The following is a 50,388-nucleotide window of genomic DNA, read 5'->3' on the forward strand; positions in this document are numbered from 1 at the left end:
GCGCGTCCGCCGACCGGCCGGTCGCCGGGCCCGGCGCCGGGTTCGCCCCGCCGGGGGCCGGGCTCGCCGGACCGGCCGTCCGGGTCGGCGTTGCGGAAGCGGCGCACCAGCAGGTCGCGCACCTGCCGGGTGTGGCGGCGGGCGACCGGCAGCAGCTCCTGCCCGACCTGCACGGCCGCGCGGCCCCCGTCGAAGCGCAGCTCGGTGATGTGCGCCAGGGCCACCAGCGTGCTGCGGTGGATGCGGATGAACCCGGCCGCCTCCCAGCGGCGCGCCAGCTGGGCCAGCGGCATGCGCACCAGGTAGCTGCCCTCGGCGGTGTGCAGCCGCACGTAGTCGCCCTGCGCCTCCACGTACGTCACCTCCCGGCGGGGCACCAGGCGGGTGCGGCCGCCCAGCTCCACCGGCACCATCTCGTCCTCGGGCGGACGGTCGACGGCGGGCCTGTCCTGCGCCGCGGCGCGGTGCACCGCCTCGTCGACCCGGCGGACGGCCTCGGCCAGCCGCTCCGGCCGCACCGGCTTGAGCAGGTAGTCCAGCGCCCCCAGCTCGTAGGCGGTGACCGCGCAGTTGTCGTGCGCGGTGACGAACACCACCACCGGCGGGGCGGCGAATCCCGACAGCAGCCGGGTGAAGTCGAGGCCGTCCAGGCCCGGCATGCGGATGTCGAGGAACACCGCGTCGAGCCGGTCGCCGGACACCAGCATCCGGCTCAGGTTGCGCAGCGCCGCGGCGGCGTCGCAGGCCCCGGTGACGCGCTCGATCCGCGGGTCCTCCCGCAGCAGGTAGACCAGTTCCTCCAGGGCGGGGACCTCATCGTCAACGGCAAGGACGCGCAGCATAAGAGGACCCTGCCGCGATTACCGATCGTCCGCAATCGGTTTCGCACAGTGAAGGAATTTCGCCGACGGACCGTTGACCGCACACGAGTGCCGTCCCCGGCGCCGGGACGCCGCCGCTCAGTCGGGGAACACGCCCGGACTGTACTTGGGAACCCGCAGGTTGACCTTGGTGCCCGCGCCGATCGCCGTCTCGACCGTCAGCCCGTACTCGTCGCCGTAGACCTGCCGCAGGCGCTCGTCCACGTTGGCCAGGCCGATGCCCGCGCCGCCGCGCCGGTCGCGTCCGGCCGACAGGGGGCCCGCGGCCAGGATCTCCCGCAGCCGCCCGGGGTCCATGCCGACCCCGTCGTCCTCCACGCTGATCGCCGCCTCGGCCCCGGCGTCGCGCGCCACGATCTGGATGCGGAACGGCTCGCGGGCGTCGGCCATGCCGTGCCGGATCGCGTTCTCCACCAGCGGCTGCAGCGACAGGAACGGCAGCGCCACCGGCAGCACCTCCGGGGCGACCTCGACGCTGAACTGCAGCCGGTCGCCGAACCTGGCCCGCTCCAGCAGCAGGTACCGGTCGATGGAGCGCAGCTCGTCGGCCAGGGTGGTGAAGTCGCGCGGGTTGCGGAACGAGTAGCGGGCGAAGTCGGCGAAGTCCAGCAGCAGGTCGCGGGCCCGTTCGGGGTCGGTGCGGACGAACGAGGCGATGGTGGTCAGCGAGTTGTAGACGAAGTGCGGGGAGATCTGGGCGCGCAGCGCGCGCATCTCGGCCTCGGCCAGGCGCGCGCGGGAGGAGTCCAGCTCGGCCAGCTCCAGCTGGCTGGACACCCACCGGGCCACCTCGCCCACCGCGCGCACGCGCGCCGCCGAGGCGCTGCCGCCGTAGGCGGCCAGCGCCCCCTCCACCCTTCCCTGCACCGACAGCGGCGCCACCATGGCCACGCGGATGCGGCACCTGGCGTCCTCGCACGACAGCACGTCCGGTCCGATCACGCGCGGCCGCCCGGACTCCAGCACCGGCCGGGTGTGGTGCAGCACCGCCCAGGCGTGCCGGGAGCCGCCCGCGCCGTCCCAGACCAGCAGCCGGCCGCAGGGGGCGTCCAGCCCGTCCTCGGGGTCGCCGGGCGGCCCGTCGTGCGGGTCGGCGTGCGGGTCGGCCTCGTGGGCGGCGGCCACCAGCGCCACCGCCTCGACGCCGAGCAGCGTCCGCAGGTGCCGGGCCGCCTTGCGGGCGGAGTCGCGGTTCAGCCCGCCGCGCAGGGACGGCGAGGCCCGCGAGATGGTGTGCAGCGTCGCGAACGTCGCCTCGTCGGCCATGCTGCCGAACCCGCGCCGGGACCGCAGCCACGGCCGCAGGGCGCACGCGCCGAGGGCAGCGGTCAGGGTCGCCCCGCAGACCAGAATTCCGGTCACGGACGGTATCAACATGAAGACACACAGTAATGCCCATGAGGGGGTGCGGCCCTGCCGTTTGGGGCAACAGGCACCGTCCAGCACAGACCATAGACCGCCGGGGGCGCGCCGGTCAGTAGGGCGGGGCCTCGCCTTCCTCTTCCTGGTACGAGTAGCGCTGCTCGTTCCAGGGGTCGGCGACGTTGTGGTAGCCGCGCTCCTCCCAGAAGCCGCGGCGGTCTCTGACCATGTACTCCACGCCCCGGACCCACTTGACGCTCTTCCACGCGTACAGGTGCGGCACCACCAGGCGGACGGGGAAGCCGTGGTCGGGGGTGAGCCGCTCCCCGTTGCGGTACATGGCGAACATCGTCGTGTCCGCCAGGAAGTCGCTCATGCGGATGTTGGCGCTGTAGCCGTACTCGGCCCACACCATCACGTGGGTGACGTCCGGGTGGGGCGGGGCCAGCTCCACGACGGTCGAGCCGGGCACGCCTTCCCACTCGTTGTCGAGGATGGAGAACTTGGTGACGCAGTGGAAGTCGCCGACCGCCGTGGTACGCGGGAGCCGTTCGAACTCCTCCCACGTCCAGCGGTACTGCCCGCCCGACTCGGTGGCGCCGAACACCCGGAAGTCCCACGATTCGGGACGGAACCTGGGCACCGGGCCGTAGTGGAGGACGGGCCAGCCGCGGGGGATGTACTGCCCCGGCGGCAGCGGTTTGCCGGGCGCTTCGCCGGAAGGCTCATCGGGTGGGGACATGACGCGGCCATACTGCCATCCGGCGTGAGCTGAGCCATATTCACCCCCTCCCCTCCGGCGGTCCGGGCCGTGGGTTACCCTTGTCGCGTGCGCAACGTCGTGTATTTCTTTTGGTTCGACCAGCCCGGGCGGCTGGTCTGCCAGACGCTGCGCTGACAGACCTTCAGGCGATAAGCCCCGGGCCGCTGCGGCCCGGGGCTTTCGTCGTTTCAGGGCGCGGACGCGGGGTCCTCCGGACCCCGCCGTAAGAGGAGGCACAGCATGGTCGTCGTCATGGCCCCGGAGGCCACCGAATCGGATATCCAGGCCGTCGTCTCACTGGTCGAGACGACGGGGGGCGAGGCGTTCGTCAGCCGCGGCGTCGAGCGCACCATCATCGGGCTGGTCGGGGACGTGCAGCAGTTCGCGTCGCTGAACCTGCGCGGCATGGGCGGGGTCAGCGACGTGCTCCGCATCTCGGCCCCCTACAAGCTGGTCAGCCGGGAGAACCACGCCGAGCGCTCGGTCGTGCGGGTCGGCGGGGTGCCGATCGGGCCGGGCACGATGACGCTGATCGCGGGGCCGTGCGCGGTGGAGACCCCCGAGCAGACCCTGCGGGCGGCGCAGATGGCGCAGGCGGCGGGCGCGAGCCTGCTGCGCGGCGGCGCGTTCAAGCCGCGCACGTCGCCGTACGCCTTCCAGGGCCTCGGCGAGGCCGGGCTGAAGATCCTGGCGGACGTGCGGGCCGAGACGGGCATGCCGATCGTCACCGAGGTGGTCGACGCCCACGACGTGGAGCTGATCGCCCAGTACGCCGACATGCTGCAGATCGGCACCCGCAACGCGCAGAACTTCGCGCTGCTGCAGGCCGCCGGCGAGTCGGGCATGCCGGTGCTGCTCAAGCGGGGGATGAGCGGCACCATCGAGGAGTGGCTGATGGCCGCCGAGTACATCGCCCAGCGCGGCAACCTCGACATCGTGCTGTGCGAGCGGGGCATCCGCACCTTCGAGAAGGCCACCCGCAACACCCTGGACATCTCCGCGGTGCCGGTGGCGCAGCGCCTGGGCCACCTGCCGGTGATCGTGGACCCGTCCCACTCGGGCGGGCGCCGCGACCTGGTGCTGCCGCTGACCCGGGCGGCCATCGCGGTCGGCGCCGACGGCGTGATCGTCGACGTGCACCCGCACCCGGAGACCGCGCTGTGCGACGGCCCGCAGGCGCTGGTGGACGGCGATCTGCGCGAGCTGGCCCGCGTCGTGCGCGAGCTGCCGCCGCTGGTCGGCCGCCGGCTCACCGAGGCCGCCGGCGAGCCCGTCTCGGCCTGACGCCTCCTCGGGCGGCCGGTGCGGGCCGCGCGGTCTCGCCGATCGCGCGGCCCGCGCCGGATGGTAGTGTCGCGGTCATGGCGTACTGGACGGCGGATCTGGGGCCGCCCCGCTCCTGACCGGGGCGCGGCGACCTTTCCCCTCTCTTCTTCCCTGCCCGGCCCGGCGCGGACGCGCCCGGCCCGGTGACGCGTGCCGCCCGCCGCGTGAGCGCGGCCCGGCGGCGCGTCCGGCTGCGCCCCGGACCCGGATCATCCCGTTCGATTCGAGTTCAGGAGCGAGTCCTCGTTGTCCGTACGTCCTGATTCCCCGCGCGCGCTCCCGTCCGTCTCCGCGCGCCGCGGCGGGCGCCGCTCCGGCGCCGCCGACATCCTGGTGGCCGCCGCCCTGTGGGGCACCGCGGGGCCGGTCTTCACCCTGGCGCCGGCCTCGGCGTCGCCGGTCTCGGCGGCCTCGGCCCGCATCGTGCTGGGCGGCGCGCTGCTGTTCGCCCTGGTGGCGTTCTCGTCCCGCCGCACGGCCCTGCGCGGCCTGCTGCGGCAGGGCCGCCGGGCCTGGCTCCCGCTGGTGCTCGGCGCCGCCTGCGGGGCCGTCTACCAGGTCACCTATCTGGCGTCGGTCGCCCTCACCGGAGTGGCGATCGCGACCGTGGTGTCGCTGGGCAGCGCGCCCGCCTTCGCGGGCCTGCTGACCCGGCGGGGCCTGGGCCGCCGCTGGCTGGTCACCACGGCGGGCGCCGTGGCCGGCTGCGCCCTGCTGATGAGCGGGGGCGAGGCGTCCGGGGCCGACCCGGGCGGGGTGGCGCTCGCGCTGTTCTGCGGGTTCACCTACGCCGCGTACACGATGGTGGCCGCGCGGCTGATCGAGCGCGGCGCGGACGACCAGGTGGTGATGGGCTCGATCTTCGGCGGGGCGGCGGTGCTGCTGCTGCCGGTGCTGCTGGCGGGCTCGCCCGGGTGGCTGCTGGACGCGCGGGGCGCGGCGGTGGCCTGCTACCTGGGCGCGGTCGGCACGACGGCGTCGTACGTGCTGTTCGCGCGGGGGCTGCGCACCACGTCGGGCGCGACCGCCACCACGCTGAGCCTGGCCGAGCCCGCCGTGGCCGCGCTCATCGGCCTGGTGCTGCTCGGCGAGCATCTCGGCGGTGTCGCGCTGGCCGGGCTGGGCCTGCTCGCCGTCAGCCTGGTGACGTTGGTGTTGCCTGCGCGAAGGTAACAAATAGGTCTGAACCACTCGCCAGGACGGGGTCCGGGCGAGGATGATGACCGGCATGACGACGGGCGAGGGAGACGCCGCCGGGCGGCTGTTCCCCGAGGGCCTGGACGGCGTCGATCCGGTCGCCGCCGTGATGCTGGCGGACGCGTGCCGGTCCATCGCCGCCTATCCCGACCCGGTCGCGGTGGGCGCCCTGTTCACCGCGGCCGAGCGGGTGCCCGGCGGCTGGCGGATCTGCTGCGCGTGCGATCCGTCGCCGCAGGGCGCCCGGGAGCTGCTGGCCGACCATCTCGACGAGCGCGCCGCGGCCGCCGGAGGCGAGCGCGGCTCGGCGTTGCGCGCGGCGGCGCGGGACCTGTGGTCCGGGCCGCCGCGCGACGAGGTGCGGGCCGGGGGTCTGCGGTTCCGGGTGCTGCGGATCGAGCAGCTGGTGTGCAACGGGCCGGACGGCCCCGAGCCGCCGCGTCCCACCGACCTCGACCTCGACCCGCGCCGCGGGCCCGCCCCCGGCCGTGCCCACGACTTCCTGCCCGACGGCTGGGCCACGCCCGACATCGCCACGGCCGAACTGCTGTGGCAGCTGCTGGACGCGGCGGCGCGCGCGGGCAGGCGGCCGTCCGAGCCGTTCCTGACGCCGCTGCCGCTGGCCCCGGTCTTCACCGTCGCCGAGCGGACCGACGGCCGGTGGCACCCGGTGGGTCGGCTGCACGACACCCCGCGGCAGACGCGCGAGGCGCTGGCGGTCTACTTCCGGCACATCGTCCCGGCGGTGGAGCACCCGGACGCGGGCCACCTGGCCGAGTACGCCGAGGCCGCCGAGCTGATGACCGACGGCACCCGCCGCAACGGCATCACGGTGGCGGGCCGCCGGTTCCGGATCGTCCGCATCGAACGCCTGACCCTGATGGGCTCCGACGGCCCGCGCTGCTGACGCCGGGCCGGCCGCGGGACGGTCAGCCGGCCGCCGCTTCGCTGTAGACGGGGCGGTGCTCCTGCACGGACTCGGCGAGGCGCTCGGCCAGCTCGCCGACGTCCAGGCGCTTCTCCAGCACCCGCAGGTCCTCGATGCGGGCGCGGGTCTCGGCGCGGCGCGGGGCCAGCAGGGTGCAGCAGTCCTCGTCGGGCAGCTCGGAGATCGCCAGGGTGCGGATGCGGCGCGCCTGGTCCATGATCTCGGTCTTGTCCATGCCGATCAGCGGGCGCAGGATCGGCAGCTCCACCGCGTCGTCCAGAGCGGTGATATTGGCCAGCGTCTGGCTGCTGACCTGGCCGAGGGCGTCCCCGGTGACCAGCGCGGCGCCGCCCAGGTCGCGGGCGACCAGCTCGGCGGTGCGCAGCATGACCCGGCGCTGCGCCACGACCGCCAGCCGGTCGGCGCCGGAGGACTTGATCTGCTGCTGCGCCTTGCCGAACGGCACCACCAGCAGCCGCGACCCGCCCTGGAAGCGGTCCAGCTCGCGCACCAGCGCGTACGCCTTGTAGATCGACTCCGGGCCGGTGAACGGCATGCCGGAGAAGTGCAGGAAGTCCACCCGCAGGCCGCGGCGCATCATGCGGTAGGCGGCCACGGGCGAGTCGATGCCGCCCGACAGCAGCACCAGGGCGCGGCCGCTCATGCCGACCGGCAGCCCGCCCTGGCCGGGCAGCCCGCCGGTGAACACGAACACCTCGTCCCGGTCCACCTCGATGGACAGCGTGTGGTCGGGGTCCGACAGCCGCACCGGCAGCCCGTAGGCCTGCACGATCGCGGCGCCGATCGCGCGGTCCAGCTCGGAGGAGGTCATCGGGAACCGCTTGTCGCGGCGGCGCGAGCGCACCGCGAAGCTGCCGGTGCGCCCGGCCATCAGCGCCAGCGCGGCGCTCTCCACGCTCGCCGGGTCCTTGCCGACCGCCCACGCGCGGTGCGCCCACACGATGCCCATCACGTCGGTGATGCGGGCGGCGAGCCGCTCCACGGCGGCCTCGTCGGCGCCGGGGGCGCGCACCACCATCACCCCGTGGCGGCGGATGATCTCGACGCGGGGCACCATGCCGCGCACGGCCGCCCGCACGTTCTCGGCCAGCCGCCGCTCGAACCGCTCGCGGTTCTTGCCCTTGAGCACGACCTCGCCGAGCTTGAGCAGCACGCACGGCTCGCCGTCGACCGGCGGGGGCCCGGTGACGGACGCGGTCGCGGCGTCGAGCGTGGGCATGCGGGATCCTCCTGGGAAAGTCAAGAAACGGGCAGATTCCTAGTGTGACCCACACGCCCCAACGCCGCGACTCGTCGCGCTGTTCCCGGCGCCCCCGCAGCCGTCCGCCCGGGAGGCGGGCCCCCGGGCGGACGCGAAGAACCGCAGGCGCGGCTCAGCCGAAGAAGACCTCGGCCTCCTGGTAGCGCTCCAGCGGGACGGTCTTGAGCTCCTTGGTCGCCTCGTCCAGCCCGACCCGGACGATGTCGGTGCCGCGCAGCGCGACCATCTTGCCGAAGTCGCCGTCGCGGACGGCGTCGATGGCCTGCAGCCCGAACCGGGTGGCCAGCACCCGGTCGAAGGCGGAGGGGGTGCCGCCGCGCTGGATGTGGCCGAGCACGGTGCAGCGCGCCTCCTTGCCGGTGCGCTTTTCGATCTCGTCGGCGAGCCGCTGGCCGATGCCGCCGAGCCGGACGTGCCCGAACGCGTCGAGCTCGCCGGTCTGCAGCTGCATCTGCCCGTCGACCGGGTGGGCCCCCTCGGCGACCACGATGATCGGGGCGTAGCGGGTCTTGAACCGGCTCTCGACGTACTCGACGACCTTGTCGATGTCGAACGGCCGCTCGGGGATCAGGATGACGTTGGCGCCCGCGGCCATGCCGGCGTGCAGGGCGATCCAGCCCGCGTGCCGGCCCATGACCTCGCAGATCAGCGCGCGGTGGTGGCTCTCGGCGGTGGTGTGCAGCCGGTCGATGGCCTCGGTCGCGATGTTGACCGCGGTGTCGAACCCGAAGGTGTAGTCGGTGGCGTTCAGGTCGTTGTCGATGGTCTTGGGCACGCCGACCACGTTGACGCCGTTGGCGTGCAGCTCGCGCGCCACGCCGAGGGTGTCCTCGCCGCCGATGGCGATCAGGGCGTCCACGCCCAGGCCGGCCAGGTTGTCCTTGATCCGCTCGATGCCGCCGTCGACCTTGAGCGGGTTGGTCCGCGAGGAGCCCAGGATGGTGCCGCCGCGCGGCAGGATGCCGCGCACCGCCTGCACGTCGAGGGCCACCGTGTCGCCCTCCAGCGGCCCGCGCCAGCCGGCCCGGAAGCCCACGAACTCATAGCCGAAGTTCTGGACGCCCTTGCGCACCACCGCGCGGATGACGGCGTTCAGTCCGGGGCAGTCGCCACCGCCGGTCAGCACTCCGACGCGCATGCCCTCTCCTTCTCCTGCCATGATGGGCCCTCCCTCGACTTCTTCACTGGTCAGCCTAGTCGTCCGCACGGTCGCACAGGAGCCGACCGGCGCGCCGGGGGCGTGCCGGCGGACGGGGTCATTGGTCTAGACCATAGCCGCTCGGCCGGGCTGCGTGGGCGGTTCGCGAGATCACCGGCGCGTACGTCCGCCCAGCACCCGCATCCGCCCCAGGAGCTGCACCGCGACGCCTCCGGGGACGCGCCGCACGGCGGCCCGGCGGCGCCTCGGCGCGCTCTGCCCGTCGTAGGCCCACCGGGCCTCGGCCAGGGCCAGGTCGAGGGCGGCCTCCGGGGGCAGTTCGGCGCGGTGCGCGAGGGCGAAGTCCCAGGCGTCGCGGACCGATCCCCGGGTGGGACGCCCGGCCGCCCACGCGGCGAACACGCGCGGCCAGTCCGCCCCGTACGAGGCTGCCAGGACCGGCCACGCCCGCGCCACTTCCCCCGCCCGTTTGCGCAGGATCGCGTCGGCGGCGGCGCGGACGGCGGCGGCGTCGAAGCCGTCCGGGACGGGCCCGCCGGCGGTCATGGCGCGCACCAGGGCCTCCTGCACCGCCGCCAGCGCCGGATCGAACTCCCCGGCCCGCTCTTCCGCATCACCGGCCCCACCGGCGGGCGCGGCGGTCCCGGGGCGGTCGGCGGGCGCGTCCCGGCGGGTCATGTGACGCGCTCCATCCCGGCGGCGTCGGCGATCGCGTCCAGCTCGGCGCGCAGCTCGGCGGCCGGCGGGTAGCGGCCGTCGCGTTCCAGCAGCAGGCCGGGCGGGCGGTGCCGGGCGCACAGCTCGGCCACCAGGTCGAGGACCTCGGCGGGCACCGGCGCGGTGTGGGTGTCGTGGTAGCGGCCGCCCTGCTCGGCGCCGCCCGCGACGTGGCAGTAGGCGATGCGCTCCAGGGGCAGCCGGTCGAACAGCGCGACCGGGTCCTGGCCGCGGTTGCGGGCGTTGGCGTACACGTTGGCGACGTCGAGCAGCAGCAGGACGCCGGTGCGCTCCACCAGCTCGGTGAGGAAGGCGCCCTCGTCGTACTCGGCGTCCGGCCAGTCGAACAGGGCGGCGATCGGCTCGACGGCCAGCGGCACGGGCAGCTCGGCGCGGGTGCGGCGGATGTTGGCGGCCAGGGCGTCCAGGGCGGCGCGGGTGCGCGGCACCGGCAGCAGGTGGCCCGCCTCGATGCCGCCCGCCCGCACGAACGCCACATGCTCGCTGACCAGCGGGGACCCCAGGGCCTCGGCGCACGCGGCCAGGTGCGCGACGCGTTCGGGCGCGACGGGCTCGGCGCCGCCGAGCGACAGCTTCACCCCGTGCGGGACGACCGCCACGCCGCGCTCGCGCAGGTCGAGCAGGTCGCCGGGCGGGTGCTCGGGGTGGACGCCCTCGGCGATCACCTCGGTGAACCGCAGCCCGGGCAGGTCGCGGACGAACGCGGTGATCTCGGGCCGCCAGCCGATGCCGACGCCCAGCGCGGTCAGGGTGGTGCTCATCCTCCGCATCCTCCTCCGCCTCCGCAGCCGCCGCCACCGCCGCAACTGCTGCTTCCGCAGCCGCTGGTGCTCCCGCTGCAGCCGCTGCCGCCTCCCGTGGCGGCGCCCGTGTCGCTCCTGCGGGCGATCTCCTCGGCGGTGGCGGCCACCAGGAACCCGGGGTCCATGCTCACCAGCAGCGCCGTGCCGAAGAGCGCGACGCCGTAGGCCGCGGCCGCAGGGCCGTAGGTCTTCAGTGCCGGGGCCTGGGACGGGTGCAGGTGCGCGTACTTCGCAGATGCCTCTTGCACCACGCGGGGCCCGGCCGCCGTCCAGGCCGGCCGGTCGCCCCCGCCGGCCAGCAGCACGGCGATGACCAGGCCGAGCACGCACAGTGTGAGCAGCAGGAACAGGACCGGTTTGCCGCCGGCGATCCCCTGCACGAGCCGCACCGCGCCCAGCGCCCACAGCAGGACCAGCGGCAGCACCGCCGCCCTGCGCAGCCGCCGCTCGCGGCGCCCGAGCAGCAGGCCGTGCCGGGCGAGCCCGTCGGCCAGCGCGTCGGCGGCGGCCGACACCCGCTCCCGGTGCGGCAGGTCCTTCCAGCGCCGCGCACCGCCGCCGCGGACCGCCTCGTACACGGCGCCGTCGAGCGGCGTGCCGCCGGCCGGCGGGCGGGCGGCCCGCAGCCGGCCCTCCCCGTCCACCTCGATCACGCCCTCGGCGTGCAGTCCGGCCAGCGACGCCGCCACCGCGCGCGAACGGCCGCCGGTCAGGTACGCCAGCTCGTAGGGGTGCGGCTCGCCTTCCGGTACCCGCCCCCTCGCCACCCTCAAGCGCACGTACACGGTGACGATGAACACCGCGACCGTGGCGGGCAGGTACATCCCCCACAGGAAGACCGGCCCGGAAACGCCCCACGTGTCGCCCGCCGCAGCCAAGGGCATGGCACCCTCCCCTCCCCCCCGGGGGCCGCGCCCCGTGGAATCCGCCTTTATTGATGCGGCACGGCGCGGATCGGTTTCTGGTCACGGGACACGTTCACGTGCTGTTTCCGCTCCGGTCGTCAGTCGTCCCGGTCCAGCCCCTTCTCGATGGCGTAGCGGACCAGCTCCACGCGGTTGTGCAGCTGCAGCTTGCCGAGGGTGTTCTGGACGTGGTTCTGCACCGTGCGGTGCGACAGGACGAGCCGCTGGGCGATCTGCTTGTAGGTCAGCCCCTTGGCGACCAGCCGCAGCACCTCGGTCTCGCGTTCGGTCAGCCGGGGCGCGTCGTCGTCGGCGCGCCGCGCGGCGGAGGCCAGGCGGCGGTACTCCCCCAGCACCAGCCCGGCCAGGCCCGGGGTGAACACCGCGTCGCCGGCGCCGGTGCGGCGCACCGCGTCCAGGAACTCCTCGCGCGCGGCGGACTTCAGCAGGTAGCCGGTGGCCCCGGCCTTGACCGCCTCCAGCACGTCCTGCTGCTCGCCGCTGGCCGACAGCACCAGCACCCGGACGGGCGGGTCGGCGGCGGCCAGGTGCCGGGTCACCTCGACGCCGCTGATGTCGGGCAGCTGCAGGTCGACCACCGCCACGTCCGGGCGGGCCGCTGCGGCGGCGCGCACCGCGGTGCGGCCCTCCCCCGCCGTGGCGACCACCTCGTGACCGGCCTCGGCGAGGTCGCGGGCGACCGCGTCGCGCCACATCGGGTGGTCGTCGACGACCATCACCCGCAGCGGCCGCGGGGCGCCTGCGCCGCCGTCAGTGGGACCGTCGGTGGGACCGCCGGAGGGGACACCGGGGGGAACGGGAGGGGGAACGTCGCTCACGTCGGCCACTCTATGATCGGCGCCGCCGGTCCGGGGCGCGGGGAACGGTCATCTCGATCTCGGTGCCCTCGCCGGGCGCGGTGACGATGGCGACGGTGCCGCCCAGGTCGCGCACGCGTCCGCGGATGGACTGGGCGACGCCGAGGCGGCCGTCGGCGGCGGCCTGCTCCAGCCGTCCCTCGGGGATGCCGGGGCCGTCGTCGCGGACGCTCACGGTCACCTCGTCGTCGCCGTCCTCCACCAGGACCCAGGCGCGCACGCCGTCGCCGCCGTGCCGGCGGACGTTGTCCAGGGCCGCCGCGACCGCCGCCTCGATCTCGTGCGCGGCGTGCGCGTCCAGCGGCACGGGCGTGGCCGGGGTGGACACGGTGACCGTCGCCGCCGAGTGCGCGGTCAGCAGCGGGCGCAGGTCCGTCTGCTCGTCCCGGCGTCCGGCCCCGTCGTCCCAGGAGCCGTCCCAGGAGCCGTGCCGGGCGCCGTCCCGGTGGCCGGCCCCGGCCGCGGGCGGGGAGGCGCCGATCAGCGCGCGCAGGGCGGCCTCCTGCTCGCCGGCCAGCCGGCCCAGCTCGGCGGCCTCCCCGCCGAGCTCGCCGCCGCGGCGCTTGACCATCGCCAGCACCTGCAGCACCGAGTCGTGGATGCGGCGGGCGAGCCGCTCCCGCTCGCGGGTGGCGGCCTCCAGCTCCACCGCGCGGGCCAGCCGCGCCTCGGCGTCGCGGGCCAGCTTCACCACGTGGCCGACGACGAGCCCGGCCATGAGCAGCAGCACGATGCCGTTGAACGTCCGGTCGCCGAGCCCGCCGACGGTCCCGGCCAGCACGTGGATCAGCAGGTCGCCGACGCCGAGCACGGCGGCCGCGGTCAGGCCGAGGCGCTTGCCGCCCCGCACCGCCCACGACAGCACCGCCGCCGCGACCCACGAGACGGGGAGGGTGGGGCGGCCCGCGGCGATGCCCTCGGGGCTCTCCACCCACGCGGTCGCCAGCAGGCAGCCCATCGCCACCGCCAGGTCGGCGGCCAGAAGCGGCCGGCCGCGGCGCCTCGGGTCGGCGAAGGCGAACGTGGCCCACGCCGTCCAGGCGGCCATCACCGCCAGCACCGCCCAGCCGCCCAGCGGACGCGCGTACCCGCCGGAGTTCTTGGCGATCAGCGCGGCGGCGTAGGCCAGCGCCAGCGCCCGGTAGACGGCGACCGCGCGCCACAGCGCGACCTCCAGCTCCACGGCGCGCCGGCCCGCCGCCGCGCGCCGCTGCGCCCCGCCCGTCACTCGTCGTCGTTGCCGGGACGCGGCGCCTTCCCGGCCAGCTCCGCCTTGACCTCGGCGGCGTACCGGTCGACGTACTCCTGCCCGGACAGCTCCCGGATCGCCTGCATGATCTCGTCGGTGACCTTGCGCAGCACCTTCGGGTCGTCCTCGCCGCCGTAGTAGCGCGACAGGTCCAGCGGCTCGCCGAACCGCACGCCCGGGCGCACGCCCAGCCGCGGGTAGGGCTGCCCGGACGGCATCAGCTCGAACGTGTTGATCATCGCCATGGGGATCACCGGCACCCGGGCCTTCAGCGCCAGCCGCGCCACGCCCGTCTTGCCCTTGTAGAGCCGGTTGTCGGGGGCCCGGGTGCCCTCGGGGTAGATGCCGAGCAGCTTGCCCTCGCGCAGGATGCGCAGCCCCGTCTGCAGGGCCTCCTCGGCGGCGCTGCCGCCGGAGCGGTCCACCGGGACCACGCCGACGCCGGTGAAGAAGCCCTTACTTATCAGGCCCTTGAGGCCCTTGCCGGTGAAGTACTCGCGCTTGCCGAGGAAGTAGATGGGGCGCAGCAGCGGCAGCGGGCCGAAGAAGTGGTCGGCGAACGACAGGTGGTTGGACACCAGCAGCGCGGGGCCGCGTTTGGGGACGTTGTGCATGCCCGAGTTCCTCGGCCGCCACACCAGGTACAGGATGGGCGAGAGCGTGATCCTCAGCAGGATCCAGAACCAGAGCATGCCGCAACCTTCCTCAAGGACGGGTGCGCCGGCCGCACGGCGCACCGATCCGACCGACCGGGGATGATGCGACATCTTCCCATTCCGCGCAAGGGGGCCCCACATCGTCGCCGCGCCCGGCCGTCCCCGGGGCGGCGCGGGGTCCCGGCCGAGGAAATCCCGCCCGGGGGCTTGTCCGGCGCGGCGCAGCGAATACCGTGGGACACACGTTTCAAGGCGTCCGGATGTGCCGCCACCCCCTGCGGGCGGTGCCGCCGGACACTCGTCACTGGGGGAGCGGAGGCCGTATGCCGGTGCCGTCGGTCACGCCGGAGTCCAAGGAGCCTGCCCCGTGAATCGCCGTGGCAACGGACTGTCAGCGGACGCCTACGCCCCGCTGGTCGATCTGGCCCCGCATCTGGCCGACGCGATGCTGACGGCGCTGCGGGAGGCGGGCGTGGCGGCGTACGCGGCGTCGGCGGCCCCGGCGGGCGAGTCCGCGGCCGGGCCCGCCGATGCGGACGGCCGGGACGTGCTCGACCGGCTGTACGTGGACGTCGACATGAAACCGACCGCCGAGAGCGTGCTGCAGGCGCACCTGACCCGGCTCCGGGACGCCGGCGCCCGCGGCGACGGCGGCGACGGCCGCGAACCCGACGAGCCGTCCGCCGGCGCGGCCCCGGGCGCCGCCGGCGCCCCGACCGCCGCCGACGACGCCCGCCCGGGCGCGACCGCCGAACGCGACGAGGACGCCATCTGGGCCGAGATCGTCGCGGGCTTCGACACCGGCCCCGCCGACGGCGCCGCTCCCTGGCCCGAGCAGGAGGACATCCGCGACGAGCGCCCCGGCCCGTCCGCCGGGACGGGCGAGGGCGAGGACCGCACCGGGCGGCTGCCGCGCGCCCGGGTGATCAAGCCCGCGGACGTGTCCGGACCGGCGGGCGGCGCGCCCGACGCCGCGGACCCCGGCGCGGCGGACCCCGATGACGAGGGGCACTTCGTCCCGCCGCCCCCGCCGCCGCTGCCCAACCCCGACCCGCTCACCAAGGGCGCCTGGGCGGCGCTGGTCGGCGGCCCGCTCTACCTGCTGGTCACGGTGGTGATGGACTGGCAGGTGCCCGGCTGGGCGGCGTTCTTGGCGGTGGCGGCGTTCATCGGCGGGTTCGTGACCCTGGTGCTGCGCATGGGCGACGAGCCCCGCGACCCCGACGACGGCGCCGTCGTCTGACCGGGCCCCCGCGGCACCCGCCGGCGGCGCCGCGGCGGGTTCAGGCGAGGCGGATCTCGGCCAGGACGGGGCGGTGGTCGGTGGCCGCGGCGTAGTCGGCCATGACCGCCGGGTCGTCCGGGACGCCGCACGCCGCGATCTCGACGCCCGGGTCGGCGAACACGCCGTCGATGCGCCTGCGGGGCGAGCGCGCCGAGAAGGTCGGCCCCTCCCCCTTGGGCGCGGTGGCGTAGGCGTCCTGGAACACGCCGGTGAGCAGGTCCCAGGACGCGCCGCCGGGCTCCTCGTTGACGTCCCCGGCCAGCACCACGGGCGCGTCGTAGCGCCGGCGGGCGCGGTCCAGCAGTTCCAGCACCTCGGCGGTGTGCGTCCGCCGCGGCTCGTCCTTCAGGTCCAGATGCGTGCTGGCGGCGATGAGGCGCCGACCGGACCCGACCTCCAGCACCGCGACCGCCAGCCCGCGCCGGTGCAGGCCCGGCACGGGCGACAGCAGGTGGTGCTCGCCGCGCACGACCCGGACGCGGGGCCCGGCCAGCACCGCCAGGCCGGCGGGGCGCCGCCCCGCCGCGACGGTCAGCCCGCAGCCGCGGGCCAGGCGCCACCGCTTGCAGCGCCACCCCAGGAACCGCGGCACCTCCTGCAGGCACGCCGCGTCCGGCTCCAGGGCGCGCACGACCCGCGTCACGGCGGCGGGGTCGTCCCGCAGCGAACGGATGTTGTAGCTGAGGATCCGGACCGTTCCCACGCTCACAGCGGGTCGGTGCGGGCGAGGTCGGCGGCGCCGACGATGCCGGCGGCCGACCCCAGCTCGGCGATGCGGATCTCGGGCAGCGGGCGGTGGCCGCGGCCGGTCAGCGCGTTCTGGAACGCCTCCCGGGTCGGGTCGAGCAGCAGGTCGCCCGCGTCGGACAGGCCGCCGCCGATGATGAACGCGCCCGGGTCGAGGATGGCCGACAGGTCGGCCAGGCCCTGCCCGGCCCACCGGGCGACGGTGCGGAAGCACTCCAGCGCCGCCTTGTCGCCCTCCCGCGCCGCCTGGGTGATCTCCGGGCCGCTGATGCCCTCCGGGCTGCCCCCGCCGAGCTCCAGCAGCCGCCCGGCCATCGCCGGGGCGACCCGGGCCAGCTCGCGGGCCTCGTGCACCAGCGCGTTGCCGCTGGCGTACTGCTCCCAGCAGCCGCGGTTGCCGCAGCCGCAGCGCCGCCCGTCCGGCACCACCCGGAAGTGCCCGACCTCGGCGCCGATGCCGAAGCGGCCCCGGTACAGCTCGCCGTTGAAGATGATGCCGCCGCCGATGCCGGTGCCCAGCGTGACCAGGACGATGAAGTCGTGCCCGCGCCCGGCGCCGTAGCGGGCCTCGCCCCAGGCGGTGGCGTTGCCGTCGTTCTCCACCACCACCGGCAGCCCGACCAGGTTCTCCACCTTCTCCTTGATGGGCTCGTCGCGCCAGGCCAGGTTCGGCGCGAACAGCACGGTCGAGCGGGTCTGGTCGACGAAGCCCGCCGTGCCGAGGCCCACCGCCCGCACGCCCTCGAACTTGCCCTTCAGCAGGTCGACGACCTCGGCGATGACGTCGGCGATCTCCTGGGGGTCGGTGGAGGGGGTGGGCCTGCGCACCTGCTCCAGGATGCGCCCCCCGTCGTCGACCACCCCGGCGGCGACCTTCGTTCCGCCCACATCCACGCCGATGGTCAGGGCCATCTACCCTTCCTCCTCCTCGCGACGCCCCGGACGGGGAGCCCGTCCGCGCCCTAGCCGATGTCGATGGGGTCCGCGGCGGCGCCGCGCCCCGAGCCGCGGGCGTCCGGGCCGGTCCGCCCGCCGCGGGTGCGTTCGTACGCCGCCAGCACGTCCAGCGCCGCGGCCATCAGGGAGCGGCCCGCCTCCCGCACGTGCTCGGCCACGTCCGGGCCGGATTCGCGGGCCAGCGCGATGGCGCGGCAGACCGGGCAATCCTGGCATTCCGGAGCGCCGGTGGCGATCCGCGGGGGCCGGTGCGGCGCGCGCCGCCCCTCCTCCCGCTCCTCCTCGCGCGCCTCGGCGGTGACGCGGGCCCACACGTCCCCGCCGTCGCCGCCGCGGCCGGGGCGGCGGTCCCGGCGGTCGTCGCGGGGCGCGCCGCCGAGGACGTCACCGAGCCCGCCGACCCGCCTGCGCAGCGCGTCGAGGAGCCGCACCGCCTCGTCGAGGACGTCGCCTGGCTGCTCGTTCATGCCTGCCATTGTCCACCTGTCGCCGACACAAGGGCAGCGCCGCCCGCCCGGGGCGGCCGCCCCGGCCCCCCGGGGTCAGCCCTCCACGTGCCGTTTGAGGCCCTTGAGCGCCGAGTCGATGATCCGCTTCTCGGCCTTGCGCCGCACCATGCCGATCATCGGCACCCGCACGTCGACGGCCAGCTCGTAGGTGACCTCGGTGCCGCCGTCCGCCTCGGTGAGCAGGTACGAGCCGTGCAGCCCGGTGACCACGCCGCCCTGCTCCACCAGCTCCCAGCGCACCCGCTCGTCGCCCTCCCACCGGTAGGACAGGCCGACGGTGTCGCTGAACGGGCCGCCGTCGAAGGTCAGCCGGGCCAGGCTGGCCCGCCCGTCCGGCCCGGTCTCCCGCACCGCGACCTCGCGGATGCCGCTCGCCCACCGCGGATAGGACTCCAGGTCGGCGATCACCGCCATGACCTCGGCCCGGTCCGCCTTGATCGTGATGGAAGAACTCGTCCGGTCCGCCATCGCCGTCTTCCTCCGCCTCGTCAGCCGCGGGGCCCCCGCCCGCGGGTCCACCGAAAGTATCCGTCACACCGACAGCGCGTAGGGCACCCCGCTGGCCCGGAAGTGGCCGACGTTGACGCACTCGGTGCGGCCGATGCGGACGCGCCGCGCGAGCGGCTGGTGGACGTGCCCGAACAGAACGTAGCGCGGCTGGGTGTCCTTGATCAGTTCGAGGACGGCCTCGCTGCCGCGCTCGAACCGGCGGGCCACGGTGTCGTACAGCAGCTCGGGCACCGCCGGCGGGATGTGGCAGCACAGCACGTCCACCTGCCCCACCGCGGCGACCTTGGCGGCGTAGGCGTCGTCGTCCAGCTCGTAGGGGGTGCGGTACTCGGTGCGCAGCCCGCCCCCGACGAAGCCGAACCGCAGCCCGCCGATCTCCGCGGTCTCGCCGTCCAGCACCCGGTGCCCGTCGCGGGCGTACTCGGCCCACATGTGCGGCAGGTCGACGTTGCCGTAGGTGAGGTAGGCGGGCGTCGGCATGGCCTCGAACAGCTCGGCGTACTGCTTGCGGACGGCGCGTTCGATGTGCGGCCAGGCGCCGCCGTCCAGGGAGTCCCACAGCGCCCGGGAGAACGCGCGCGCCTCGTCGAAGCGCTTCTGCGTGCGCAGCGCGATGAGGCGGTCGGCGTTGCTGCGGCCGAACAGCTCCGCGAAGATCCCCTGCGCGTGGTCGGAGTAGTCGATGAACAGGATCAGGTCGCCGAGGCAGATGAGCGCGTCCGCGCCATCGCCTGCGCGCCGGAGGGCGTCCGCGCGGCCGTGCACGTCGCTCACCACGTGGATCCGCATGAGCAGACTTTAGAACCGCCGCCGTCCGCACGCGAGACTTGATCATGCCCGCGGGACGTGCTCGCGCGCGGTCGCCCTCGCGCGGTCATGCCCGCGTGCTCAAGCCCGCGGGGGTCACGCCTCCCGGGGGCGCGCCGCCGACACCAGCGCGCGCCAGTCGGCGACCAGGGCGGGGTCGACGGGGCGGCGCCAGGACCCGTCGGACCGCACCGCGGTGCCCACGTGGAAGGCGGTGACGCCCGCGGCGGCCAGCGGGGCGACGTGCCGGCGGCGCAGCCCGCCGCCCGCGACGATCAGCGACGCGGCGTCCGGCACCTCGGCGGCGCGCCGCACCAGCAGGTCCAGCCCGGCGTCCACGCCGCGCGGCGAGCCCGCGGTCAGCACGGTGTCCGGCCCGCCGTGCGCCTCCCGCAGCGTCCGCCAGGCCGCGGCCGGGTCGGCGGCGTGGTCGATCGCGCGGTGGAAGGTCCAGGGCAGCGGGCCCGCGGCCGACGCCAGCTTGCCGGTCGAGCCCAGGTCCAGGTGGCCGAACGGGTCGAGGAACCCCAGCACGAAGCCGTCGGCGCCGCAGTCGCGCAGCCGCCGCGCGGTCTCCAGCAGCCGCGACAGCTCGCGCCCGGTGGTGCCGAACCCGGCGTTGGCGCGCAGCATGACCCGCATCGGCAGCGTCGTGGCGCGCCGCGCCTCGGCCACGACGTGCGGGTCGGGCGTCAGGCCGTCGGCGGCCATGTCGGCGACCAGCTCGATGCGGTCGGCGCCGCCCTCCTGCGCGGCGCGCGCGTCGGCCGCGGTCAGTGCGATCACTTCGAGCAGCGCCATCGCCCCGCCCCCGTCCCGGCTCGCATGCGGTCGCGTTCCACCTGGTCAGCGTAGGCGGGCGGGGACGCGTGCGAGCGGTGTCCGGCCGGGCCTTTGCCGGTCTGTTAACCGCGGCGGCGCCGGGCCCGGCGCCGCCGTCCCGGCACCGCGGCGAAAGGACGGCGAGCGCCTCGACGGCCGTTTTCCTACTCGCGGGTATCCTTTCGGGCAGTCAAGCCTGTACCGTCGTGCCCGCCGATCCGCAGAAATCCGACCCGCGAACATCCGTCGATCCGGAAAAGATCGATCCGCACCAAGCACCCGCACAGTTCGACCGAGGAGTGGCCGTGCGCGAGTTCAGCGTCCCCGCGATGGTGGAGGTCGCCGAATCCACCAACCTGACCGACGCACCGTTCTCCCGGGCCGCCGAACGGCCCGGCCAGATCGTCCTGCGGCGCAAGGACGGCGCGTCCTGGCGCCCGGTCACCGCCCGGGAGTTCGCCGCCGAGGTGACCCGGCTCGCCAAGGGCCTGGTGGCGGCCGGCGTGCAGCCCGGCGACCGGGTGGCCCTGATGTCGCGCACCCGCTACGAGTGGACGCTGATCGACTACGCCGTCTGGGCGGCGGGCGCGGTGACCGTGCCGATCTACGAGACGTCCTCGGCCGAGCAGGTCGAGTGGATCGCCGGCGACTCGGGCGCCGTCTGCGCGTTCGTCGAGACCGACGCCCACCGCGCGACGTTCGAGGAGGTCCGGGACCGGCTCCCGGGCCTTTCGCATGTCTGGGTGATCGACGACGGCGGCCTCGACACCGCCGCCGAGCTGGGCGAGGGCGTCGACGACGCGGTCATCGAGGAGCGCCGCCGGTCCCGCACGTCCGGCGACCTGGCCACCCTCGTCTACACCTCCGGCACCACCGGCCGGCCCAAGGGCTGCGAGCTGACCCACGGGAACCTGGTGCTGACCGCGCGCAACGGCGTGCAGGGCGCGATCTCCGAGATCGCCGTGGCGGGCAGCTCGACGCTGCTGTTCCTGCCGCTGGCGCATGTGTTCGCCCGGCTGATCCAGGTCGCCACCATCGAGGGCGGCATCGTCCTCGGGCACAGCGACATCGCCGGCCTGCTGCCCGACCTGGCCTCGTTCCGGCCGACCTTCCTGCTGGCCGTGCCGCGCGTGTTCGAGAAGGTCTACAACGGGGCCGAGCAGAAGGCCATCGCCGAGGGCAAGGGGAAGATCTTCAAGGCGGCCGCCGACACCGCCATCGCCTACAGCCGGGCGCTGCAGGAGGGCTCGCCCGGCCTGGGCCTGCGGCTGCGGCACAAGGTGTTCGACGCGCTGGTGTACAAGAAGCTGCGGGCGGCCGTCGGGGGCCGGGTGCAGTACGCCGTGTCCGGCGGCGCCGCGCTCGGCGAACGGCTCGGCCACTTCTTCCGCGGGGTGGGCATCACCATCCTGGAGGGCTACGGGCTGACCGAGACCACCGCGCCCGCGACGGTCAACCGGCCCAGCCGGTTGCGCATCGGCACGGTCGGGCAGCCCCTGCCCGGCGTGTCGGTCCGCATCGCCGAGGACGGCGAGGTGCTGGTCAAGGGCGTCAACGTGCTGCGCGGCTACTGGAACAACGAGGCCGCCACCAAGGAGGCCCTGGAGGACGGCTGGTTCCACACCGGCGACCTGGGCGCGCTCGACGACGAGGGCTTCCTGCGCATCACCGGCCGCAAGAAGGAGATCCTGGTGACCGCGGCGGGCAAGAACGTGGCGCCCGCCCCGCTGGAGGACCGGCTGCGCGCGCATCCGCTGGTCAGCCAGTGCCTGGTGGTCGGCGACGGCCGCAAGTTCATCAGCGCGCTGATCACGCTGGACGAGGAGGCGCTCGGCCCCTGGAAGGAGCGGCACGGCAAGCCCGCGGGCATGACGCTGGACGAGCTGCGCCGCGACCCCGACGTGATCGCCGAGATCGACGCGGCGGTCGCCGCGGCCAACAGGGCCGTCTCGCACGCCGAGGCGATCAAGAAGTACCGCATCCTCGGCGTCGACTTCACCGAGGAGGCCGGGCACATGACGCCCAGCCTCAAGGTCCGCCGCCACGTGGTGATGAAGGACTTCGCCGCGGAGATCGACGCCCTCTACGAGGACTGACCGGCGCCGTGCCGCCCGGCCGGACCGGCCGGGCGGGCCGCCCATTCGGTGCTGCGGCCGAGGTAGGTGAGCGGCCCCGGGTCGGCGATCGGGATCTCGTGGAATCCCAGCCGGTCGTAGAAGGCGCGGGCCGCGGTGTTGGCCGTGACCATGCCCAGGTGGACGGCCCGGACGCCCTTGCGCCGCAGCGCGTCCAGGAAGGTGCGCATCAGGGTGCGGCCGTGCCCCTGCCGCTGGTGCTCGGGCAGCAGGTCGATGTGCAGGTGGGCGGGGTAGTCCTCCAGGCCGGGCACCAGCATGCGCTCGGGGTCGTGCATCAGCCCGACCATCTCGTCGCTGGGCGTCGCGGGCGGCCCGTCGGGGGCGGGGTAGCGGTCCCGGACCATCGGCAGCCACGAGGCCCGGTACGCCTGGACGAACGCGGCGGTGTCGGCGGTGCCGAGGATGTAGCCGACCGCGCGTTCGCCGTCGTCCAGCACGAAGGCCAGGTCGGGTTCGAGATGCAGGTAGGGGCCGGCGAAGATGCTCGGCATCAGCTCCGTGTCGGGGTAGATGTGCCGCGAATCCCCGCCCAGGTGGGCGGTGCGCACGCAGACGTCGTAGACGGCGTCGCGGTCGCCGGGGCGGTAGGGGCGGATGACGGGTGCAGCGCTCACCGGCCCATCATGAAGCGCGTGGGAGCGCTCCCACAACCCGTTTTCACGCACCCGCCCGTCACAGGGCGGCGACGGCCTCGGCGATCGGGACGTCGCCGCCCACCAGCTCCAGGGTGCGGCGGCTGACGGACGGGGCGTCCAGCAGCGCCACGATCACGGCGGCGACGTCGTCGCGGGTGACGTCGCCGCGGCCGACCGGCGGCTCGGCCAGGGTGACGCGGCCGGTGCCGGGGTCGTCGGTGAGCCGTCCCGGACGCAGGATCACCCAGTCCAGGTCGCGGCCGCGCAGGTCGTCCTCGGCCTCCCCCTTGGCCTTGACGTAGGCGGCCCAGACCTCGTCGGTGCCCGGCCGCGGCGGCTGCCCCGCCCCCATCGAGGAGATCTGGACGAACCGGCGGATCCCCGTGCGCTCGGCCGCGTCGGCCATCAGCACCGAGGCGGCCCGGTCGACGGTGTCCTTGCGGGCGGCGCCGCTGCCCGGCCCGGCCCCGGCGGCGAACACGACCGCGTCGGCGCCGTCGGCGCGCCGGGCCACCTCCGCCACGCCCGCGTGCTCCAGGTCGCACACGACGGGTTCGGCGCCCGCGGCCCGCACGTCGCCGGCGTGGTCGGGGTTGCGGATCAGGGACCGCACCCGGTCCCCGCGCGCGGCCAGCAGCCGCGCCAGCCGCAGTGCGATCTTCCCGTGGCCTCCCGCGATCACAACGTCCATGCCGCCGATCCTAGGCGGCCGGGCGGGCCGCGGCTCCGGCGCCCCGAGCCCGCGGCGCCGTCACGGCGCGGGCACGGCCGGCGGGGTGCGCCGGAAGTCCTCTACCTTCCCCACCGGCCGTGCGTCCGAGGGCGGATCCCCGCTAGGTGCAGTTGCGTCCGCTGTTGATGCAGTTGACGACGGTCCGCATCAGGTTGTCGGGCATGACGTTGGCGAAGTCGGCGTGGTCGGTCACCGGGTCGTGGGCCTGCTCGGGGAACGAGTCCACGGCGAACGCCTCCGCCCGGTTGGGCAGGTCGTACCGGAGCGTCATGCGCAGCTGCGGGATCGCCCGGGTGCCGGCCGGGCAGGCGCCGTTCCGGTCGGGGAACACCACGTGCGTGCGGTGGTTGGCGCTGTCGGTGTTCTGGCCGTCCCAGCAGCTGGGGAACTCCAGGATGCGGGTCACCTGGCTGTTGCCGGGGCACAGCGGGTACTTGTCGGTGAACGCGCGGTTCTCCTGGCCGGAGCAGGTCCACAGGGCGCGGGCGTTGGCGGTGCCGTTGGTGCCCGCCTTGGCGTCGCCGGTGATGATCCGCAGGAAGCGCGGCATGGCGACGACCCTGCTGCGCGCGTTGCCGCGGAACTCCAGCCGCGCCTCCGTCGGCAGGACGATCTTGCCCAGGTTGCCGTCGGCGGTGCTCTGCGCCGCGGTCGGCGAGTCGTCCTGCCGGGCGCGGTCGCGCATCACGGGCCAGAAGTAGGCGGACTTGTCGCCCCGGGCGCACGTGGTGCCCGCCGCGGCCAGGCTCTCGTCGGTCGACTGCCCGTCGGTCGACAGGTTGCCCACGTAGTCGTGGGTGTGCTGGGCGCCGTTCTGCACACCGGGCGCCACGATGAAGTTGTCGGGGTTGTGGTGGTTGTTCTGGTTGGTTCCGCAGCGCGACACGAACGTCCCGCGCGAGCCGTTGCGTCCGACGCGCGGCTGGTTGCGCCGCGGCGCCTGCGCGATCGGGGCGAAGTCGTCGGCGTCCGGGCCCGGGACGACGCCCTGCTGCCCCTGCCCCTGGCCCTGGTTCTGCCCCTGCCCCTGGTTCTGGTCCTGCCCCTGGTTCTGGCCTTGGTTCTGGCCCTGCCCCTGCTCTTGGCCCTGGTTCTGGTCTCCTTGGTTCTGACCGTCCCGGCCGTTCTGCTGCCGGCCGTCCAGGCCGCCGCGTCCGGCGTCGCCGTTCCCCTGGCCGTCTCGGGGGCCGCCGGCCGCGGCCGCGGCGAGCGGTTCGCCGGGCGCCGCCCAGGCCGCGGGCCGGGCGACCGAGGCGGCCACCAGCAGGGCGGCCGGAACGGCCACGGCGATGCCTTTCTTCTTGCGCATTGAGATCTCCCTTGGAAGCGGGGTCGGGGACCTACTTGGAAACGAGGGACTCCTGTGTGGCCAGACCCGTGCTCTCCAGCAAGGTCAGATGGGTGTTGACATAGCGCAGCGCGCGTTCGGCGAAGGCGCGCATTTCGGTGTTGCGGCTTTCGGAACGGACCTGCGCGATCACCGGGAAGACCTTTCCGTGCGCGGTGCGCAGCCGCAGCACGAACGTCCGGTCGAAGTCGGCGCCGGTGACCCTGGACATCTCCCGCAGCCACCCCTGCTGGTCGGAGCTGGGCTGGCTGGGCAGCAGCACGCCCAGCCGCTGGGCCGTGGTGCGGGTGTCGGCGTCCAGCTGCGCGTGCTGCTCGGCGATCATCTGGCCGACCTCCTTGACCCGGGCGCTGCCCGCCCGCTGCTGGGCCATCTGGCCCGCGGGCCCCTCCCACAGCCCGGCCAGGCGGACCTTGACCAGCAGGTCGCGGTCGCGCGGGCTCAGCGGGCCCCAGCGGGTGTCGGTCGTGCCCCCGGTGAGCGCGGGCGCCCCGCCGGCCGCCGCGCCGCCCGGCGGGCTGAGCACGACGAACAGCGCCGCCCCCACCGCGACCACCGCGACCGCGGCCAGGAGCACCTGGCTGCGCCCGAAACGCCGCAGCGCGCGAATCTCCGCCGCTCCATAAGACTTTCCCACGCGGAATCATGCCCCTTTCTGTGATCGCGTCGGCCGGTCCGACGGGGGTCGCCGGTGAATACGCGGCGGAACGGTTCTCCGGTTCATTCTGATCACCCTTTTCCCGCGTTTTCTCCGCGTCTTTTCGCGGGCGGCGCCGTACGCGCGCACCGGTCGCGGCGCGCTTTCCACGGGCGGTGTCACGCCGGGGTCACCCGCAGGGCCAGGGCGGGGCACATCGCGATGGCGCGCTGCACGTCGCGCTCCATCCAGGACGGGATCTCGGTGCCCAGCACCTGCGGGAACCCGTAGCGGTCGAGCTGGATCAGCTCCGGCAGCAGGTAGGCGCACAGGCCGTGCCCGTCGCAGCGCCCCCAGTCGATGGCGACCTTGCCCTCCGAGCCCTTGGGCACGGGCAGCGGCAGCACGCCGAACGTCTTCATGCCGCAGTCGCCGCCGCGCATGTGCAGGTCGATGTCGGCGGCGAAGGCGTCCAGCGCCGACACGACGAACTTGGCGGTGCCGTCGGGGTGCGTGCAGGCGCCGCGGCCGCGCCCGATCCCGGCGGCGCGCCGCACGTCGTCGGGGATGGCGGACCCGGACTTCAGCGCGTTCAGCGTGCGCACGATCTCCGGCAGGCCCAGGCGGCACGGTCCGCACTGCCCCGCCGAGTCGCGCGCCAGGTACGACACGATGCGGGTGACCTCGCCGAGCGGGCACGTCCCCTCGGTGAGCGGCACGATGATGCCCGCGCCGACCGTCCCGCCGACCGTGCGCATCCCCTTGCGGGACAGCACCGCCATGTTCGCCTTCCGCTGGTCCAGCCACAGGCCGTGGTAGCCGCCGACCAGCACGGCCGGGCCGGGCGGGACGTCGCAGTAGTCCAGGACGGTCCGCAGCGGGGTGCCGAGCGGCGCCTCGACGACCTTGGTGCCGCCGATGGTCAGCAGCGTCGTGCCGGGCTCGTCCTCGGTGCCGGCCGAGGCGTACAGGTCGGGGCCCAGCGAGGTCAGCACCGCCAGCTGCGCGAACGTCTCGGTGTTGGACAGCAGGGTGGGGCAGCCGTCCACGCCGCGTTCGGCGGCGCGGACCTTGCGGGTCGGCGGCACCGGCATCTCGCCGTTGATGGCGTTGATGACCGCGCCGGCCTGGCCGGAGATGAACCGCTCGGCCAGCAGCACCACCCGGGCCGGCATGCGCCGCTCGGTGATGGCGGCGCGGATCGACCGGGCGGCCTCCTCGCTCTCCACCGCCACCACGATGCGTCGGGTGCCGAGCGCGGTGGCGGCGATCTCGGCGCCGTCCAGCACCAGGTGCGGGGCCCGGGTGAGCAGCACCTTGTCCTTGTAGCTGGCGGGCTCGCCCTCGGCGCCGTTGACCACGACCACCGCGTCCTCGCTGTCGCGGCGGTCGTCGCGCTCCTCGCCGGGCAGCAGGTCGGTCTGGTCGGCCGACGGGTACCGGATCCGCGACGCCACCGCCATGATCTTGCGGGCGAACGGGAAGCCGGCGCCGCCGCGGCCGCGCAGATCGACCTGCTCGCACATCTTGACCAGGTCCTCCAGCATCGGCGTGTGCAGCTTGCCGTGCACGGCCAGGTGCCGGCTCAGGTCCAGGCGCTCGAAGCGGTCGAAGCCGAGCGTCAGCCGGGGTCCGCCGATGTTGCCGACGGTGATCGCGGAGGTGGACGTCATCGCACCGCCTCACCTCCGCCGCCCGCCCGGGACGCCGGCAGCGGGTCGGCCGCGCCGGGCGCCTGGACCACGGTGCGCGGCGCCACGGTGGACGGGTCGGTCATGCCCTGGCCGACGTAGCGGATCTCGCGCGGCTTGCCCGCCGCGAACAGCCGCGTGACCAGGGCCAGGAAGACCGCGCCCGCGCACATGATGTAGCTGAGGTTCACCCAGTTCGCCGCGGCGCGTCCGGCGGTGAGGCCGTGCACCAGGGCCAGCGGCCAGGCGACGTAGGCGATCGCGTGCATGGACCGCCACACCCACGGCGCGCCGCCGCGGAAGGCGAACCGGACGCGCAGCACCCCGGTCAGCCCGAGGAAGAGCATCATCTCCATGGCCAGGGTGCCGAGCCCGATCGGGCCGAAGCTGGGCACCACGATCTGCGCCGGGGAGGCCAGCCCGCCGAGCACCTTGACGGTGAAGTGCGCGATCACGCACGTCACCGACAGCAGGGACGCGGCCCGGTGCACGCCCTGGATGAGCACCCGGTGCCGGATGTGCAGGATGAACCGGTCGGTGGCCAGCAGTCCGGTCACCACGGCGGCGGTCAGCGTCAGCAGCGTGAACACGCCCACGTAGTAGTTCAGGAACGCCTGCACCTTGCCGGCCGCGGCGGCGCCCGGCGGGGTGGCCGCTCCCACCAGCACCAGCACCGAGGCGAGCGCGATGGCCCACAGCGCCCAGGACGGCAGGACGGGCTCGTCGCTACTGCGGATCTTCACTGGTCGAACTCCTATCCGGTGTTGCGGGAGGCGCGGAGTTTTCCTGTCCGGCTCCGGCACCGTTGCCCCTGCCGTTGCCGTCGCCGTTTCCGTTGCCGCGTCCGGGCGCCTCGTCGCCGCCCTGGCCCGTGGACGCGGAGTCCTCCGCGGGGGCGACCGGCCCGAGGTTGGCCAGCAGCCCGCCGGGAAGCACCTGCATCGCCCCGCGCTGGGCGAACCCCAGCAGCGGGTCGGCCTGCTCGCGGAACGTCCAGCCGCCGATCCGCGCGCCCTCCAGCGGCACCCCTTCGGCGCCGCGGCGCAGGCCGAACTGCACCTCGGCGCGCGGGGCGGGCGCGCCGCCGCAGGGCCGTGCCGTACCGGTCCGGCCGAGCAGGTCGCCGCGCTCGACCGCGCTGCCGTCCCGCAGCGCGGCGACGTTGCGCATCCGGTAGTAGGCGCTGGCCAGGCCGCTGTCGTGCAGCACCATGACCAGCGCGTTGCCCGCCCCGTCGCGGCAGAAGCGGTAGAACCGGCCGTCGCCCGCGGCCAGCACCCGCCCGTCCCCGCCGGAGAACGCCAGGGTGCCGAGCGGCCGGCCCGGCTGCGCCCCGCCCTCGGCGGCCGTGCCCATCGACCAGATCTCGCCGATCTTCCAGGGCAGCATGAGCCGGTCCGCGGCGCGGGACCCGTTGGTGGCGATGGCGGCCTGCTGGGCCGTGACGGAGCTGAAGCGGGCCAGCGCCGCGGCCTCGTCGGCCGGCATCAGCCCGGCGGGCACCCGGCCGAGCTGCGCGGCGAACGCGCCGGAGCCCGACAGCGCGGTCTGCCAGCGGCCCAGCGACCAGCGCGCCACGAAGAACGCCACCTCGGGCATCGCCGAGCGGGTGGCCGGCACCGGGAGCGCGGTGGTGCCGAACGCCCAGGTGCGGTCGGCGCTCATCCGGATGGTGGCGACGACGGGCGGCCCGGCGGGCTCGGCCCCGTACGCCTGCCGGGCCGCCGGGCCGCGCTGCAGCAGGGTGACGCGGCGGACCTGCGCGGTCAGCGCTCCCACGTCGGGCGCGGTCGGCGTGGACGCGCCGGGGTTCTGGGCGGGGCGCACCGGGGGCGTGCTGGGCCGCGGCGCGGCCGACGCGAAGCGCGCCGGGGGCAGCGCGCACGCGGAGCCGGCCTGCTGCGGCGTGCCGATGGGACCGCCCTCCAGGACGGCGCGCTCCACGACGGCGAGCAGCGCCAGGCCGACGACGACGGACAGCGCCAGCGCGCCCGCGCTCAGCCGGTCGGTCTGGCCGAACTTGATCCGCGTACGCGGCGCCGCCGGAGCGGCGTCGTCCCGCCGCCGCGGCCGGTCCGGGGTCCGCGCGCCCTTCGCGCCCCGCCGCTGCCTGCCGCCGCGCCGCCGGTGCCCGTCCGCCCGCTCGCGTGCCGTCCGGGCGGGCGGGCGCCCCTCGGCCGCGAGCGTGCGGGGGCGCGGCGCGAGGTCCCGCGGGTCGTAGCCCAGGTCGGGGGACGTGGCGGTGATGTCCGGGTGCGGGGCTGCTTCCGGGGCCGGGCCCGTGGCGGCGGGGAAGGGGCCGCCGGCGGTGAAGCGCGTGCTGGGATGCCCTTCGGGAGAGCGCCGTTCGCTGAGGGGGCGCGCCAAGGCGCTCCGGCCGCGGCCGGGCGGCTCGGAGCGCCGGGTGGAGCGCCGCCGGGGAAGCTCGGGCGGCTCGGGCTGCGGTTCGCTGAAGGACGGTCCGGGCGGCCGCCCGGGGGGCGGCTCGTCCGATGGGCGCCCGCCGAACAGCCACTCCTCGGCCGCCCCGGACGAGCGGGAACGCTGGGGGCGCGTCCCCTGCCGCTGCCGCCGGCTCCGGGAGCGCCGGCGGCCGTCCGGCCGGTCATTCCAGAAGCGCGCGTACGCCTCCGCCTGTGCGTACGCGTCTTCCTGCGCATTCGCAGAGGTCTCGTGCGGAGACACGTATGCCGTCCGCGGCGACGCATAGGTGAAGCCTTGAGACGCATGCCTGCCGTCGCGTTGCGCCATGCCCCTCTCCTGTCAAAGGAGGCGGAGCGCTCGGCGAACGCAGGCGTAAGGCCCCTACCGCGCCGGGCCCGCTCATACCCGGCGCCGGTTCCCTGAGACAGTGCGGCCGCCACGCCGGGAGCCCGCTCTACTCCCGTGGCGTCCGAGGGCGTCCCCCTCGTCGGGGTCGGCCCGCACCCACGGAGCATACGCCCCATGAGCCACTCCGATGAGCACCGGTCACGAAAAATCGGCGTTCGCCAGTGCCATACGCACGAAGGCGGTCAGATGTTCACGCATTTCGGTGGCCGCTTGCGGACCGTCGACGGGAGTGCGGAACAGCTCGGCGAGCTGCGGAAACGCCAGGGGCGTCAGGGCCAGGCCGATCAGCGTGAGCAGCAGCCGCCCGATCTCGGGCGACGGCTCGCGCCCCAGGTGCGCGGCCAGCGAGTCGATCTTGTCCTGGCAGTGCGCGATCCGCCGCCGCTGCTCGGGCAGGCTCTCGGTGCGGCCGTACAGCCCCTCCCACAGCAGCAGCCGCGCCAGGTCGGGGTGCCCGCGGTAGTAGTCGAACATCCGCCCCACCCACCCGGCCGGGTCGTCGCCCGGCAGCGCGGTGACCTCGACCAGCTCGTCCAGCGCGGTCTCGATCACGGCGTCGAACAGCTTCTCCTTGCTGCCGAAGTAGCCGTAGATCCGCTCCTTGTTGACGCCGGCCCGGCGCGCGATGCGGTCCACCCGGGCACCGGCGATGCCGTGCTCGGCGAACTCCTCGCGGGCGGCGGCGAGCAGCGCCCGCCGGGTGGACTCGGCGCGCGGCGAGGCGGCCCTGCCGGGCGCGGCGGAGGCGGCGGAGGTGGACGGGGCGTCGCTGGGCATGGGGGACATGATAGCCAGTCTTGGCCACCAACCGGTTGGTTGACTTCCAACCGGTTGGTTGGCTACCGTCGCCGAGCATGGAGTGCACCACGTCCCCACCGATGGCGTCCGCGGCCTCCGCCGACCGGAGCCGCCACGCCCCCGCCGTCCCAACGGCCGCGGTGCTGGGCCTCACCGCGCTGCTGGCCACCTCGCAGCTGTACGGGATGATCCCGCTGCTCGGCCCGGCCGCCGCGGGCTGGCGTACCGGCGCGGCGTCGCTGACCTGGCTGGTCAGCGCGTTCGGGTTCGGGTACGCGGTCGGCTTCCTGCTGTTCGGCCCGCTGTCGGACCGGTTCGGGCGCCGCCGCGTCATCGTCGCCGGCATCGCCGCCACGGCCGTCACCACGGGGCTGGTGGCCGCGGCCCCCGGCCCGCACGCCGCGCTGGCCCTGCGCGTGCTGCAGGGGCTGACCACCGGCGCGTTCCCGCCCGTGGCCATGGCCTACATCGCCGAACGCGTCGCCCCCCGCCACCGGCTCACCACCGTGACCCTGCTGACCACCGGGTTCCTGTCGGCCGCGGTGGTCGGGCAGCTGGTCGCGCAGGGGCTGGCCGCGGCACTGGGCTGGCGCGCGTTCTTCGCCGCCGGCGCCGCCGCGTTCGCCCTGCTCGCCGCCGCCCTGGCACGGGTGCTGCTGCCGGACGAGCCGCGCGCCGGCGGCTCCCCGCTGGACGCCTACCGGGCCATGCCGCCGCTGCTGGTCCGGCGCGACCTGCTGCCGCTCTACCTGACCACGACCACGGTGCTGGCCGCGTTCGTGGCGATCTACACCGGGCTGCAGCTGACCGGCACGACCGGGCTGCTCGAACTGCGGGCGAGCGCGCTGCCGGTGATCCTGGCCGTGCCGTTCCTCGCGTCGCGGCTGTCGCGGGTGCCCGCCCCCGCGCGGCTGGCCCCGGCCCTCGCCGCGGCGGCGGCGGGCGTGGCCCTGGTCGGCCTGCTGCACCCCGGCACGCTCGGGCTGGCGCTGCTGCTCATGCTGGTCACCGCGGGCATCGCGGTCGCCGTCCCCACCCTGATCGACACGATCGGGTCCCGGGCCGGCGCCGCCCGCGCGCCCGCCGTCTCGCTGTACTCGGCGCTGCTGTTCGCCGGGGCGAGCCTGGGCCCGCAGATCGCCGGAGCGCTGGCCGCGCACGGCCTGGCGGCGCTCGGTTTCGCCCTGTCCGCCCTGCTGGCGGCGGGCGCGGCGGTGCCGCTGGTCCGCCCGCGCACCGCCCGCACCGCCCGCTCCGGCCGCTCCGGTCGGCGGTCGCGGCCTTAGCGCTGTCTGATTTGTCGCTTAACTGGGCTTTAACGGGGTTCGCGGCGCGGCACGCCCGCCCTAGCGTCGGGAACGTCATCGGCCGTCGGCGCAACGGAGGAGGTGCCCCGATGAACGACCCCCGCAGCGGGGCGGCCCACCCCTTCTCCCGTCCCGCCGCGGCCGCATGCCGGGGTCGCGCCCCGGGCTCCCGTCCACGCACCCCCGATCCCGCCGGCCCGGCCCGTTCTCACCGAGCGCCCGCCTCCAGGTCCTCCCCCGCACAGGGCGCCGGAGACGGCACCGCCGGGATCATCCGCCCTCCTCGGAAAGGGGCCGCGTGGAACTGGTCAGCGGGAGCCGGGGCGGCCCCACCCGCACACCGCCGGCGCCTCGCCGCGGTCCCCTGACCGGCCGGTTCCGCGACGGGCGCCCCACCGACGGCGCGGCGGCGGGGACCCCGCGGAACCGGCCCCCTGCGTCGATCACGGGTTGAGCAGCGCGTCCAGACGGGCGGCCTGCACGTCCCAGCGCCACTCGGCCTCCACCCAGGCGCGTCCGCGCTGCCCCATCTCCCGGGCCCTGCCCGGATCGCGGAGCAGACCGGCCACGGCGGCGGCCACGGCGGGCACCGAACGCCCCCGCACCACCACGCCCGTCTCGCCGTCCAGCACCGCGTCGGGCGCGCCGCCGGAATCCCCCGCGACGACGGGCAGCCCCGTGGCGGACGCCTCCAGGTAGACGATGCCGAGCCCTTCGACGTCCAGCCCCCTGCGGCGCGTACGGCACGGCATGGCGAACACGTCGCCCGCGTCGTAGTGGGCGGGCAGCTCCTCCCACGGCACGCTGCCGGTGAACACCACCGCGTCGGCCACGCCCAGCGAAGCGGCCAGGCGCTCGAGCTGAGGCCGGTACGGCCCCCCGCCGACGAGCAGCAACGCCGCGTCCGGCACCTCCCGCCGCACACGTGGCAAGGCGTGGATGAGCGCGTCCTGCCCCTTGCGCGGCACCAGCCGCGACACGCACACGACGACGGGACGGCCCGTCAGCCCGTACCGTTCGCGGATCTGCTCTCCCCCAGCGCCGGGGAAAAAGACCTTCTCGTCCACGCCCGGAGCCAGACGGGACATGCGCGCGGCGGCAGAGGGGGACAGCGCCCGCGCCATACGCGACCGGGTGTACTCCCCCAGGTACGTCAGCACGTCCACGGTGTCGCCGATGCGGCGCAGCACCCGGCGCGCCACCGGCAGCGACGCCCATCCGGCCTCGTGCCCGTGGGTGACGCCGACGAACCGCTCCACCCCGTACCGGCGCAGCGGCGCGGCGAGCAGCCCCAGCGGGGCGGCGGCCCCGAACAGCACCGAGTCGCACCCCTCCGCCCGGGCGATGTCGCCCGCGCGGCGCAGCACGGACGGCTCGGGCAGCATCAGCGACGTGGGGTGCCGCACCACCGGGAACGGCTGCGCGGCGTCGAACGCCGCCGCTCCCTTCCAGGCGGGCGCGTACACCACGACCGAACCGGCCGGGCGCCGCAGCGCCAGATTGTGCACGAACGCCTGGATGCCGCCCGGCCGCGGCGGGAAGTCGTTGGTGACGACGAGGGTGCGCGTGGAGTCCATGGACCTGCCAGTCAGTCGGATGACGCGAGGGCCCGCCACCGTGCGCGGTGACGGGCCCTCGTCGTGGCGAATTCGGCGGGATGCCTAGCGGCTGAGCTCCTTCTGCCCGGCGCCGCTGTGCGCCGCCTCCTCGACCTCGTGGTGCTCGCCGTGGTGGCCCTTGTCCTCGACGGGGATGTCGTCGAAGGTCCAGGCCCGCTGCAGCCGCGAGCGCAGGAAGCCCATCGGGCCCTTGGTGCCCGGAGCGGGGACGCCGGACGCGTCCAGCGCCGGGGCCTCCGGCTTGGCGTTCTCCTTGCTCAGGATGACGATCTTGTCGTCCTCCTTCACCGGATCGTGCCGCTCGCTGAACTTGCCCTCGGGCGACATGACGATGATGCCGCTCTCCACGCCGTGGTCGATGACCGCCGCGTCCTTGCGCTGCAGGCCCAGGCAGATCCGCTTGGTGATGATGTACGCCAGGACCGGCCCGACGAAGACCGCGACCCGGAAGAACCAGGTGGTCGCGAACAGCGAGACGTGGAACCGCTCGGCGAGCAGGTCGTTGGCGCCCGCCAGCCACAGCAGCCCGTAGAAGGTGACGGCCGCCACGCCCACGCCGGTGCGGACCGGGGCGTTGCGCGGCCGGTCGTTGACGTGGTGGCTGCGGTTGTCGCCGGTCACCCACCGTTCGATGAACGGCCAGGCCGCCGCACCGCCGAACACGATGCCCAGCGGCAGCAGCGCGGGGATCAGCACGTTCAGGCTCAGCGTGTGGCCCGCGGCGGTGATCTCCCAGCCGGGCATGATGCGCAGCGAGCCCTCGAGCACGCCCATGTAGAAGTCGGGCTGCGAACCCGCCGAGATGGCGCCCGGGTCGTACGGCCCGAACAGCCAGATCGGGTTGATCTGGGTGAGCGTCGACAGCAGCGCCAGCACCCCGAAGGTGAACAGGAAGTAGGCGCCCGTCTTGGCCATGAACACCGGGTAGAACGGGTAGCCGTAGACCTGCTTCTCGGTCTGGTTGCGGGTCGGCATCGCGGTGTGCTTCTGATGCCACATGATCATCATGTGCGCCGTGACCAGCGCCAGGATGATGCCCGGGATCAGCAGCACGTGCAGGGTGAACAGGCGCGGGATCAGGTCGCCGTTGTCGCCCTCGGGGAACTCGCCGCCGAACAGGAACATGTACCCGTAGGTGCCGACGAGCGGGATCGCCTCGAGCACGCCCTGGGTGATGCGCAGACCGGTGCCCGACAGCAGGTCGTCCGGCAGCGAGTAGCCGAACAGGCCCTCGACCATGCCCAGCGTGAACATGCCGATGCCGATCAGCCAGTTCAGCTCGCGCGGCTTGCGGTAGGCGCCGGTGAAGAACACCCGCAGCATGTGCGCCATGATCGACGCCATGAACAGGATGGCGGCCCAGTGGTGCAGCTGCCGCATGAGCAGGCCGCCGCGCACGTCGAAGCTGATGTGCAGCGCCGAGGCGTACGCCTCGGACATCTTCACGCCGTTGAGCTTGGTGTAGGAGCCGTCGTAGATCACCTCGTGCATGCTCGGCTTGAACCACAGCGTGAGGAACGTGCCGGTCAGCAGGAGGATGACGAACGAGTACAGGGCGATCTCGCCCAGCATGAACGACCAGTGGTCGGGGAACACCTTGCGCGCGTTGCGCTTGAAGAACGTGGTGGACCCCAGGCGGTCGTCGAGGAAGTTCAACGACCCCTCGATCGCCTTCGGGGCGGCCGGTGCGGTCTGGCTCATCCGCGCTCCCAGAAGCTCGGCCCGATGGGCTCGGGGAAGTCGCCGGTGGCCACCAGGTAGCCCTCTTCGTCCTTGGCCAGCGGCAGCTGCGGCAGCGGCCGCGCCGCCGGCCCGAAGACGACCTTGGCCCCGTCAGTGGCGTCGAAGGTCGACTGGTGGCACGGGCACAGGATGTGGTGGGTGGTCTGCTCGTACAGCGCCGCCGGGCAGCCCACGTGCGTGCAGATCTTCGAGTAGGCCACGATCCCGTTGACGTGCCAGTTCTCGCGGCCCTTGACGGGCTTGAGCTGGTCCGGCGGGATGTTGATGAGGATCGTGACCGCCTTGGCGACCTCGTTCAGCGGGTGCTCGGCGTGCTCCTCGATGCCCTCCGGCACCACGGTGATCATGCCGCCGGGGGTGGCGAAGTCGCTGGCCTTGAGCGGCTTGTTGGTGCCGTCCACCACCAGGCGGACGCCCTTCTTGCCCTCCGCCTTGGCCCGGCGGACGGCCTCGCCCCAGTAGGTGTGGCGCAGCCGCTTCTCCGGCAGCGGCCCGAGGTCGCGCAGCAGCACCAGCGGCGCCAGGCCCAGCGGCGCGGCGGCCAGCAGCAGGGTGCGGCGCAGCAGCGGCCGCTTGGTGATGCCGCTCTCCTTGGCGCCGTCCAGGAACGTCTTGGTGAACGCCTCCCGGGTGGCGTCGTCGGCGCGCAGCTCGTGCCGCTCCTGCACGAGCGGCTTGCTGGTCATCAGGCGCCGCACCCAGATGGTGACGCCGATGGCCATCGCGAGGAACGCCAGCGTCATCGTGCCGCCGAGCCACAGGTTGGACTCGCGGGCCCGGTCGATGCCGTGCATGCCGCCGTCGCGGCCGCTCCATCCGATGTAGTAGGCGATGAACGCCACGCTGGCGGCGAAGGCGAGCAGGAAGAACGCGGCCACCACGCGCTCGGCGCGCTTGGCCGACTGCTCGTCGAGCTCCTCGCCCGCGCCCTCGGGGGCGGAGACGTCGCCCTCGGGCAGCAGCCGCCGCTCGGCGGCGGGGGACGGCGTGCCGACCACGCGTCCGGGCGCGCCGCCCTCCTCCCCCGGCCGCTGCGCGCCGCCGGTGCCTTGGTCCTTGTTCTCGCTCATGACTTCTTCAGCTTCTTCGGCTTCTTCGCGGTGATCCACATCGCCGCCAGGACGAGCAGGCTGAGTCCGATCAGCCAGCCCGCCAGGCCCTCGGAGACCGGGCCGACGCGGCCCAGGCCGTTACCGCCCGGGTTGGGCTCCTCGCGCGTCTGCACCAGGTAGGCGATGATGTCCCGCTTGTTCTCGGGCGTCAGCGTGGTGTCGTTGAACACCGGCATCGCCTGCGGGCCGGTCAGCATGGCCTCGTAGATCTGCGTCGGCGTCACGTCGCTGGTGTCCAGCGGCGGGGCGTACTTGCCGCCGGTCAGCGCGCCGCCCGAGCCCACGAAGTTGTGGCACTGGGCGCAGTTGGTGCGGAACAGCTTGCCGCCGGCCGCCGCGTTGCCCTTGGCCGGGTCCACCTGGTCGGCGGTCGGCACCGAGGGGCCGCCGCCCAGCGAGGCGATGTAGGCGCGCAGGTCGGCCAGGTTCTTCTCGGCCTGGGCCTTCCGCTTCTCGGCGGCCTCGCGCTTCTCCGGCTCGTGGTAGTCGGTCTTGACGTCGACGTCGAACTCGGGGATCGGCCGTTTCCGCGGCATCTGCGCGCCCGGGTTCATCGCCGGCATCCGGCCCGTGCTGACCTGGAAGTCGACCGAGGCGGCACCGACCCCGAGCAGGCTGGGGGCGATCGCCTTGCCGTCGGCGTCCTTGGTGCCCTCGCCGTTCTGGCCGTGGCAGCTGGCGCAGTTCTTGTTGTACAGCTGCCGGCCGTTCTGCAGATCCTCGGCTGCCTGGGCGTTGCCGGCCGCCTCGGCGCGGTTGTTCTGCGGCGTGAAGCCGGCATAGAGGACGCCGATCGCCGCCAGGGCCGCCAGGACGACGGCGTAGCCCGCCCATGGGCGCCGTCGCCATGCGGTGAACCTTTTCACGGAAATCCCCGTTCGGGTCATGATCGTCGGTACGAGGGTTGGGAAGGTCAGATGTCGAGCAGATAGATCGCGCCGAACAGGCCGATCCACACCACGTCGACGAAGTGCCAGTAGTACGACACCACGATCGCGCTCGTCGCCTGCTCGTGGGTCCACCGCTTCGCGGCGTAGGTGCGGCCCAGGACGAACAGGAACGCGATCAGCCCGCCGGTCACGTGCAGGCCGTGGAAGCCCGTGGTCATGTAGAAGACCGACCCGTACGCCGAGGAGGACAGGGTCAGGCCGTCCTTGGTGACCAGGTTGTAGTACTCGAAGCACTGGCCGGCCACGAAGTACGCGCCCATCAGGAAGGTCAGCACGTACCACTCGCGCAGACCCCAGCCGCGCACGTTCAGCAGGCTACCGGAGCGGCCGACCTTGCCGGCCTCGGCCTTGAACACGCCCATCTGGCAGGTCACCGACGAAAGCACCAGGATCGTGGTGTTGAACGTCGACAGCGGAAGGTCCAGGGGGGCGCCGGGCCACGCGTCGTGGCCCTCCTGACCGATCGTCACGGAGCGGATCGTGAAGAACATCGCGAACAGAGCCGCGAAGAACATCAGCTCGGACGACAGCCAGACGATCGTCCCCACGCTGACGAGGTTGGGACGGTTCGCCCGAGCGTGAGGTGTTGTCTCTATCGCGGTTGCTGTTGCCACGGGCAGCATTATTACGTCACCTGTCCGCCGACCCGTGCATGACCCCCCATCAGCGGCTCTTCGCGGTGTTCACACGGCGGCTCGGCGGCCCGCCGCCCCCGCGGCGCGCGGCCCGTCCCGCAGGGCCGGGAGCCCGTCCGGGCGCCGGAGGACGGGCCGGGGGCGGCGGGCGGGCGCGGCGGGTCGGCCGCCTCGCTCCCGCGCGGGCGGAGCGGGTAGCCTTCTCTGCCATGAGCACCGCGCCGGAGAGCCCCGTGAAGGTTCTCGTCTACAGCGACGACGCCGACACCCGCGCCCAGATCAAGATGGCGATCGGCCGCCGGCCCGCCGCCGACCTGCCCAAGGTCGAGTACGTGGAGATCGCCACCCAGCCCGCCGTGGTGGAGCGGCTCGACCGCGGCGACATCGACGTCATGGTGGTCGACGCCGAGGCGCAGCCCGCCGGGGGCCTCGGGGTGTGCCGGCAGGCCAAGGACGAGGTGTACGACTGCCCGCCGGTGCTCGCCGTCATCGCCCGGCGCGACGACGGCTGGCTGGCGACCTGGTCGCGGGCCGACGCCGTGGTGAGCCGGCCGCTGGACCCGATGGCGGTGGCCCGCGCGGTGGCCGACCTGGTGCGCAAGCGCACCGCCGACCGCCTCCCGGCCGTCTAGCCGACGAGCCCCGACCGACCGCCTGAACCCGCCCCGTCCGGCCGCTGGCCGGGCGGGCCGGGCCGACCCGCCCCTCGGGGGAGCACCATGGATGCGCGCACCACCTGGCCGGCGCTGCTGGGCGCCCTGCTCGACGGAGAGTCGCTGTCCAGCGAGGAGACCGCCTGGGCCATGAACACGATCATGGCCGGGGAGGCGACCGACGTGCAGATCGCCGGGTTCGCGGTGGCCATGCGCGCCAAGGGCGAGACGGTGGCGGAGGTGGCCGGCCTGGCCGAGGGCATGCTGGCCCACGCCACCGAGATCACGGTGCCCGGCCGCATCGCCGACCTGGTCGGCACCGGCGGCGACCGCGCGCACACCGTCAACATCTCCACGATGGCGGCGGTGGTGGCGGCCGCGGCGGGCGTGCGGGTGGTCAAGCACGGCAACCGCGCGGCCTCGTCGTCGTGCGGCGCGGCCGACCTGCTGGAGGCGCTGGGTGTGGCCATCGACCTGCCGCCCCGGCACAACGCCCGGGTGGCCGAGGAGCTGGGCATCGCGTTCTGCTTCGCGCCGCTGTACCACCCGGCGTTCAAGCACGTGGCCAAGCCGCGCCGCGAGCTGGGCACCCCCACGGTGTTCAACTTCCTGGGGCCGCTGACCAACCCGGCCCGCCCCACCTGCCAGGCGGTGGGCGTGTTCCACCCGCGCATGGCGGGCGTCATCGCGGGCGTGTTCGCCGAGCGGGGCTGCTCGTCGCTGGTGTTCCGCGGCGACGACGGGCTCGACGAGCTGACCACCACCGGCACGTCCACGGTGTGGGTGGTGCGCGACGGCGCGGCCACCGAGACCACCTTCGACCCGGCCGAGCTGGGCATCCCCCGGGCCAAGCCGGAGGACCTGCGCGGCGCCGACGCCGCCTACAACGCGGGGGTGGCCCGCGCGGTGTTCGCCGGCGAGCGCGGCCCCGTCCGCGACATGGTGCTGCTGAACGCGGCGGCGCTGATGGTGGCCTACGACGGCGTCCCGGCCGCCGACGGGCTGACCGCGGCGCTGGGCGAGGCGCTGGGCCGCGCCGCCGAGGCCGTCGACTCCGGCGCCGCCTCCGCCCTTCTCGACCGCTGGGTCGCCACCACCCGGTCCCTCAAGGGCTGACGCGGCCTTCCCGGCGTGGACGCGCCCGGGGCCCGCGCAGGACGGCCCCGGGCGCGTCGCCGCTCAGTCGGAGTCGGGCAGGCCGAGGGAGAAGGCCGCCTCCAGGTCGTGCTGGGAGTAGGTGCGGAAGGCGATGTGGGTCTCGGTGTCGAGGATGCCGGGGACCTTGTTGAGGCGGCCCGGGATGACGTCGTTCAGCTCCTCGTGCCGGCGCACCCGCACCATCGCGATCAGGTCGTACTCGCCGGTCACCGAGTAGACCTCGCTGACGTTGTCCAGTGCGGCGACCGCCTCGGCCACCTCGTGGATGCGCGCCACGTCGGTCTTGACGAACACGATGGCGGTGACCACCGCTACCTCCCCAGCCTCTGGCCCGGTCTCTGCTCTGACGACGACCCGTACGGCGTCCGGTACGGCGTCTCGGGTGCGACCCCGTCGCCCGACTCTACCCGCGGCTGAGCGCGGCGATCTTGCGGGCCGGGCCGGCGCGCCGGGCCAGCAGCGCGAACAGCATGCCCGCCACGAAGCCGTAGATGTGCGCGACGTAGGCGACGTTGCTGTCGTCGTCGCCCGTCGACAGCCACTGGATGATGAACCAGTAGCCCAGCACCGTCCACACCGGCAGGCGGATCACCACGGGCATGACCAGGCTGACGATGCGGCCGCGGGGGTTGAGCACCAGGTAGGCGCCCAGCACTCCGGCGATGGCCCCGGACGCGCCGATGAGCGGCGTGCCGGTGTCGGCGGAGGTGTAGGCGTACCCGTACACCGCGACCAGGCCGAACGCCAGGTAGCTGAGCAGGTACCGGCGGCGGCCGAGGCGGTCCTCCACGCCCTGCCCGACGACGAACAGGGCGACCAGGTTGCCGATCAGGTGCAGCGCCCCCGAGTGCAGGAACATCGAGGTGAACGCCGACACCCACGGGGTCTTGTCGTAGTTCACCGGGCCGCAGCGGCGGACGATCGAGTCGGGCGGCGGCAGCTGCCGCCCGGTGGTCAGCTCCTCGGGCACGGCGCCGTGCTCCAGCACGAACACGGCGGCGCGGCACTCGCGGGCCCGGCCCTCCCCGTACCAGGTGGCGAAGTTGGCCATGGGGGTGAGCAGGTACACGACGACGTTCACCGCCACCAGCGTGTAGGTGACCCAGGGCACCCTGCGGGTCGGCTGGCTGTCGTACAGCGGCAGGGCCATGCGCGGGAGGCTTCCTTCCGAGGGGACGGCGGAACGCTGAAGGGACGGTGGAGCGCCGGGGTCAGTCCGTCACCCTAGCGGGCCGCGGCCCCGTCAGCGCAGAGGGCGCGGGGACCCGTGGTCCTCGGGGTCGGGCTTGACGTAGGCGGCCTCGATCCAGGGGCGCAGCCCTTCGGCGCCGTGCACGGGGCAGCTCCACTCCCCCTGCACCTCGGCGAGGCGCGCGCCGGGCGAGTCGAGCCAGCGCAGCACGCACTCCATCTCCTCGGCGCTGGCGGCGCCCGCGGGGCCGGGCCCGGGGAACACGGTCTCGGCGGTGGCGACGAGGGCGTCGATGTACGGGCGGGGGTGGGCGTGCGGCGGGATCGTCCCGGCCGCGGCGAGCCTGCCGTAGCGCACCACGGCCAGTTCCCAGCCGCCGTCGAACGCGGGGCGCGCGCCCACCAGCTGGGCGCAGCGGGCGAGCGCGGCCAGGCGCTGTCCGCGTGCGGCGGCGCAGACGAACGCGGCGAGCCGGTCGCGCTGGGCGGCCGCCTCCTCGTAGCGCAGGTCGGCGGTGAGGCGGTCGATGCGCGCCTGCGCCGCGGCGACGACGGGCCGCACGTCGCCCGCCATGACCGCCCGGACGGCGGCGGCGTGGCGGGCGTAGTCGTCGGCGCTCTGCCGGCCCTCGCACGGGGCGCCGCAGCGGCCGAGGTCGGCGAGCACGCAGGTGCGGGCCCGTCCGGCGGCGATGATCCGGGGGGTGAGCCGCTGGGTGCACTGGCGCAGCGGGACGGCCTCGTGCAGCGCGGCGCGGGCCTCCTCGGCCTGCCGCCGCGACCCGATCGGCCCCAGGTAGGCGGCGCCGTCGTCGCGGCACTCGCGCACGATCGACAGCCGCGGGAACGGCTCGTCGGTCAGCTTGAGCCACAGCGACCGCTCGGGGAACTTGGAGCGGCGGTTGTAGCGGGGCTTGTGCTCGGCGATGAGCCGCAGCTCGCGGACCTCGGCCTCCAGGCCGGTGGCGCACACGACGGTGCGGACGCGTTCGGCCAGGCCGACCATCTCGCGCACGCGCAGCCGGGTCTCCGAGCCGGTGAAGTAGCTGCGCACGCGCGTGCGCAGGTCGCCGCTCTTGCCGACGTACAGCACCTCGCCGCGGGCGTCCTCGAACAGGTAGACGCCGGGGGCGCTGGGCACGTCGGCGGCCAGGTGGCGTTTGCGGCGCTGCTCGGGGGTGGGCGCCTTGGCGAACGAGCGCAGCTCCTCCAGCGAGTGCACGCCGAGGGAGCCGAGCCGCTCGATGAGCCCGTGCAGCACGTCGACGGTGGCGCGGGCGTCGGCGAGCGCGCGGTGGCGGGGCGCGGCGCCGGTGCGGAAGAACCGCGCCAGGGTGTCGAGCTTGCAGTTGGGCACCTCGTCGCGGGTGAGCACGCGGCGGGCCAGGTCGACGGTGTCGACGACGGGGAACGCGGGCCAGGTGTAGCCGTGGGCGCTGCAGGCGGCCTTGAGGAAGGAGACGTCGAACCCGGCGTTGTGCGCCACCAGCACGGCGCCCCGGGCGAACTCCAGGAACGCCGGGAGCACCGCCTCGATGCGGGGGGCGGCGGTGACCATGGCCTGGGTGATGCCGGTGAGCGCGGTGATGAACGGCGGGATGGGGCCGCCGGGGTCGACGAGGGTGCCGAACTCCCCCAGCGGTTCGCCGCCGCGGACCTTGACCGCGCCGATCTCGGTGATGGCCGAGTCCTTGGGCGAGCCGCCGGTGGTCTCCAGGTCGACCACGACGAAGGTGACCTCGGCGAGGGGCGTGCCGAGGTCGTCGAGGGTGCCCTGGACGCCGTGGGTCGGAGCGGGTCCGCCGCCGGAGGCGGGACCGCGTTGGCGGGGCACAGCAGTCATGCCGGTGACCGTAGAGGACGCCACCGACAGTGCCGGTGCCGCTAGTGTGGACATGCCGGAACGCACCGTGCGGCCGCTGTGCCCTCGGGGGGCGGGCGCGGACCGGCCGAACCCCTGCCGGGGGCCTTGCGGCCCTCGGGGCTGCAGGGGGTCGGGGGATCACGCGTTCGCGCTGGTTAAGGTGCATGGCACCCGGGAACAGAATGCGCACCGGGGGTCATTTCGGCCTGGGAGGAGCAGGACCATCGACAGCGGCCCGGATCCGGACGAGCGGCTCGTCCGTCCCCTCCCCGAGGCGGTCCGGCAGCATGTCGTCGAGGCCGCCGCGGAGCTGATCGGCGCCCTTCCGCCCGACGAGGTGCCCGCTCCGCTGCGCCCGTTCGCCCGGTTCGAGCGGCGCAAGCGCGCCAAGTTCGCCGCGCCGCACATCGCGGCGCTGCTGGAGAAGGACGAGGCGTTCCGGCGCCGCGTCGCCGAGCCGCTGCGCGCCGGGCAGGCCGAGCTGGCCGAGGCGCTGGAGGCCGGGCGGGTGCCGCCCGCCGCCGATCCGGCGCGGGTGGCGGCGCTGGCGTACCTGCTGCGGCCGGACGGCTGGACGCGGCTGCTGGAGGCGGCGCGCGAGGAACTGGTGCGGTCCGCCACCGCCTCGGAGGAGGCCGCGGCCGAGCGCCGTGTCGCGGCGCTGCGCGAGGACCTGGCGGCGCTGCGCGAGTCGCGTGCGGCCGAGGCGGACAAGCTGCGCGCCGAGCTGCGCGAGGCCAAGGCCGAGATCGCCGATCTGCGGCGCAAGCTGCACGAGGCCCGCACCAAGGCGCGCACGGTGCGCGAGGAGGCCGAGGCGGCGGTGGCCGCGGCCGAGCGGCGGGCGGCGGCGGCGCTGGAGTCGGCGGCGGCCGACGCCAAGGAGGTGCGGCGGCTGCGCGTGCGGCTGGAGCAGGCCGAGGCCAACGCCGAGGCGGCCCGCCGCGCCGCCCGGGAGGGCCGCAACATCGACGACGTGCGGCTGCGCATCCTGCTGGACGCGCTGGTGGACGCCGCGCAGGGGGTGCGGCGGGAGCTGGCGCTGCCATCGACGATCGGCCGCCCGGCCGACGCGGTGGGCGGGGTGGCGCCGGACCGGCAGGCGCTGCGGGCGCTGCCCGGCCGGTCGCTGTCGGACGACGATCCGCAGCTGCTGGACCGGCTGCTGACGCTGCCGCAGGTGCATCTGCTGGTGGACGGCTACAACGTCACCAAGACCGGCTACGGGGAGCTGCCGCTGTCGGACCAGCGGGTCCGGCTGCTGTCGGGGCTGGGCGGCCTGGCGGCGCAGACCCGCGCCGAGGTGACGTGCGTGTTCGACGGCGCCGCGCTGGACGTCCCGGTGGCGATCAACCCGCCGCGCGGGGTGCGGGTGCTGTTCAGCCGTCCCGGGCAGACCGCCGACGAGCTGATCGGCGAGCTGGTGCGGGCCGAGCCGTCGGGCCGGGCGATCGTGGTGGTGTCGTCGGACCGGGAGGTGGCCGACGCGGCCCGCCGGGCGGGGGCCCGGCCGGCTCCGTCCACCCTGCTGCTGCGCCGCCTGGGCCGCTCCTGAACGTGCGGCGATCATGCTGTGACGCAACGCGACGTTGTGCCGAATATGCAGTGCAAGTAGTGACGAATCGGTTGTGACGGGTGTGCCCCCTCGCTAGTGTCGTCGGCTGATGTCATGGACGAGAGGGGCATAACCGACCGTGACCAGTCATATGACCGGGGCTCCCGCGGCGGACTCGCGAGGCCCACGGAACCTCTTCGGGGGGCGGCTCGCCCCCCGGCGCCTGGTGGCGACCGCCTGCCTCACCGTGGCGGCGTCCCTGACGGTGCCCATGGCGGCGGCGCACGCCGAGCCGACGCCGAGCGCGGCCGAAGCCCGTAAGAAGCTCACCAAGCTCAACGAGCAGGTCGAGCAGCTGGTCGAGAAGTACAACCAGGTCGGCGAAGAGCTCAAGATCGCCAAGCGCAAGCTGAAGGCGACCAAGAAGGCCGGCGCGGACGAGCAGAAGACCTTCAACGAGCTGCGCCAGAAGATCGCCGAGATGGCGGCCGCCGCGTACAAGAACGGCGACACCGGCGGCGTCGTCGGGTTCGCCGCGGCGGACGACCCGCAGAAGATCCTCGACCAGTCCGCGGTCATCTCGCACCTGTCCCGCAACCGCAGCTCGGAGCTGGACCAGTTCCTGGCCTCGACGCAGCGGCTGCGCCGGGAGCAGGCGCAGGCCCAGGCGGCCTACGACGAGGTCGTCAAGAAGGCCAAGGAGCTGAAGCAGAAGAAGGCCGAGGTCGAAAAGTCGATCGCGGCGCAGAAGAAGCTGCTGGCCAAGCTGGGCGAGACCGCCGACAAGCCCGGCACGGGCAGCGGGGCCACCTACAACGGCCCGGCCAGCGGGTCGGCGCGCACGGCGATCCAGTTCGCCTACGCGCAGCTCGGCAAGCCGTACCAGTACGGCGCCGAGGGGCCCAACTCCTACGACTGCTCGGGGCTGACGATGCGGGCCTGGGGCGCCGCCGGGGTGAACCTGCCGCGCGTCACCAACAGCCAGTACGCCGCCACCCGCCGCGTGTCGTTCGACGCGCTGCAGCCCGGCGACCTGGTGTTCTTCAACAACCTCGGGCACGTGGGGCTGTACATCGGCGGCGGCAACATGATCCACGCGCCGCGCACCGGGAAGAACGTGGAGATCGTTTCGATCACCTCGGGCTACTACCGGACGAACTTCTACGGCGCCGGGCGGGTCTGACGGCCCGCGCCCCTCGTCCCGCCCCGTTCTCCCGGCTACGGTCCAGGTCGGACGCGCTCCGACCTGGACCGTAGATCTTTTTGTCGGGTATTTGCCTATCCGTTGCTCTTTGGTACTTTGTGACCGCTTACGACGCCAGCCAGGCGCCGTACCGGCACCGACGTCGAGACGTCGCCTGCGGCACCCGCCAGGTGCCGCGCCCCCGCAGCGGCACACCGTGCCGCGTCTCTCCTCCGCGGCATCCGCCAGATGCCGTCCCCCGCTCGCCGGTCCCAGGCCGTACGTGCGCACGCCCCGGTGTGCATGGCGCCGGTAGCGCGCCACGGAGGCCCGCACGGGCCCGGCCGGACGGATCCCGCCCCCGGGGGCCGTCCACATCGCAAGTCCCGAACAAGTTCATCGCCGCTTGACCGCCGAGTCCGCCCCTGCGCCAGGGGTGGAGCCGGGGACCCACCGAGCCGGCGCCCGCGGGCCCGTCCCACGGGCCGTGGCCGGCTCCGGGGTGAATCGGCGCCCGTTCCCCGCCCCCGGAAAGCGAGGGGATGCGCGCCGTAGGTCGACTTCCACGACCGAACCCGTCAGCTAACCCGGTAGGCGTCTGGAAGGAGTGAGCGCCACCTGAGAACTCTCCTCGACAGCAGCGACCGCCGTCCCGGTATTCCGGCGGTCTGCATCTTGCCGGGTCCATGACGGACCGAACCTCAGTCTCTTGTGCGGCGTGGCCGTCCCCGACGGGCGGCCACGCCGCTTCGTCCTGCGCCCGGGTCCCCCCGCGTGCGCGGCACCCCCGCATAGGATCGCGCGCATGAAGGACGACGACGGCCGCCCCGAGAGCGACGGGCCATCGCCCCGCCGGGTCTCGCGCCGCGCCGCCGTCATCGCCGCTGCCGCCGCCTTGGCGGGATGCCTCCTGGCGGAACTCGGCCTGACCGCCGCCGGGCCCGACGCGCCCGCCCGCACCACGGTCTCCGCAACGCCCACCGCCGTACCCGACGGGCGCGCGGTCGCGGCCGTCCTGGCCAACCGGACGCGCGCCGTACGCGAACGCGACCGCACCGCCTTCATGGCCACGGTCGCCACCGCCCCGGCCGCGTACCGCGACGCCCAGGGCCGCCTGTTCGACAACCTGCTCCGGCTCCCGCTGGCGTCGTGGAGCGAGACGCTCGACCGCCTCGAACCCGGCTCCGCCGTGGCCCGCGTGCGGCTGAGCTACCGTCTGCGCGGCTTCGACGACGCCCCCGTCGTCCGCACCCGGTACCTGACGTTCGCGCCGCGTGCGGGCTCCTGGACGATCGTGGGCGACGGTTCCGCGCGCGGCCTGGCCGACGACGGCGACATCTTCGACGGCGGCGCGCTCACCGTCGTGCGGGGCGACCACACCCTCGTGGTGGGCGACGGGCCGCGCCTGCGGGAGATCGCGCGCCGCCTGGACGCGGCCGTGCCCGTCGTCTCCGGCGTCGTGGGCACCGGCGGCGACGGGGCGGGCCGCGGCCGGCGGCGCACCGTCGCGCTGGTGCCCGCGGACGCCCGGCTGGCCTCCGCGCTGGCCGGGCCGTCGCAGGACCTCGACCGGATCGCCGCCGTCGCGACCGTGGCGCCCACCGCCGAGGGGCCCGGCGCCGACCGCGTGGTCGTGTCCCCCGCCGCCTTCGCCCGCCTGAACGAGCTGGGCCGCGACGTCGTGCTGACGCACGAGCTGACCCACGTGGCCACCGGCGGCGCCCGCGACGGCCGCACCCCGCTGTGGCTGATCGAGGGCCTGGCCGACTACGTCGGCTACCTGCGGGCCGACGTGAGCGTCCGGTCGGCGGCCCGCGAGCTGCGCGCCGACGTCGCCGCCGGGCGGCTGCCCGACGGGCTGCCCGGCCGCGCCGACTTCGACGGCTCCTCGCCGCGGCTGTCGCAGTCCTACCAGGAGGCGTGGCTGGCGTGCCGGATGATCGCCGAGCGGTACGGTGAGGCCACGCTGGTCCGGCTCTACCGGGCCGCCGGCCGCATGCCGGAGGACACCGCGCTGCGCGAGACACTGGGCGTCGACCGGGACCGCCTCACCGCGCTGTGGCGCGACTACCTCCGCGAGGAGCTGGGCTGACGGTACGGAACCGGGCGACGAGACCGGGCGACGGGGCAGGGCCGGCGGCACCGGGCGGGCGGCGAGACGGGCCGGACGGCGGGACGGCGTGTGCGGAGGCGAGGCAGTGAGCGGCGAACGCGGCGAGAACACGGCGGACGCTCCGGCGCGGGCGGACCGGGCGGAGGACCCTCGGCCCCGGACGGCGCAGGCCGACCGGGGGCGCACCAGGCCGCGGACCGCGGCGGCCATCGCGTCGGTGGCGCTGTTCGCGGCCGTGGGCGTCGTGCTGGCGGTCACCACGCCGTGGAACCCGCTGCCCGGACGCGTCCCCGGCGGGCACACCGCCCCCGACCCGGCCCTCGACTTCACCCCCGCCGAGATCGAACGGTCCCGGGCGTTCGACGCGGCCCTGGCCCCGCCCGCGTACGCGGGGCTGCTCGTCGGCCTCGCCCTCGTGCTCGTCCTGGGGCTGACGCCGCTGGGCGCGCGGCTGCTGGACCGGGCGACGGCGCGGGCGCCGTGGTGGCCGCTGCGCACGGCCGCGGCGGCGCTGGCGCTCACCGCGGCCGTGCGGCTGGCCGGACTGCCGTTCGACGCCTGGAGCGAGTCGGTGCTGCACCGCTACGGGCTGTCCACCCAGTCGTGGCCGTCGTGGCTGACCGACCAGCTCAAGTCGCTGGGCGTCACCTGGGTGATCTGGACGGTGGCGCTGGCGCTGCTGTACCTGCTGATGCGGCGCTTCCCCCGCTGGTGGTGGACCGGGGCCGCGGCGGGCGGGTTCCTGCTGGTCGTCGGCGCGTCGTTCGTGTACCCGGTGGCGGTCGAACCGCTGTTCAACAGGTTCCACTCGCTGCCCGCCGGCCCGCTGCGCAGCGAGCTGCTGGCGATGGCCGAACGCGACGGCGTCCCGGTGACGGACGTGCTGGTCGCCGACGCGTCACGGCGCACCACCGCGCTCAACGCCTACGTCTCGGGGTTCGGGTCCACGCGGCGCATCGTCGTCTACGACACCCTGCTGAAGAGCGCCCCGCCCGAGCAGGTCGCCTCGATCGTGGCGCACGAGCTGGGGCACGCCGACAACGACGACGTGCTCCACGGCACGCTCATCGGGGCGCTGGCCGTCTCCGGGGGGATCTGCCTGCTGTACGTGCTGCTGACCTCGCCCCGGCTGCGCAGACGCGCGGGAGTGGACGCCAGCGGCCTGGCGGACGCCCGTTCGGCCGCGCTCGTGCTGGCCCTGGTGACGGTGGCCACCCAGGTCGGCGCCCCCGTGCAGAACCTCGTCAGCAGGCACGTCGAGGCCCGCGCCGACGCGCACTCCCTCGACCTGACCCGCGACCCGGCCACGTTCGTGTCGATGCAGCGGGAGCTGTCGGTGCGCAACATCTCCGACCTGCGCCCCGACCCGGTGGAGTACGTGCTGTGGCGGACGCACCCGGCCGGCCCGCAGCGCATCGCCATGGCCCGCGACTGGGCGCGCATGCACGGTGTGACCGAGCCTCCCCCGCTCAATCGTCGGTAGCGGTCCCGCGGCCCTCGTGCGCGCCCGGGGACGAGCGGGGGCCGGCCTGGCTGGGCGCCTGCACGGCGGTCCGCACGGGGGTGCTGCCGTTAGGCCCCACCAGCAGCGACCGGTTCAGCGCACTGCCCTTCACCCAGTCGTCCCACTTCATCTGCCAGTACCCCCAGCCGTTGTCGGGCTCCAGCTCGCGCGAGCTGCCCGTCACCGTCAGCGGGTCGCCCCGGTAGACGAAGTCGTAGAACCAGCGCGCGTTCTCCGGGCTGGCGTTGACGCACCCGTGGCTGACGTTCGCCGACCCCTGCGAGCCCACGGACCAGGGGGCGCTGTGCACGTACTCGCCGCTGTTGGAAATACGTACGGCGTAGTAGACGATCTGGCGGTAGTAGTCGGGGCATCCCGGTCCGCAGCCCACCGTGGCCGAGTCCATGATGACCGGGTTGCCCTTCTCCATGGTCAGGTGGACGCCGTTGGTGGTGGTGTACTTCTCGATGCCGCCGCGGCCCATGCTGATGGGGATGGTGCGGACCAGGCGGCCGTTGTGCGTCACCCACATCGTGTGGCGGTCCTCGTCGGCCCTGATGATGTGCTGGTCGCCGACGCGGAAGCGCACGTCGAAGTTCCTGGTGCCGTACAGCCCGCCGCCGGCGTGCACGCCGCTCAGGTGCGCCCGGAACCTCACGTCGGTCTGGGCGGGCCAGTAGTTGCGGGTGCGGAACACCAGGTTCTGCCCGTCGAACCAGTGCCAGGCGCCCTCCACCGGCCTGGAGGAGAACAGCTCCAGCGCGCGCTCCACGGCGGCGCGGTCGGTCACCTCCTGCGCGAAGCGCAGCACGATGGGCATGCCGACGCCCACGGTCTCCCCGTGGTCGGGCGCGGTGAGGGCCGCCTCCAGGGTCCGGTCGGGCCGGGCGGTGCCGAAGACGCTGGTGACAGTGCGCGTCCTGCCGTCGCGGCCGAGGGCGGTGGCGACGACGGTGTAGTGGGTGTCCGGGTCGAGCGCCCAGCGGGACCGCCAGCGGTCGCGCTCGCGGTTCAGGCCGCCCTCCACGCGGGTGCCCTTCGTCGTCACCGTGACGTTCTCGATGGTGCCGTTGCGGGCCCGCACGTCGATCGGGCTGTCCGGCCGGATCAGCGCGCTGCCGTCCGCGGGGGCCACCTCCAGGCGCACCGCCTCGCGCGGGTCCGGTGCGCGTTCGCCGCCGTCGAACGCCGCCGCGCCTACCGCCGCCCCGAGCGCCGCGCCGAG

Annotated in this window: 46 protein-coding genes and 1 riboswitch; of the genes, 12 read left to right on the forward strand and 34 right to left on the reverse strand. The window is 74.6% G+C overall.

What is annotated here, in order from left to right; genetic code table 11:
* The 3 genes from ABD879_RS14290 to ABD879_RS14300 all read right to left on the reverse strand — a co-directional run.
* On the reverse strand, positions 1-842 hold an 842-nt coding region (locus ABD879_RS14290), incomplete at its 3' end, for a LytR/AlgR family response regulator transcription factor (RefSeq protein WP_345021533.1).
* 117 nt (positions 843-959) lie between these two features.
* The gene (locus ABD879_RS14295) at positions 960-2,243 is read right to left on the reverse strand and encodes a sensor histidine kinase (protein WP_425549635.1); all 1,284 of its coding nucleotides are present in this window, start codon (positions 2,241-2,243) and stop codon (positions 960-962) included.
* Positions 2,244-2,355: 112 nt separating this feature from the next.
* On the reverse strand, positions 2,356-2,985 hold the full coding sequence (locus tag ABD879_RS14300; RefSeq protein WP_345021536.1) for a sulfite oxidase-like oxidoreductase: 630 nt from the start codon (positions 2,983-2,985) through the stop codon (positions 2,356-2,358).
* Between the two features lie 261 nt (positions 2,986-3,246).
* Here ABD879_RS14300 and aroF point away from each other — a divergent pair, with 261 nt between their 5' ends.
* The 3 genes from aroF (at position 3,247) to ABD879_RS14315 (ending at position 6,436) form a co-directional block, all read left to right on the forward strand.
* Positions 3,247-4,290, forward strand: a complete 1,044-nt coding sequence (gene aroF / locus ABD879_RS14305) for a 3-deoxy-7-phosphoheptulonate synthase (RefSeq protein WP_345021538.1) — start codon at positions 3,247-3,249, stop codon at positions 4,288-4,290.
* 288 nt (positions 4,291-4,578) lie between these two features.
* Entirely contained in the window at positions 4,579-5,505 is a 927-nt protein-coding gene (locus ABD879_RS14310; RefSeq protein ID WP_345021540.1) for an EamA family transporter, read from the forward strand.
* A 55-nt stretch (positions 5,506-5,560) separates the two neighbouring features.
* On the forward strand, positions 5,561-6,436 hold the full coding sequence (locus tag ABD879_RS14315) for a DUF5954 family protein (protein ID WP_345021543.1): 876 nt from the start codon (positions 5,561-5,563) through the stop codon (positions 6,434-6,436).
* A 22-nt stretch (positions 6,437-6,458) separates the two neighbouring features.
* Here the strand turns inward: ABD879_RS14315 and thiI are convergent, their stop codons facing one another.
* The 8 genes from thiI to ABD879_RS14355 all read right to left on the reverse strand — a co-directional run bounded on the left by thiI (position 6,459) and on the right by ABD879_RS14355 (position 14,163).
* A complete protein-coding gene (thiI, locus tag ABD879_RS14320; protein WP_345021545.1) occupies positions 6,459-7,697 on the reverse strand; it encodes a tRNA uracil 4-sulfurtransferase ThiI in 1,239 nt (412 codons plus the stop codon).
* A 154-nt stretch (positions 7,698-7,851) separates the two neighbouring features.
* Positions 7,852-8,877, reverse strand: coding sequence for a 6-phosphofructokinase (locus tag ABD879_RS14325; RefSeq protein ID WP_345021619.1), 1,026 nt, complete (start codon positions 8,875-8,877; stop codon positions 7,852-7,854).
* A 171-nt stretch (positions 8,878-9,048) separates the two neighbouring features.
* Positions 9,049-9,576 carry an SCO6045 C-terminal-like domain-containing protein gene (locus ABD879_RS14330; RefSeq protein ID WP_345021548.1) on the reverse strand — a complete coding sequence of 176 codons (528 nt, stop codon included), beginning with the start codon at positions 9,574-9,576 and terminating at the stop codon, positions 9,049-9,051.
* Complete coding sequence (locus ABD879_RS14335) at positions 9,573-10,397, reverse strand: MbnB/TglH/ChrH family RiPP precursor modification enzyme (RefSeq protein ID WP_345021550.1); 825 nt, start codon at positions 10,395-10,397, stop codon at positions 9,573-9,575. Before ABD879_RS14335 ends, ABD879_RS14330 begins: the two co-directional genes overlap by 4 nt.
* Positions 10,394-11,323 (reverse strand): TIGR04222 domain-containing membrane protein, encoded by a 930-nt coding sequence (locus ABD879_RS14340; RefSeq protein ID WP_345021553.1) that lies wholly within the window; start codon positions 11,321-11,323, stop codon positions 10,394-10,396. The genes ABD879_RS14335 and ABD879_RS14340 overlap by 4 nt, the downstream gene beginning before the upstream one ends.
* Before the next feature lie 119 nt (positions 11,324-11,442).
* Positions 11,443-12,081 (reverse strand): response regulator, encoded by a 639-nt coding sequence (locus ABD879_RS14345; protein ID WP_345021621.1) that lies wholly within the window; start codon positions 12,079-12,081, stop codon positions 11,443-11,445.
* Between the two features lie 112 nt (positions 12,082-12,193).
* Entirely contained in the window at positions 12,194-13,450 is a 1,257-nt protein-coding gene (macS, locus tag ABD879_RS14350; RefSeq protein ID WP_345021555.1) for a MacS family sensor histidine kinase, read from the reverse strand.
* Positions 13,447-14,163 carry a lysophospholipid acyltransferase family protein gene (locus tag ABD879_RS14355; RefSeq protein ID WP_345021557.1) on the reverse strand — a complete coding sequence of 239 codons (717 nt, stop codon included), beginning with the start codon at positions 14,161-14,163 and terminating at the stop codon, positions 13,447-13,449. The genes macS and ABD879_RS14355 overlap by 4 nt, the downstream gene beginning before the upstream one ends.
* A gap of 331 nt (positions 14,164-14,494) precedes the next feature.
* On the opposite strand from ABD879_RS14355, the gene ABD879_RS14360 reads away from it, so the two are divergent.
* A complete protein-coding gene (locus ABD879_RS14360) occupies positions 14,495-15,370 on the forward strand; it encodes a hypothetical protein (protein WP_345021559.1) in 876 nt (291 codons plus the stop codon).
* Between the two features lie 40 nt (positions 15,371-15,410).
* Here ABD879_RS14360 and ABD879_RS14365 read toward each other — a convergent pair whose 3' ends face one another.
* The 6 genes from ABD879_RS14365 to ABD879_RS14390 all read right to left on the reverse strand — a co-directional run bounded on the left by ABD879_RS14365 (position 15,411) and on the right by ABD879_RS14390 (position 19,743).
* Entirely contained in the window at positions 15,411-16,121 is a 711-nt protein-coding gene (locus ABD879_RS14365) for an endonuclease/exonuclease/phosphatase family protein (RefSeq protein ID WP_345021561.1), read from the reverse strand.
* Positions 16,118-17,071 (reverse strand): ROK family glucokinase, encoded by a 954-nt coding sequence (locus tag ABD879_RS14370; RefSeq protein WP_345021564.1) that lies wholly within the window; start codon positions 17,069-17,071, stop codon positions 16,118-16,120. Before ABD879_RS14370 ends, ABD879_RS14365 begins: the two co-directional genes overlap by 4 nt.
* 50 nt (positions 17,072-17,121) lie before the next feature.
* Positions 17,122-17,583, reverse strand: coding sequence for a hypothetical protein (locus tag ABD879_RS14375; RefSeq protein ID WP_345021566.1), 462 nt, complete (start codon positions 17,581-17,583; stop codon positions 17,122-17,124).
* Between the two features lie 75 nt (positions 17,584-17,658).
* Positions 17,659-18,093 (reverse strand): SRPBCC family protein, encoded by a 435-nt coding sequence (locus tag ABD879_RS14380; RefSeq protein WP_345021568.1) that lies wholly within the window; start codon positions 18,091-18,093, stop codon positions 17,659-17,661.
* A 63-nt stretch (positions 18,094-18,156) separates the two neighbouring features.
* Positions 18,157-18,924 (reverse strand): metallophosphoesterase family protein, encoded by a 768-nt coding sequence (locus ABD879_RS14385; protein WP_345021570.1) that lies wholly within the window; start codon positions 18,922-18,924, stop codon positions 18,157-18,159.
* A 114-nt stretch (positions 18,925-19,038) separates the two neighbouring features.
* Complete coding sequence (locus ABD879_RS14390; RefSeq protein ID WP_345021573.1) at positions 19,039-19,743, reverse strand: copper homeostasis protein CutC; 705 nt, start codon at positions 19,741-19,743, stop codon at positions 19,039-19,041.
* 326 nt (positions 19,744-20,069) lie between these two features.
* On the opposite strand from ABD879_RS14390, the gene ABD879_RS14395 reads away from it, so the two are divergent.
* Complete coding sequence (locus ABD879_RS14395) at positions 20,070-21,860, forward strand: AMP-dependent synthetase/ligase (protein ID WP_345021575.1); 1,791 nt, start codon at positions 20,070-20,072, stop codon at positions 21,858-21,860.
* Here ABD879_RS14395 and ABD879_RS14400 read toward each other — a convergent pair.
* The 8 genes from ABD879_RS14400 to ABD879_RS14435 all read right to left on the reverse strand — a co-directional run bounded on the left by ABD879_RS14400 (position 21,848) and on the right by ABD879_RS14435 (position 30,555).
* Positions 21,848-22,516 (reverse strand): GNAT family N-acetyltransferase, encoded by a 669-nt coding sequence (locus ABD879_RS14400; RefSeq protein ID WP_345021577.1) that lies wholly within the window; start codon positions 22,514-22,516, stop codon positions 21,848-21,850. The two genes, ABD879_RS14395 and ABD879_RS14400, sit on opposite strands and share 13 nt — an antisense overlap.
* A gap of 58 nt (positions 22,517-22,574) precedes the next feature.
* Positions 22,575-23,228 carry an NAD(P)H-binding protein gene (locus ABD879_RS14405; RefSeq protein WP_345021579.1) on the reverse strand — a complete coding sequence of 218 codons (654 nt, stop codon included), beginning with the start codon at positions 23,226-23,228 and terminating at the stop codon, positions 22,575-22,577.
* 142 nt (positions 23,229-23,370) lie between these two features.
* A complete protein-coding gene (locus ABD879_RS14410; protein ID WP_345021581.1) occupies positions 23,371-24,579 on the reverse strand; it encodes a DUF1996 domain-containing protein in 1,209 nt (402 codons plus the stop codon).
* 31 nt (positions 24,580-24,610) lie between these two features.
* A complete protein-coding gene (locus ABD879_RS14415; protein ID WP_345021583.1) occupies positions 24,611-25,255 on the reverse strand; it encodes a DUF4142 domain-containing protein in 645 nt (214 codons plus the stop codon).
* Positions 25,256-25,434: 179 nt separating this feature from the next.
* A complete protein-coding gene (locus ABD879_RS14420) occupies positions 25,435-26,928 on the reverse strand; it encodes an NADH-quinone oxidoreductase subunit NuoF family protein (protein ID WP_345021585.1) in 1,494 nt (497 codons plus the stop codon).
* Positions 26,925-27,689 (reverse strand): ferric reductase-like transmembrane domain-containing protein, encoded by a 765-nt coding sequence (locus ABD879_RS14425; RefSeq protein ID WP_345021586.1) that lies wholly within the window; start codon positions 27,687-27,689, stop codon positions 26,925-26,927. Before ABD879_RS14425 ends, ABD879_RS14420 begins: the two co-directional genes overlap by 4 nt.
* The gene (locus ABD879_RS14430; RefSeq protein WP_345021588.1) at positions 27,673-29,313 is read right to left on the reverse strand and encodes a hypothetical protein; all 1,641 of its coding nucleotides are present in this window, start codon (positions 29,311-29,313) and stop codon (positions 27,673-27,675) included. Before ABD879_RS14430 ends, ABD879_RS14425 begins: the two co-directional genes overlap by 17 nt.
* A gap of 603 nt (positions 29,314-29,916) precedes the next feature.
* Positions 29,917-30,555 (reverse strand): TetR/AcrR family transcriptional regulator, encoded by a 639-nt coding sequence (locus ABD879_RS14435; RefSeq protein WP_345021590.1) that lies wholly within the window; start codon positions 30,553-30,555, stop codon positions 29,917-29,919.
* Positions 30,556-30,632: 77 nt separating this feature from the next.
* Between ABD879_RS14435 and ABD879_RS14440 the strand changes: the two genes are divergently transcribed.
* Positions 30,633-31,862: an MFS transporter gene (locus ABD879_RS14440; RefSeq protein ID WP_345021591.1), complete on the forward strand. Its 1,230-nt coding sequence runs from the start codon at positions 30,633-30,635 to the stop codon at positions 31,860-31,862.
* Positions 31,863-32,326: 464 nt separating this feature from the next.
* Here ABD879_RS14440 and ABD879_RS14445 read toward each other — a convergent pair whose 3' ends face one another.
* The 5 genes from ABD879_RS14445 to ctaE all read right to left on the reverse strand — a co-directional run bounded on the left by ABD879_RS14445 (position 32,327) and on the right by ctaE (position 37,930).
* On the reverse strand, positions 32,327-33,460 hold the full coding sequence (locus ABD879_RS14445) for a glycosyltransferase family 4 protein (protein ID WP_345021593.1): 1,134 nt from the start codon (positions 33,458-33,460) through the stop codon (positions 32,327-32,329).
* An 84-nt stretch (positions 33,461-33,544) separates the two neighbouring features.
* Positions 33,545-35,203: a cytochrome bc1 complex cytochrome b subunit gene (gene qcrB / locus ABD879_RS14450; protein ID WP_345021595.1), complete on the reverse strand. Its 1,659-nt coding sequence runs from the start codon at positions 35,201-35,203 to the stop codon at positions 33,545-33,547.
* Complete coding sequence (gene qcrA, locus ABD879_RS14455) at positions 35,200-36,315, reverse strand: cytochrome bc1 complex Rieske iron-sulfur subunit (protein ID WP_345021597.1); 1,116 nt, start codon at positions 36,313-36,315, stop codon at positions 35,200-35,202. Before qcrA ends, qcrB begins: the two co-directional genes overlap by 4 nt.
* Positions 36,312-37,223: a cytochrome bc1 complex diheme cytochrome c subunit gene (gene qcrC, locus ABD879_RS14460; RefSeq protein WP_345021598.1), complete on the reverse strand. Its 912-nt coding sequence runs from the start codon at positions 37,221-37,223 to the stop codon at positions 36,312-36,314. Before qcrC ends, qcrA begins: the two co-directional genes overlap by 4 nt.
* 47 nt (positions 37,224-37,270) lie before the next feature.
* A complete protein-coding gene (gene ctaE / locus ABD879_RS14465) occupies positions 37,271-37,930 on the reverse strand; it encodes an aa3-type cytochrome oxidase subunit III (protein ID WP_345021599.1) in 660 nt (219 codons plus the stop codon).
* 221 nt (positions 37,931-38,151) lie between these two features.
* Here ctaE and ABD879_RS14470 point away from each other — a divergent pair, with 221 nt between their 5' ends.
* Both ABD879_RS14470 and trpD read left to right on the forward strand, forming a co-directional pair.
* Complete coding sequence (locus ABD879_RS14470; RefSeq protein WP_345021600.1) at positions 38,152-38,574, forward strand: hypothetical protein; 423 nt, start codon at positions 38,152-38,154, stop codon at positions 38,572-38,574.
* Between the two features lie 87 nt (positions 38,575-38,661).
* A complete protein-coding gene (gene trpD, locus ABD879_RS14475) occupies positions 38,662-39,711 on the forward strand; it encodes an anthranilate phosphoribosyltransferase (protein WP_345021602.1) in 1,050 nt (349 codons plus the stop codon).
* 63 nt (positions 39,712-39,774) lie between these two features.
* On the opposite strand, the gene ABD879_RS14480 is transcribed toward trpD, so the two are convergent.
* From ABD879_RS14480 to ABD879_RS14490, 3 genes are all read right to left on the reverse strand, one after another.
* Positions 39,775-40,062: an Lrp/AsnC family transcriptional regulator gene (locus ABD879_RS14480; RefSeq protein ID WP_345021604.1), complete on the reverse strand. Its 288-nt coding sequence runs from the start codon at positions 40,060-40,062 to the stop codon at positions 39,775-39,777.
* A 94-nt stretch (positions 40,063-40,156) separates the two neighbouring features.
* Positions 40,157-40,903, reverse strand: coding sequence for a rhomboid family intramembrane serine protease (locus tag ABD879_RS14485; protein WP_345021606.1), 747 nt, complete (start codon positions 40,901-40,903; stop codon positions 40,157-40,159).
* 93 nt (positions 40,904-40,996) lie between these two features.
* The gene (locus ABD879_RS14490) at positions 40,997-42,787 is read right to left on the reverse strand and encodes a DEDD exonuclease domain-containing protein (protein WP_345021607.1); all 1,791 of its coding nucleotides are present in this window, start codon (positions 42,785-42,787) and stop codon (positions 40,997-40,999) included.
* A gap of 181 nt (positions 42,788-42,968) precedes the next feature.
* Between ABD879_RS14490 and ABD879_RS14495 the strand changes: the two genes are divergently transcribed.
* From ABD879_RS14495 to ABD879_RS14510, 4 genes are all read left to right on the forward strand, one after another.
* Complete coding sequence (locus ABD879_RS14495; RefSeq protein WP_345021608.1) at positions 42,969-44,363, forward strand: NYN domain-containing protein; 1,395 nt, start codon at positions 42,969-42,971, stop codon at positions 44,361-44,363.
* 226 nt (positions 44,364-44,589) lie between these two features.
* A complete protein-coding gene (locus ABD879_RS14500; RefSeq protein ID WP_345021610.1) occupies positions 44,590-45,546 on the forward strand; it encodes a C40 family peptidase in 957 nt (318 codons plus the stop codon).
* Positions 45,547-45,947: 401 nt separating this feature from the next.
* Positions 45,948-46,158, forward strand: a riboswitch (cyclic di-AMP (ydaO/yuaA leader).
* Between the two features lie 193 nt (positions 46,159-46,351).
* Positions 46,352-47,638: a hypothetical protein gene (locus ABD879_RS14505; protein WP_345021612.1), complete on the forward strand. Its 1,287-nt coding sequence runs from the start codon at positions 46,352-46,354 to the stop codon at positions 47,636-47,638.
* Between the two features lie 106 nt (positions 47,639-47,744).
* Positions 47,745-49,142, forward strand: coding sequence for a M48 family metallopeptidase (locus ABD879_RS14510; RefSeq protein ID WP_345021613.1), 1,398 nt, complete (start codon positions 47,745-47,747; stop codon positions 49,140-49,142).
* Here ABD879_RS14510 and ABD879_RS14515 read toward each other — a convergent pair.
* Positions 49,129-50,388 (reverse strand): L,D-transpeptidase (locus ABD879_RS14515; RefSeq protein WP_345021615.1); only part of this gene is annotated, 1,260 nt, incomplete at its 5' end. The two genes, ABD879_RS14510 and ABD879_RS14515, sit on opposite strands and share 14 nt — an antisense overlap.

Source organism: Actinomadura keratinilytica, from assembly GCF_039539665.1.
GTDB classification, from domain to species: domain Bacteria; phylum Actinomycetota; class Actinomycetes; order Streptosporangiales; family Streptosporangiaceae; genus Spirillospora; species Spirillospora keratinilytica.

Bases quoted from the DNA above. Each gene is read 5' to 3' on its own strand.
- ABD879_RS14300 (WP_345021536.1), bottom strand. From the start codon at position 2,985: ATGTCCCCACCCGATGAGCCTTCCGGCGAAGCGCCCGGCAAACCGCTG.
- aroF (WP_345021538.1), top strand. From the start codon at position 3,247: ATGGTCGTCGTCATGGCCCCGGAGGCCACCGAATCGGATATCCAGGCC.
- ABD879_RS14315 (WP_345021543.1), top strand. From the start codon at position 5,561: ATGACGACGGGCGAGGGAGACGCCGCCGGGCGGCTGTTCCCCGAGGGC.
- thiI (WP_345021545.1), bottom strand. From the start codon at position 7,697: ATGCCCACGCTCGACGCCGCGACCGCGTCCGTCACCGGGCCCCCGCCG.
- ABD879_RS14325 (WP_345021619.1), bottom strand. From the start codon at position 8,877: ATGCGCGTCGGAGTGCTGACCGGCGGTGGCGACTGCCCCGGACTGAAC.
- ABD879_RS14330 (WP_345021548.1), bottom strand. From the start codon at position 9,576: ATGACCCGCCGGGACGCGCCCGCCGACCGCCCCGGGACCGCCGCGCCC.
- ABD879_RS14335 (WP_345021550.1), bottom strand. From the start codon at position 10,397: ATGAGCACCACCCTGACCGCGCTGGGCGTCGGCATCGGCTGGCGGCCC.
- ABD879_RS14340 (WP_345021553.1), bottom strand. From the start codon at position 11,323: ATGCCCTTGGCTGCGGCGGGCGACACGTGGGGCGTTTCCGGGCCGGTC.
- ABD879_RS14345 (WP_345021621.1), bottom strand. From the start codon at position 12,081: ATGGTCGTCGACGACCACCCGATGTGGCGCGACGCGGTCGCCCGCGAC.
- ABD879_RS14355 (WP_345021557.1), bottom strand. From the start codon at position 14,163: ATGCTCTGGTTCTGGATCCTGCTGAGGATCACGCTCTCGCCCATCCTG.
- ABD879_RS14370 (WP_345021564.1), bottom strand. From the start codon at position 17,071: ATGGCCCTGACCATCGGCGTGGATGTGGGCGGAACGAAGGTCGCCGCC.
- ABD879_RS14375 (WP_345021566.1), bottom strand. From the start codon at position 17,583: ATGAACGAGCAGCCAGGCGACGTCCTCGACGAGGCGGTGCGGCTCCTC.
- ABD879_RS14380 (WP_345021568.1), bottom strand. From the start codon at position 18,093: ATGGCGGACCGGACGAGTTCTTCCATCACGATCAAGGCGGACCGGGCC.
- ABD879_RS14385 (WP_345021570.1), bottom strand. From the start codon at position 18,924: ATGCGGATCCACGTGGTGAGCGACGTGCACGGCCGCGCGGACGCCCTC.
- ABD879_RS14390 (WP_345021573.1), bottom strand. From the start codon at position 19,743: ATGGCGCTGCTCGAAGTGATCGCACTGACCGCGGCCGACGCGCGCGCC.
- ABD879_RS14405 (WP_345021579.1), bottom strand. From the start codon at position 23,228: ATGGACGTTGTGATCGCGGGAGGCCACGGGAAGATCGCACTGCGGCTG.
- ABD879_RS14410 (WP_345021581.1), bottom strand. From the start codon at position 24,579: ATGCGCAAGAAGAAAGGCATCGCCGTGGCCGTTCCGGCCGCCCTGCTG.
- ABD879_RS14420 (WP_345021585.1), bottom strand. From the start codon at position 26,928: ATGACGTCCACCTCCGCGATCACCGTCGGCAACATCGGCGGACCCCGG.
- ABD879_RS14435 (WP_345021590.1), bottom strand. From the start codon at position 30,555: ATGCCCAGCGACGCCCCGTCCACCTCCGCCGCCTCCGCCGCGCCCGGC.
- ABD879_RS14440 (WP_345021591.1), top strand. From the start codon at position 30,633: ATGGAGTGCACCACGTCCCCACCGATGGCGTCCGCGGCCTCCGCCGAC.
- ABD879_RS14445 (WP_345021593.1), bottom strand. From the start codon at position 33,460: ATGGACTCCACGCGCACCCTCGTCGTCACCAACGACTTCCCGCCGCGG.
- qcrB (WP_345021595.1), bottom strand. From the start codon at position 35,203: ATGAGCCAGACCGCACCGGCCGCCCCGAAGGCGATCGAGGGGTCGTTG.
- qcrA (WP_345021597.1), bottom strand. From the start codon at position 36,315: ATGAGCGAGAACAAGGACCAAGGCACCGGCGGCGCGCAGCGGCCGGGG.
- ctaE (WP_345021599.1), bottom strand. From the start codon at position 37,930: ATGCTGCCCGTGGCAACAGCAACCGCGATAGAGACAACACCTCACGCT.
- ABD879_RS14470 (WP_345021600.1), top strand. From the start codon at position 38,152: ATGAGCACCGCGCCGGAGAGCCCCGTGAAGGTTCTCGTCTACAGCGAC.
- trpD (WP_345021602.1), top strand. From the start codon at position 38,662: ATGGATGCGCGCACCACCTGGCCGGCGCTGCTGGGCGCCCTGCTCGAC.
- ABD879_RS14485 (WP_345021606.1), bottom strand. From the start codon at position 40,903: ATGGCCCTGCCGCTGTACGACAGCCAGCCGACCCGCAGGGTGCCCTGG.
- ABD879_RS14490 (WP_345021607.1), bottom strand. From the start codon at position 42,787: ATGACTGCTGTGCCCCGCCAACGCGGTCCCGCCTCCGGCGGCGGACCC.
- ABD879_RS14505 (WP_345021612.1), top strand. From the start codon at position 46,352: ATGAAGGACGACGACGGCCGCCCCGAGAGCGACGGGCCATCGCCCCGC.